Here is a 57,671-nt window from a genome sequence, read left to right as displayed (position 1 = left end):
ATGAAAGAAGAACCCGGATCACCACGAAGATGATCGCTGACATAGCTCACTTCCTTATTGGTCATATCCTCATCATCAATACTCAAAATGATATCGCCCTTCTTCAGTCCCACTTCTGCAGCAGGCATATTCTCGTAAGGCTCACTGATGCAGACGCGCTGCAACTGGAAGTTGTAGCGTACCACCGCACCTACACCCGCATACTTGCCGGTGAGCAGATTCTTGAGTTCCTTCATTTTCTGCTCAGGATAATAGGTAGTATAAGGGTCGAGGCTACGTAACATGGCATTGATACCATTTCCGACCACAACTTCAGCATCGAGCGTATCTACATACATCAAATCAAGATTCTTGTAGATGGCATTGAATATTTCCATATTCTTTGCGGCTTTGAAGTCATGGTCTTTGTCAACCTGGGCAAAAGTTGGAGCTGCAAGGAGCGCCATAAGCAAGGAGAACAGTATTCTTTTCATTGTTACCTTATTTAATTGTATATGATTCAACTTATAGATTATTTTCTTCCCCCTCTTTACGGCATTCGTCCTCGGGAGAAGATTTCGACCGCAAAAGTACTCATTTCTTTGCGAAAAACACCATAAAAGAGGCAAAAAGTGGCACAAAGATAAGAAAAAATACACTTTTTTAGAGAAAAAGCGAAAAAAGTCAGCGAAAAATTTGGCAGAATGAAGAAAAGTTAGTACTTTTGCACACGCAAATAAGGAACGTCACGTTCTATGCTGAAAAAACGCTTCAATAGCTCAGTTGGTTAGAGCACCTGACTGTTAATCAGGGGGTCGTTGGTTCAAGCCCATCTTGAAGCGCAAGAGAGTTTCAGGTTAGCCTCGTAACTCATCTTCTTTCATAGCAAATTGCTTCAATAGCTCAGTTGGTTAGAGCACCTGACTGTTAATCAGGGGGTCGTTGGTTCAAGCCCATCTTGAAGCGCAGAAAAGAGTCACAAGTTTTACTTGTGACTCTTTTTGTTTATCCCCATATGATCCACACTTTACATTCTCCATTCCCATATACAAATACAATATCCGGCAATAATTAGAGAAAGTACTATTAAAAAAAGGCACATTCCTATGCGGAATGTGCCTTTATATATAATAATGTGTCTAATACTCAGATTATTCTACATCATTGTTGTGATCCAAAGAGTCATTGAACTCCTTAGGAGCCTGCTCATCATTACGATGCTCGTAACGACGTGGCTGACGAGCTGGACGCTCACCACGACCCTCATGACGGTCATCACGACGACCGCGACGCTCACCACGCTCTGGACGTGGACGACGCTCACGCTCTACATAACCCTCTGGCTTCTCCATCAACACACGATGAGAGAGCTTGTACTTGCCAGTCTTAGGATCAATCTCCATCAACTTCACCTTGATCTTGTCGCCTTCCTTGATGCCAGCCTCTTCAACTGTCTCAAGACGCTTCCAATCAATCTCAGAGATGTGGAGCAAACCATCCTTACCTGGGAGAATCTCTACGAAGCAACCGTAAGGCATGATAGAACGAACAGTACCCTCGTAAACCTCACCAACCTCAGGAACAGCTACGATAGCCTTGATCTTAGCCAAAGCTGCATCGATAGAATCCTTGTTAGGAGCAGATACCTGTACGTGACCCTTACCATCAGTCTCCTCGATAGTGATAGTAGCACCAGTTTCCTCCTGCATCTGCTGGATAATCTTACCACCAGGACCGATAACAGCACCGATGAACTCCTTAGGAATATCGAATGCTACGATACGTGGAACCTGTGGCTTCATCTCTGCACGTGGCTCAGAGATAGTCTCCATCATGCAGTTGAGGATGTGCTCACGACCAGCCTTAGCCTGCATCAAAGCCTCCTCAAGAATCTCGAAGCTCAAACCATCACACTTGATATCCATCTGTGTAGCGGTCAAACCATCGCGGGTACCAGTAGTCTTGAAGTCCATATCACCCAAGTGGTCCTCATCACCGAGGATATCACTAAGGATAGCGTACTTGTCCTCACCTGGGTTCTTGATAAGACCCATAGCGATACCAGAAACTGGCTTCTTCATAGGAACACCTGCATCCATCAGGGCGAGAGTACCGGCACAAACAGTAGCCATAGAAGAAGAACCGTTAGACTCCAAGATCTGGCTTACCAAACGAACTGTGTAAGGGAAGTCTGCAGGAATCTGACCCTTCAAACCACGCCATGCCAAGTGACCGTGACCAATTTCACGACGGCCTACACCGCGCTGAGCCTTAGCCTCACCTGTTGAGAATGGAGGGAAGTTATAGTGAAGGAGGAAGCGCTGGTAGCTTTTCTCGAGCACACCGTCGATAAGCTTCTCATCCATCTTTGTACCAAGAGTACATGTAGAGAGAGACATAGTCTCACCACGCTGGAAGATAGCGCTTCCGTGAGGCATTGGGAGTGGAGATACCTCGCACCAGATAGGACGGATTTCTGTAGTAGCACGACCATCAAGACGCAAGCCCTCATCGAGGATGCAACGGCGCATAGCATCGCGCATTACGTCATCATAGTAACGGGTAGCCTCAGCGTGCTTCTCCTCCAAGTCTTCCTCAGAAAGATCAGTATGAGCAGCGTCATACTTCTCAAGGAAATCAGCCAAAACCTTGTCGAAAGCATCCTGACGTGCATGCTTCTCCAAAGCCTGGTGGTTGATATCATAAGCTGGCTTGTAAAGCTCAGTCTTAATCTGCTCACGGAGTTCCTCATCATTGATCTCGTGGTCATACTCACGCTTCACGTCAGTACCCTTCTCCTTAGCCAACTCATACTGGAGCTCGCACATAGGCTTGATAGCCTCGGCAGCCACCTTGAGGGCACCAATGAGATCCTGCTCAGAAACTTCCTTCATTTCACCTTCTACCATCATGATATTGTCCTTGGTAGCACCAACCATGATATCCATGTCTGCCTCTTCCATCTGCTGGAATGTAGGGTTTACAACATACTCACCATTGATACGAGCTACACGAACCTCAGAGATATAGTACTCGAAAGGAATATCTGAACAAGCCATGGCAGCTGAAGCAGCGAAACCTGCGAGGGCATCTGGCTGGTCAACACCATCGGCTGAGAGCAACATTACCTGTACGTAAACTTCTGCATGGTAGTTAGAAGGGAAAAGTGGACGCAAAGCACGGTCCACAAGACGAGAGGTAAGGATTTCCTCATCGCTGGCTTTGCCTTCGCGCTTGGTGAAACCACCAGGGAAACGACCTGCAGCACTGTACTGCTCACGATAATCTACTTGCAAAGGCATAAAATCTGTACCCGGAACTGCATCCTTTGCTGCACAAACAGTTGCGAGAAGCACTGTGTTACCCATGCGGAGAACCGCAGCACCATCAGCCTGTTTTGCAACTTTTCCGGTCTCAATTGTGATGGTTCTTCCATCAGGCAACTGAACACTTTTTGTAATTACGTTCATCTAAATTAAAAAACTTATTGTTTTGTCTAACATCTAAAATATCTAAAACGCTGCAAAGATACCTCTTTAATAATTAATAAACGAATAAATCAACAATTATTTTCCACTTTTTTAAATAATTTATCTATAGAAGGTGCATTATTCGCAATTTTATTACTATCTTTGCACTCGATAATTTTGCAAAATAATAAAATTCATGAAGATAACTAGACTCTTTTCAGTGGCAGCGATTATGGTAGCTGCACTGGCTTTGACTTCTTGTAACAACAAGAAATTCCACATCACCGGCAATATCACAGAGGCTCAGGACTCTATGCTCTATCTGGAGAACATCAGCCTGAACGGTCCTGTGAAAATCGACTCTGTGAAACTGGGCGAGGATGGTGCCTTTGCCTTCGACGAGGCTGCCATGGACTCTGTTACCCCAGAGTTCTACCGCTTACGCATTGCCAACCAAACCATCAATCTTTCCATCGATTCAACAGAAACCATCAAGGTAAAGGCGGCTTATCCGCAGATGAGCTTCAAATACGAAGTGGAAGGTTCAGAAAACTGCAACAAGATCAAGGAGTTGTCTCTTAAGCAGATGACTCTCCAGAGCAATATCAACGGGCTCGTGAAAGATCCTAACATCGGCAACGATTCTATCGAATCCATCGTAGGCCGCATGCTCCAGGCTTACAAACAGGACATCAAGACCAACTACATATTCAAGGAGCCAATGAAGGCATACGCTTACTATGCGCTCTTCCAAACGGTACAGTTGGGCAATGTGAATACACTTATCTTCAACCCTCGCAACAACAAAGACGACGTGAAGGTATTTGCTGCCGTAGCAACCAGTTGGGATACCTACTATCCTGGCGCTGAGCGTGGCAAGAACCTCCACAATATCGCCATCGAGGGAATGAAGGACATCCGCATCATCGAGAACCAGATGGCACAGCAGCAGATTGAGGCCAGCAAGGTGAGCGTAAACGGATGCATCGAACTTGCACTTCAGGACAACAAGGGACAGATACGCCGTCTCTCCGACCTCAAGGGCAAGGTGGTATTACTCGACTTCCATCTCTTCGCCAGCAAAGAGAGCACCAAGCGCATCATGATGTTGCGCGAACTCTACAACAAGTATCATGCTGCCGGACTGGAGATTTACCAGGTATCAGTAGACCCTGACGAGCACTTCTGGAAGACCTCTACCGCTGCCATCCCTTGGATTTGCGTACGTGATGAAGATGGCATTCAGGGTAAGAGTCTGACTCTCTACAATGTCCAGAGCATTCCTACCTTCTTCCTGATTGACCGCACCAACACCCTGCAGGCACGTGATGCACAGATCAAGGACATAGAGGCAGCCATCAAGAACCTTCTTTAAGATAACCAGGAGTTAGAAGTTTGGAGAGAACAGTTTCGGCTTTTCATCTTCCTGCTTCTAACTCTTATTTTTTAACGTCAGTTCTGTATCTGCTTTTATGACAACATAGATGGCAATATCGGAAATACGAACCATACAAGGAACTTAAGAACAAATAAACGATAAACTTTTAAACCCTAAAAAATGAACAAGAAATTTTTAGCAATGGCAGCCTTGGCGCTTATCACAACAGGAACGCAGGCTAAAGTAAAGTTGCCACACATCTTGGGTGACAACATGATTTTACAGCAAAACACAGAGGCTAACCTCTGGGGATGGGACAAGCCAGGAACTACCATAGAGGTAACCACCTCATGGTCTGGACAGAAATATTCGGCAAAGACCGGAAAAGATGGCAAATGGGCAGTCAAAGTACAGACTCCAAAGGCGAGCTACGCCCCTCTCTCCATCACTTTCGATGATGGCGAAAAGACCACTCTCAACAATGTGTTGGCAGGAGAAGTATGGGTTTGTGCAGGTCAGAGCAACATGGAGATGCCCGTAAAGGGATTCGGCAACTGCCCTGTTGAAGGATACAACAAGGCGGTGCTTGAAGCTAATCAGTACAAGGGAGTTCACTACGTAAAGATTCCTAGTGTGATGAGCAGCAAACCTCTTGATGACGCCAACTGCGAATGGAAGACCATCAATCCTGAGACGGTAGGCGATGCTTCTGCCACTGGCTATTTCTTTGCCCAGGTAGTAAACAAGGCACTCGATGTACCTGTAGGTCTAGTCATGGCAAACAAGGGTGGAAGCCGTGTAGAAAGCTGGCTCGACCGCGACTACCTGAAGAAGAACACCAAGGAAGATCTCGACTCTGTAAAGATGACCAAGAACCCTAAGTTTAAGTGGGATTTCCTCTACCCTCTTCTCTGGGGTAACGGAACCTTCCACCCTATCCTCAACTATAGCGTAAAGGGTATTCTCTTCTATCAGGGATGTTCTAACGTGGGCGACCCGAACGGCCAGTATACCAAACGTCTTGCCGACCTCGTTGCCCAGTGGCGCAGAGACTTCAAGCAGGGCGAACTGCCATTCTATTTCGTACAGATTGCACCTTATCATAATGGTGACGTAAATGGCGATTGGGGGCCTAAGCTCCGTGAACAGCAGTTCAATGCAGCCAAGGTGATTCCAAACAGCGGCATCGTCTGTACCGAAGACCTGGTTTACCCATACGAGGTTGAGCAGATTCATCCATGTCAGAAACAGCCTGTAGGCGAACGCCTTGCACTCCAGGCACTCAGCAAGACCTATGGCATAAAGGGACTCTTCAGCGAGAGCATGACCTTCAAGGAGATGAAGATTGTAGGTGATACTGTAAAGGTGCATTTCGACAACACCTACGGAGCCTACAACCGCTTTGAAGGTATCGAAGGTTTCGAAGTTGCAGGCGAAGATAAGGTATTCCATAAGGCTACAGCCAAGCACTTCTGGCAGGAAGGCAACGATCCTTGGAATGAGTGCATCATCGTAACCAGTCCTGAGGTAAAGAAACCAGTAGCCCTTCGCTACTGTTTCCGCAACTTCCAGCTCGGCAATATGGCAAATGCAGGCAATCTGCCTCTCTTCCCATTCCGTACAGATAATTGGTAAATATCAGATAACCAGCGGCCGATCTTTGTTCAGCAGTCAAAGACCGGCCGCTTTTCGATTATAACATGATGATAAATCCTTTTCCATTATACATTAATCATTATACATTAATCATTATACATTAATCATAATATGAGTCACGTATTAGATAAGTTTCAGTTTTGCCCGGTTTGCGGCTCTAATCATTTCGAAATCAACAACATCAAGAGCAAAAAGTGTAAGGATTGCGGATTCTCTTATTACCTCAATCCAAGCAGTGCTACGGTAGCTCTCATACTCAACAGCAAGGAAGAACTCCTGGTAGTAAGGAGAAAGAAAGACCCTGCCAAAGGAGCACTCGATTTGCCAGGCGGTTTCGTAGACATGGATGAAACTGGCGAAGAAGGTATGGCAAGAGAGGTAAAAGAGGAAACTGGACTTGATGCAACCGAGGTTAAGTATCAGTTCAGCTATCCAAATCTCTACCTTTACTCAGGTTTTATGGTTCATACCCTCGATATGTTCTATGAAGTGAAGGTGAAAGACGACACGCATATAGAAGCAATGGACGATGCAGAAGAATCATTTTGGATACCATTGAGCAGGCTCAATCCTGATGAGTTTGCATTCGATTCCATACGCAAGGGGCTCCATCGTTATTTGGAAACAAAATTGGGATAAAAAGGGTTCAACACAGCCAAATAAGGCTCCCAAACATTAAAAAAACCAAAAAAAACACCATATAATAAGGTATAAGCAAAAAGTTTACTTACTTTTGCCAACCGAAAAAAATTGTGTATAAGCTTATGCAAGAGAATTTAGTAATCGTCGAGAGCCCTGCGAAGGCTAAAAAGATCGAAGAATTTTTAGGTAAGGACTATAAGGTTATGTCTTCTTACGGCCATATCCGTGACCTGAAGAAGAAGGAACTTAGTATAAACGAGAAAACCATGGAACCTGATTATGAGATTCCAGAGGAAAAGAAAAAACTCGTTACAGAATTGAAAACGAATGCGAAGAAAGCCAAGAAAATCTGGTTAGCATCCGATGAGGACCGCGAGGGAGAAGCTATCAGCTGGCACCTTTGCGAAGTACTGGGATTGGATGAGGAGAAGACAAACCGTATTGTCTTCCATGAGATTACCAAACAGGCTATTCTTGACGCAATCAAGAACCCACGCCATCTGGACATGAACCTGGTGAATGCCCAGCAGGCTCGTCGTGTACTCGACCGACTGGTAGGTTTCAAGCTTTCTCCTATCTTGTGGAGAAAGGTTAAGCCGGCCCTTTCTGCAGGTCGTGTACAGAGTGTTGCTGTCCGTCTGATAGTAGAACGTGAGCGTGAAATCCAGAAGTTCCAGAGTGTTCCATACTATCGCGTTACCGCTATTTTCGCCCTGATCAGCGACAGCGGCAATGCAACAGAGGTAAAGGCAGAACTGGACCAGCGCTTCAATACCCACGAAGAGGTTGAAGCTTTCCTTGAGAAGTGCAAAGACGCTAAGTTTATGGTTGAATCTGTAACCAAGAAACCTTTAAAGCGTTCTCCTGCACCACCTTTCACTACTTCTACTTTGCAACAGGAAGCTGCACGCAAGCTTGGCTTTACCGTTGTACAGACCATGATGATAGCCCAGAAACTTTACGAAAGCGGACGCATCACTTACATGCGAACCGATAGCGTAAACCTCTCTACGCTCTGTACCAACGCCAGCAAAGATGAGATTATCAGAGAATATGGCAAGGAATACAGCCAGACTCGTGCCTACCACACCAGTTCAAAGGGTGCACAGGAAGCGCACGAGGCTATCCGTCCTACATACATGAATGAACCAACCATCGAAGGAACCGCTCAGGAGAAGCGACTTTACGAACTCATCTGGAAGCGTACCATCGCATCACAGATGGCTGATGCACAGCTCGAAAAGACAACCATCAGCATCAATATCGGCAACACAAGCGAAAAGTTTGTTGCTACCGGCGAGGTTGTTTCATTCGATGGTTTCCTCAAGGTTTATCTCGAGTCAACCGACGATGAAGAGCATGCTGAGGATTCTTCCCACATTCTTCCAGCCCTGAAAGAAGGCGATGAATTGCAGCGCAGAGGAATCCTTGCTACAGAGAAGTATTCTCTGGCTCCTGCAAGATACACCGAGGCCAGTCTGGTGAAGAAACTGGAAGATCTCGGCATCGGCCGTCCATCTACCTATGCTCCAACCATCAGTACCATCCAGCAGCGTCAATACGTAGTAAAGGGTGACAAGACGGGCGAAGAGCGCACATTCACCATAGATTCCCTGAAGGGCATCAAGATAACCCAGAAGTTGAAGAAAGAGATGGCAGGCTCTGAAAAGGGCAAGCTTCTGCCTACTGATATCGGTATCGTAGTAAACGACTTCCTGATGGAGAACTTCCCGAACATCATGAACTACAACTTTACGGCAGACGTAGAAAAGAAGTTTGATGATATTGCAGAAGGAAAGACCGAATGGACCAACTGGATGAAGGATTTCGACAAGGGTTTTGAGCCTGAAGTGAAGGAAGTTCTGGAAGCACGCAACCAGCACAAAGCCGGCGAGCGCAATCTCGGAAATGATCCAAAGACAGGAAAACCAGTATTCGTCAAGATTGGCCGTTTTGGACCTGTGGTACAGATTGGTTCTGCTGAGGATAAGGACAAGCCTCAGTTTGCCCAGCTGCCATCAGACAAGAGCATAGAAACCATCACCCTGGAAGAGGCTTTGGAACTCTTCAAGCTACCAAGAGAACTCGGTGATTATGAAGGCATTACTGTAACAGTTGGCTCTGGTCGCTACGGCCCTTACATCCTCCATAACCGCAAGTATGTTTCTATTCCAAAGGAGGATGATCCGCTGACCATCACCCTGGATAGAGCCATCGAACTGATCAAGGAAAAGCGCGAAGCCGAAGAGAAGCGTCATCTCAAAGTCTTCGATGAGGACGACAAGATGGAAATTCTCAATGGCAAGTATGGTCCATACATTGCTTACGACGGCAAGAATTACCGCATTCCAAAGGCAAAACATGAGAGTGCAGAGGAGCTTACATACGAGGAGTGTATGGAAATTATCAAAGCTGCTCCAGAACCAAAGGCTAGAGGCAGAAAGAAATCATAAACATGCCTCATTGACATAGAAACAGAAGAAAATGAAGTCAATCATCATCATAGGATACATGGGCGCCGGCAAGACAACAGTCGGCAAAGCCCTCGCCAAAGACCTTGGCGTTATGTTCTACGATCTCGACTGGTATATCGAGAGCCGAATGCGCAAGACCGTAAAACAGATCTTCGACGAAGTTGGAGAAGAGGGATTTCGCAAGATAGAGCACAATATGCTACACGAAGTGGCAGAGTTTGAAAATGTAGTGGTAAGTTGCGGCGGAGGAACACCATGTTTCTTCGACAACATGGACTACATGAACCAACTTGGCGAAACATTTTACCTGAAGGCATCTCCAGAGACCCTTCACGCTCATCTGAAGATGGGCAAAGGCGTACGCCCTCTGCTGCTCAACAAAACACCGGAAGAGGTAGACAAGTTTATCCATGAACAGTTGAAACTTCGCGAGCCTTACTACGAGAAGGCAAAACACATCATCGATATCAACGTGATGGACAATTATGATAAAATCAACGCTATTGTTCGGCAGATCAGAGACCTGCTGAACATATAGCCGTATCTAATAAAGTAATATATAATAAAGGTAACAAACAAAACTGATTTCCAGCAAGCAAGATTAGAAAATGAAGAAATGGAATATTGAAGACTCGAAGGAGCTCTACAACATCTGTGGTTGGGGCACTTCTTACTTTGGCATCAACGACAAGGGTGATGTCTATGTAACTCCATGCAAGGACAACACGCAGATAGACCTGCGCGACATCATGGACGAGTTGGCTTTACGCGACATCAACGCTCCCGTACTGCTCCGTTTCCCAGACATCCTCGACAACCGCATCGAGAAAACAGCCAGCTGTTTTCAAAAGGCAAAAGAAGAGTATGGATACAAGGGAGAAAACTTTGTCATCTATCCTATTAAGGTGAACCAGATGCAGCCGGTCGTTGAGGAGATTATCTCTCACGGCAAGAAGTTCAATCTCGGACTGGAGGCTGGCTCTAAGCCTGAACTCCACGCCGTCATCGCCGTACAGGCACAGAGCGACTCGCTCATCATCTGCAACGGCTACAAAGACGAGAGTTACATCGAACTTGCCTTGCTAGCTCAGAAGATGGGCAAGCGCATCTTTATCGTGGTAGAAAAGCTCAATGAACTGGATATCATCGAAAAGGTAGCCAAAAAGCTCAACGTAAAGCCAAACATCGGTATCCGCATCAAACTGGCTTCTTCAGGCTCAGGCAAATGGGCTGAAAGCGGCGGCGATGCATCTAAGTTCGGTTTGACCAGCGCAGAACTGCTCACAGCCCTCAAGAAGATAGACGAGATGGGTTTCCACGACTGTCTGCGCCTTATCCACTTCCATATCGGAAGTCAGATTACCAAGATTCGCCGCATCCAGACAGCTCTCCGTGAGGCTGCCCAGTTCTACACTAGCCTCCACAAGATGGGTTACAATGTAGATTTCGTAGATTGCGGTGGCGGACTCGGTGTAGATTACGACGGCACCCGCTCTTCAAGCAGCGAGAGTTCCGTAAACTACTCTATCCAGGAGTATGTGAACGACTGTGTCTATACATTCGTAGATGCAGCCAACAAGAACAATATCGAGCACCCTAACCTCATCACCGAGAGCGGCCGCTCGCTCTCTGCCCATCACTCTGTCTTGGTTATCGATGTCTTGGAGACAGCTTCCCTGCCAGAAATGCCAGAGGAGTTTGAGGCGAAGGAGACTGACCACCAACTGGTGAAGGATCTTTATGAGATATGGGACAACCTGAATCCTCGCAACATGCTGGAAGACTGGCATGATGCCGAGCAGATTCGCGAAGAGGCATTGCAGCTCTTCTCTCACGGCATCGTAGATCTGAAGACCCGTGCAGAGATTGAGGCAATGTACTGGAGCGTGTGCCACGAGATCAACAATCTTGCCAAGCACATGAAGCATGTACCAGAAGAGCTTAGAGGTCTGGACAAGATTCTTGCCGACAAGTATTTCTGCAACTTCTCTCTGTTCCAGAGCCTGCCAGACAGTTGGGCCATCGACCAGCTCTTCCCTATCATGCCTATCCAGCGTCTGAACGAGCGTCCTACCCGCAACGCCACCTTGCAGGACATCACCTGCGACAGCGACGGAAAGATTGCCAACTTCGTTACCGACGGACATATCGGCAACGTTCTTCCTCTTCATCCATTGAAGAAGAACGAGCCATATTATCTCGGTGTATTCCTCGTTGGTGCCTACCAGGAGATTCTGGGCGACATGCACAATCTCTTCGGCGACACCAATGCTGCCCACATCTCTGTAAAGGACGGCAAATATTGCATCGACCAGATATTCGATGGCGAAACCGTAGAGGAGGTATTGGATTACGTACAGTACAATCCGAAGAAGCTCGTCCGCCAGTTGGAGCAGTGGGTAACCAAGAGTGTGAAGGAAGGCAAGATTTCGCTCGATGAAGGCAAGGAATTCTTGGGCACCTATCGCAATGGTCTCTTCGGATACACTTATCTTCAATAAGAATTAACAGTTGATAGTTAATAGTTTACAGCAAGATTGCCCTATAAACTATTAACTATAAACTATAAACTAAACTTAAAGATGGAAAAAGTAACAGTAGTAAAGGTAGGCGGTGCCATCGTTGAAGACAGCGAACAGCTGGCACAGCTCTTGAAGGATTTCGCAGCCATCCCTGGCAAGAAAGTATTGGTACATGGCGGTGGCCGCCGTGCCACTAAGGTAGCTGCAGCCCTCGGCATAGAGAGCAAGATGGTAAACGGACGCCGTATCACCGATGCAGACATGCTGGAAGTGGTAACAATGGTTTATGGCGGTCTGGTCAACAAGAACCTGGTTGCCAAGCTCCAGGCTAACGGCGTGAATGCTCTCGGTCTGACCGGTGCTGATATGGACGTAATCCACAGTCACAAGCGTCCGTTGAAGGACGGTATCGACTTCGGATTCGTGGGCGATGTAGAGCGTGCCAACGGCAAGATGCTCCAGACCCTTATAAATGAAGGCATTACTCCAGTGATGGCCCCATTGACCCATGACGGCAAGGGCAATATCCTCAACACCAATGCCGACACCATAGCCAGCGAGACAGCCAAGGCTCTGGCTCCTTACTACGATGTGACATTGATATATAGTTTTGAAAAGAAAGGCGTGCTCAGTAATCCTGAGGATGACGACAGCGTGATTCCAGTAATTACCCATGCCGATTTTGAGAGATATAAAGCAGATGGTACCGTGGCAGGCGGCATGATTCCTAAGTTGGAGAATGCCCTTGCAGCCATTGATGCTGGTGTGAAAGAGGTGATTATCACCCTTGCTACCGCCATCGACGGAAAGCACGGAACGGTGATTAAGTGAAGAACAAAGAGTGAAGAGTGAAGAATTCATCACCTTTTTTCTTAACAAGAGTTAAAAATAGAAATAAATCAAGATTGGTTGTAACTTTCTTATAACATAGTCGTCATTAATTATAGAGGGATGAAAGAAATCAGTTTCCAAAACGATGTTTTGCCGCTGAAGAACAAACTCTTCAGACTGGCCCTTCGCATTACTCTCAACCGGGAGGAAGCGGAAGACGTTGTGCAGGATACGCTGATTAAAGTCTGGAACGCCCGCGACAGATGGCAGGAGCTTGACTCCATCGAGGCATACAGCCTCACCATCGCCCGCAACCTCTCGCTCGACCGCATCAAGAAGATGGAAAATCAGAATGATTCGCTGGAAGAGCAGAATACAGAAAGGTTAGACGAAAACACTTCTACCCCCTCCGAAAGGATGATTCAGAAAGACAAACTGGACATCGTAAGGAATATTATCGACGAGTTGCCTGAAAAGCAGCGCAGCTGTCTGCAGCTTCGAGACATCGAAGGAAAATCCTACAAGGAGATAGCAGACATCCTCAGCATCACGGAAGATCAGGTCAAGGTGAACATCTTCAGGGCTCGTCAAACAGTCAAACAAAGATTTCAACAATTCGACAGATATGGATTATAAGTACATCAACCAACTTTTGGATCGCTACTGGAAGGGCGAGACTTCTCTCGAAGAAGAGGAGATTCTCCGCGCATTCTTCAGCCAGGACGAGTTGCCTGCCGAGCTGAAGCCATACCAAGCGCTCTTCTCTTACGAGATGGGCGAGGCTAAGCAAGAGGCGCTGGGTGATGACTTCGACCAGAAGATGATGGCGTTGATTGAGGATGAATACACCAAGAAGCCTAACAAGGCAAAGGTCGTTTCATTGACAGAGCGCCTGAAGCCTCTCTTCAAGGCTGCTGCCGTGGTAGCTATCATCCTGACATTGGGCAATGCAGCTCAAGTTCCTTTCCAGAGCAATGACATTGATTCTGTTGAAAACGTAGGATACATCAAGAGTGGCAAGGGCGTGTCCGTAGCCATGGGAGATTCTGCCTCAGTAGATTCTATGCAACGCACAGGCATCGATCAGGTAAGCACTCCAACAACGTCTCCAACGTTATTAAAGTAGATTATTTCTATGCTTTCTCTATAAAAAATCATGTTTAGTAAAACAATTCTGAAGCTGTGAAGTTTCAATTCTCTCAAATTTTTCATAACATACTAACGTAATAGGGCTGCCAGGATGTACTGGCAGCCCTTACTTATTTTATATATTTTGCACGCAAGCGTATGATAAAGAATAGACAAGTGACTCAATTTATTGCCACTTCGAGGCTTCATTGAAGCCTCTTTCCGGTCATCATTGATGACTCTTACTTGCCTCTATATAAGACACTTAACATGCTTAAGAAAGACTCTTGAGAGAGTACTTTTTTTCTGATGGGGGTTAACAGGGTTAACAGTTAACAGCCCAAAATGTATACTTTCCCCCACTCGCATATAATAATAAGTATATATATTTATATATAATATAAGGTATGGGAGAGGGGGAGGATGCAAAAAACAGCTGTTAACTGTTAACCTGTTAACCCTTTGCCCCTTTGTTAAAAATACTAGCTCATAGTTTTCTCCCCCGAAACTCACCGTTTCTCGGGTTGGAACTCATCGTTTTCTTCTTGAGAACACATCGCTTGCCGGATGGAAATCCTTGCTTTTCTTTACAAATTCATGCTAAAAAAATAACACGGACAAATTGAATTTGTCCGGACAAATTGTCCGGCGACTTATAAATCTCTGATTATTTGACAGTTACAAGCTGCCAGACAAGCGAGCCGGACAAATTCAATTTGTCCGTGTTTTATTTTTCTGGCGAAAATCGAATATAAGTTCTATCATCAAAGCTCTTATTGCCCTCTACGATGCCCTTGGTGGCGATAAAGGAATGGATGTTCTGAGGGTCGTTGGCAATCTGCTCTGCCAATGCCGCCTCGCTCGCTGCCAAGGTTGGCTTCAGGAACGGATAGCCATCGCTCGCCAATACAATCTCGGAGGAAGAGACAGAAATTGTACCTGATGCAGAAACAGAATCTGATGCTGGAACAGAATCTTGAACAGAACAAGAATCTGAAACAGAGACAACCTTCACTCCCTCCCGATAGATAGGAAATCCATCAATAACCGTATAGGTCTGGTTCTGCCCCGAAAGCATCGCCTTGATAAGCAATGGTTCAATCTGCTTTCTAGCCTCAGCAGGCGAAAGGCCCTGCTCTATCAGTTCTACCCTCTTTCTGGCAATCTCCTGCTCATAAGGCTTGCCGTTCTCATAAAGCTTTCCATTGATGATGGCCTGGCAATCGCCCACCATCCAAACCTCATTCCTTATCCGGCTATAAAGGATAGCCGAGGCGGTAAGCCGCTCTTCCGGATGCTCCTTCAACCGCTCTTCCACCCCTAGCTTTTCATACACCTTATTATATATATAGGCTGTCACGCCCTGACAGAAATCATCTACCGAGGCATCCGCTTTCAACTCCTCACGAATATATTCCGAGATAAGCATCATGGCGTATCTTCCGTTCTTCATATCAGGATTGAGATGCTTCGGCGTCTTGCTCGTACTGCCATCAATCACTGCGATGAAATCATCAGTAACTACCATTCCATCCTCACAAGCCTCAGGGCTCTTCTTTCCTATGATACTGCTTTCTATAATCTTCATAAAATCTACTTATATATCTGAAAAAAGGCTACCCATCCAGGTAACCTTTTTACTCGTTTATTTATCTCTTAAGCCTTCACCTTCTTTAATCTGATAATCATCTGTATGAAACTAGGAATCATGATGCAGAGAGAGAAGCCTACGGCATAATACATGGTCTTCTCATCGCCATGGAAGAGGTCGATGAGTTTGCCATCGCTCTGAGGCATGATATTGGATAGGACATACGCCATCGTATTATTCACCCAGTGGAGCAGGATGCCCGGAACAAGACTCTTGGTGCGATAATACATCCAACCCAGGAGTAAGCCCAGCAGGAGGGCATTGACAAACTGCGCTACGTTGGCGTGAGCCAGACCGAAGATGGCAGCCGAAATCATGATGGCTACCCAATGGTTCTTCTTGCTCATAAGACCCAGTAGGGTGCGGAGAACGGCTCCACGGAACACAACCTCCTCAGCAAAAGGCGCCAGAACGCCGATAGCCACATAGCCCCAAGGCTCCTTCATGAGCGATGCGAATATCTGCTCGGTATTCTCGTCCATCTCGATGCCTATCTGCTCATATATGAGCTCCAGAGGAATGATGGTTCCCAGAGTGAACAATGCCACCCAGAGAAGCGTTGTCCAAGGCTTGGAAAGCAGATAATCGCGGGTCAGCGGTGTCCACTTCGTCTTCAGGAAGATGACGAGGGTGATAACGTTGCTGAACGCTGAGGTAAGCGCCGTCAGGATAGGATTGCTGCCCGAACTGATAGCCAGGAGCGTTGCTTGGTAACCTTCGCCCTTAATGCCCGCCCAGATTCCTACGCCAGCATACATCACGATAATCTGTACTACTATAAATATAATCAGGTAGAGGACGATATCCGTCAAACCTCTCTTTAAATTAATCTTTGCCATTGCTTTTACTGTTTATAATTAATCGTTTATAGTTAATAGCATTCTCGCTATCATTCCGCTTCCTTTTCAAAGAGATCCAGCATGGTCTGCTCATCCTCTTTCAGCTGCGCCGCCAATTCCTCGGGACTGTCAAACTTCTGTTCGCCCCTTATTCGCTTCACGAAGCTTACGAGCAAGAGTTGGTCATAAATATCCCCGTCGAAATTGAAGATGTGCGTCTCTAGCGTCAGTTGTCTGCCATTGAAGGTTGGGCGATTGCCCACATTCATCATTCCCCGCTTCCATTCCACCGTATTCTCCAGTCTTACCCTTACGGCATAGACGCCAGGGGCAGGAATCATCTGTCCGAAGTGCGAGATGTCGAGATTGGCTGTAGGGAAGCCGAGCTTTCTGCCTTCGTGGAATCCATTCACCACCTTTCCGATGAGGGTATAAGGGAAACCGAGGCACCGGGCTGCCATCTCCACTTCTCCCTCTTTCAGGAAAGAGCGGATTACAGAAGAAGAGATGTTGATGCCATCTATCTGGAAGGCTTCGTTCCTGATTACCTCGATGCCCATCTCCTTGCCATAGCGCACGTAATCTTCGAAAGTCTCCTCGCGGTTGTGACCGAAGCGATGGTCGTAGCCGATGAAGAGTTTCCTTACGTTGAGATGGTCGTGGAGCACCTGCTGCATAAACTCTCTTGCCGACATCGCAGCCATCGCCTTGTCGAAATGCAGCACCACGGCATTATCCACTTCCGTCTTCGAAAGCAGCAGCAACTTGGAATCGAGCGTACTCAGCATCTCTGGCTGGTAATCCGCCTGCAATACCTTGCGGGGATGCGCATCAAAAGTGATGACGGTGGATTGCAAGCCATCCTTTCGTGCCGTCTCTACGAGATGATGAATCAGGAACTGATGTCCCCGATGCACCCCATCGAAGAAACCGATGGTTGCCACACAAGGCTGCAACTGCACGGTATCGTTATAATGTATTGTATTCATACTGTCTTTATCATTCATATAAGAAGAATTTCGATGGATTATCTTCTCTTTGCTATCATTCTCTTAAAAGTTCTCCACAGCTCGCCCGCCCAAAGAACAACGGAGGTTGAGCCGATAATGAGCAGCCACTCGTGGAGCGACAATGGTGTGGTGCGGAACATTTCGCCACCGAAGGTTACGATGATCCACTGACCCACCAATACCAGTACAAGCACCAGAATCATTCCCTTATCCTTCAGGAAATGGCGGAAAGCGGTGTGATGACTCATCAGCGCCTTGGCATTGAAGAGGTTCCAGAACTGTATCATCACGAAGGTGGTGAAGAACATGGTCAGCTCATGCACATCTACTCCACCCTTGCCTCTGCGCTCGCAGTAAACCAGCAGGGCAAACATAACGAGGAAGAAGACGATGCCGCAGAACAGGATACCGAAACCGATGCTCTTGTTGATGATGAAATCGGATGCCTTGCGTGGTTTATCCTTCATCACCTCGTGAGATGGAGGCAATGAGGCAAGTGCCAAGGCTGCGAAGGTATCCATGATAAGGTTCACCCAGAGAATCTGGGTTACCGTCAACGGCATTTCAGTTCCGATAACTGAGCCGCCAAGCACCAGCAGGAGGGCTGCCACGTTTACTACCAACTGGAAGAAGAGGAAGCGCTGCAGGTTGCGATAGAGCGAGCGTCCCCACATCACGGCGTTGGCGATAGACTTGAAGGAATCATCGAGCAGGGTCATATCCGAAGCCTCCTTAGCCACGGAAGTTCCCGAACCCAGCGACAAGCCCACATGGGCATAGTGAAGCGCTGGAGCATCGTTGGTACCGTCGCCTGTTACGGCAACCACCTCGCCACGCTTCTGGAGCATGGCCACCAGTCGCTGCTTATCGGTAGGACGGGCACGGCTCATCACACGGATATCCTTCGCCCGTTCGTAAGCCTCTTCGTCAGAAAGAGCCTCCCACTGTTCACCCGTAATCATCTGCTGGTCGAGCGAGGTCAGAGAGCCATCAGCTCCGATATTCTCAGGTTCATCTTCGAAGACACCTATCTGCTTGCCTATCTCCAAGGCGGTGGCAGCCGTATCACCCGTAACCACCTTCACCTCGATACCCGCATGGCGGCACTCCTGCACGGCGGCAGGAACATCCGGACGGATAGGATCGGTAATGGCTGCAATGGCCTGCAGCTGAAGGTCGTTGGCATCGAGAAGTGCTACCACTTCGGCAGTAGAGGTTCTGGAAGTTCTCATAATAGAAGCTTCTATCTTCTTATAGGCGAACGCCAGGGTTCTCATAGCCTTATGCTGCCACTCATCGAGTTCTTCGGCTGACTGTCTCTGCATTCTATCTTCGATGATGCATTTCTTCATCACGATTTCAGGCGCACCCTTCACGAAGAGATAGGTCTCGCCATCAACTTCTGCCAAGGTTGCCATCATCTTTCTCTCGGTAGAGAAAGGCAACTGCTTGAGCACGTTCACCTGCTTGCGGAGTTCTTCATAATCCTTGCCCTGGGCATCGAGCCAGAGCAGGAGAGCCGACTCGGTAGGGTTTCCGATAGGTTTGCCGTCATTCAACTCAGCTGTAGAGTTGAGGGCAATGGCAGTATCGAGCAACGTCTCATCACCCTGCTTGAGTTCCAGGGCACTCACCTGCATCTTGTTCTGGGTAAGCGTACCGGTTTTATCGGTACAGATCACGGTAACGGCACCCATGGTTTCGCAGGCATGAAGCTTGCGCACCAGATTGTTCGACTTCAGCATCCTTCGCATGTTGAGCGCCAGAGAAAGGGTAATCGCCATCGGCAATCCCTCCGGCACCGCCATCACAATCAGGGTAACAGCCATCATGAAGTATTTCAGCACGATTTCTGCCATATAGAAATAATCCTTGCCGCCCCATGCCGGATTGGTGAGGATATCGTGAATCAGGAAGATGAAGAAGGCTGCCACAGATACTACGGAGCCCACCTTGGAAATCATCTTAGCCAACTTGTCGAGCTGCATGTGAAGCGGTGTCTCCACCGAAGTCTGCTCAGTAGATTTCTTCGCCACCTTACCAATCTCGGTAGCATCGCCCACGGCAGTAACCACGAACTCGCCCCTGCCATTCATCACCATGGTAGAACGGAGGATGACGTTGCGAGGATAGGCTCCATCGCCACCGCCTTCCAGAGATTTCTCGGCAACCGGTTCGCCCGTAAGGGCAGATTCATTAATCTGCAGGTCGTTGCAGACGATGAGTTCGCCATCGGCAGGCACCTCGTCACCCACTTCCACGAGCACTACATCTCCCACCACCACATCGTGGCGCGGAATCTCCATCACCTTACCATTGCGGCGCACCTTAACCGGCTGCTCTTCGCTGAGCGCCGTGAGCAGATTAAACTTCTTAGCCGCATCGCGCTCAAAATAGAAACCTACGGTAGTAGCAAGGAAAACAGCCACGAAGATACCGATGGTCTCCATGAAATTCTTTTCGATAAAAGCAAGGATAAGGGATACAAAAGCCGCCACAAGAAGTATCTGGATAATCGGGTCGCGATATTTATCCAAATACAATTTCCATAATGAAGTACGTTGAGGAGGGGTAAGCACGTTCTTGCCATGCTGTTCCCTACTCTGTTTAACTTGTTCATCGGTAAGACCGATTCTTTTATTTTTGTCTATGTCCATTTCTGAATAGAAATTCTTTTTCTTTTTTGTACGATTAATAAGTACATACGCACGTGTGCGCACATAATTTGGTGCAAAGATACGCTATTTTTCTGATTCTAAGAAAATTTTTAAGATTTTATTTGGTTATTTGCCCAAAATCTAGTATCTTTGCACTCGAATTTAATAAAAATTCAATGGACTTGTAGCTCAGTTGGTTAGAGCAACAGACTCATAATCTGGAGGTCCTAGGTTCAAGCCCTAGCTGGTCCACGTTGAAAATCAAGCAGTTAAGCAGAAAGTGCTTAACTGCTTTTTTCGTTGCTGGTTTGCTTGAATTTGGTCTATTTGTTTTTGCGTAAACAAAAAAACATTAAGAGGGCGATTTGGAGCTTTTGCAACCAAGTTGCAGAAACCTTTTCGTAATTTTGCAACCGAAATAGAAAAAGGAACTGAATGTTCCGGGGTATATAGAACTAAAAGTATTGCAAAATTATGGAAGAAATGAAACATTCTCACGAACATCATCATGAATGCCATTGTGAAAATTCTCACGAACATCATCATGATTGCTCATGCGGCACGGAAGAACATGAGCACCAGGGGTGCGGTTGCCACCATCATCATGAAGAAGGCGGTTTGAAATCCAAACTCATTCTTATCGGTGTAACTGTTATTCTCCTGATAACAGCCGTTTTCATCGAAAAGGAATACAGTCTGGCTACCTGGCAGTTGCTCCTCGTCTATCTCATTCCTTATTTATTAATAGGACACGAGACGCTGGGCGAAGCTGCAGAAGGTATTGCCAAGGGCGATATGTTTAACGAAAACTTCCTGATGGCTATTGCAACCATCGGAGCACTTTGCATCGGATTCTTCCCAGGATCAGATACAGAATTCCCGGAGGCAGTCTTTGTGATGCTCTTCTTTCAGGTGGGAGAACTCTTCGAAGGATATGCGGAAGGAAAGAGCCGTGACAGCATTTCACATCTGATGAATATCCGACCAGACGTGGCGAATGTTGAAAGAAACGGAAAAGTAGAGTCGGTTTCGCCGGAAGACGTCAAGATAGGAGAAACTATCGTAATCCGTCCGGGAGAGAAGGTGCCTTTGGATGGTATTGTTGTTGAGGGAAGCTCAGCCTTGAATACCATTGCCCTGACAGGTGAGAGTATGCCACGGGATTTGAATGAAGGCGATACTATCATGTCCGGTTGCATCAACCTTTCAGGAGTAGTTCGTGTACGCGCCACCAAGAGTTTTGGCGAAAGTACCGTATCCAAGATTATTGCGCTGGTAGAGAGTGCAGACAAAAACAAGTCGAAGAGCGAGGCTTTCATCACCCGTTTCGCCCGAGTCTATACTCCTATCGTTGTTTTCGCAGCCATTGCCCTGGCGGTTATTCCTCCATTCCTGGCAGCAACAGGAATCGTAGGTGAAGGAACCTTTGGCGAGAACTTCCCATTATGGCTCAACCGCGCCTTGATATTCCTGGTAGTTTCCTGTCCTTGCGCCCTGGTCATCAGCGTGCCCCTCACCTTCTTTGGCGGCATCGGCGGAGCTTCCCGGAATGGTATTCTCATCAAGGGCAGCAACTATATGGATGCTTTAGCCAAGGTGGGAACCGTTGTGTTCGACAAAACCGGTACTCTGACCCACGGAGAGTTTGCCGTGGCAGCTGTCCATGCTGATGATTCCTGCCCAGACCATTCATCCCACGATGCAGATAATGTACATATTGGCGAATATTCTGACAAGGAGAAAATCCTGCTTCATCTGGCAGCTCATGCCGAGCATTTCACCACTCATCCTATCGGAGCAGCCCTGCGGACTGCCTTCCCGCAAGAAGCAACGGATGGCTGCGAGGTGACCGCTGTAGAGGAGATTGCAGGACAGGGTATCCGTGCCCAAGTGAACGGAAAGTTGGTTTGCGTGGGCAACAAGAAGATGATGGAAAGCATCGGTGCCCAATGGCACGACTGCAACCAGGTGGGAACCATCATCCACGTCGCCATTGATGGCAAGTACGCGGGACATATTGTGATCAACGACACCCTTAAGGAAGGAAGCGCCCATGCCATCAGAGAGCTGAAAGAACTGGGAGTAGAGAAAACGGTAATGCTGACGGGCGACCGCAGAGAAGTAGGAGAAGATGTTGCCCACAAACTGGGACTGGACGAGTGCCGCGCAGAACTGCTGCCAACCGATAAGGTTTCGCATGTAGAACAACTGCTGAAGACAAAACTGGCAGGCAAGACGCTCGCTTATGTAGGCGATGGCATCAACGATGCCCCTGTATTGAAGCGTGCCGATGTGGGCATTGCCATGGGTGGACTGGGTAGCGATGCAGCCATCGAAGCTGCCGATGTAGTACTGATGGATGATGACCCTAGAAAGATTGCCCTTGCCGTAAAGATAGCCAGAAGAACCATTCATATCGCTCACGAGAACGTGGTGTTTGCCATCGGAGTAAAGGTTGCCGTACTGATTCTCGCCACCATCGGTCTCGGCACCATGTGGATGGCTGTCTTTGCCGATGTAGGTGTTACGGTACTGGCTGTATTGAACGCCATGAGAAGTTTGGGTAAAAATCGTCTTTTTTATCGTTAAATACCAAAATAAGTTGTATCTTTGCAACCGAATTGCAATATACAATACTGAATGGTTATGTATAAAAAAGACATTTTGACTATGAATAAGATTATCAAACTCATCTTCGTGCTCTGCTGCTTCTGCGGCATTACACAGGCTCAGCCTCAACGCCCTAAGCTCGTTGTAGGCATCGTTATCGACCAGATGCGATGGGATTATCTCTATCGCTACTACGCCCGCTACGGCGAAGGCGGATTCAAGAGAATGCTCGGAGAAGGATTCAGCGTAGAAAACTGCAAGATTCCTTACATCCCTTCGGTTACAGCCATCGGCCACACTTCTATCTGGACCGGTTCCGTTCCTTCTATCCACGGAATCGCTGGAAATAACTTCGTGAAGGATGGAAAGGTTGTGTACTGTACTGCTGATGATACCGTCAACCCGGTAGGTTCTGACAGCAAGGCTGGCAAGATGTCGCCTCGCAATCTGTGGGTAACCACCATCGGCGATGAACTTCGTCTGGCTACCAACAACCGCTCTAAGGTGATTGGTGTAGCCTTGAAAGACAGAGCATCCATCCTCCCTGCGGGCCATCACGCCAATGGCGCTTTCTGGTTTGATGACAAGTCGGGCAAGTTCATCACCAGTACTTTCTATATGGATAAGTTGCCTGAGTGGGTGAACAAGTTCAACAAGCAGAAACTCCCAAACAAGTATCTTTCCAAGAAATGGGAGACGCTCTACCCTATCGATTCCTACAAGGAGAGCACCAGCGATGACAACAACTACGAGAATGGAATTGTTGAAGGCGAAAAGGCAGTATTGCCACTCGATCTGCCTACCTTATATAAAAAGCATGGTTACAAGATTCTCCGCAATACCCCATTCGGCTGCAACCTGACTTTCGATATTGCCAAGGCAGCCATTGAGGGAGAAAATCTGGGTAGAAACACAGATACTGATTTGCTGACCATCAGCTGTTCCAGCACCGATTACATCGGTCATCAGGTGGGCGTGAACGCCATCGAAACAGAAGATTGCTATCTCAGATTAGATAAGGCATTGGCAGATTTCTTCGCTTATCTCGACCAGACCGTAGGCAAGGGAAATTATCTCACCTTCCTCACCGCCGACCATGGAGGCGTGAACAACGCTACCTTCCTGCAGGATCAGCGAATCCCTGCCGGCATCTGGAACAAGAAGGGACTGGTAGATGAATTGAACAAGAGTCTGAAGACAAAGTTCAACACCGACAAGGACCTAGTAAAGACCATTATGAACTATCAGGTATTCTTCAATACAGACATCATCGAGGAACTCGGTCTGGATTACGCAGCCATCAAGCAGGTGGTAGTAGACAGACTGAAGAAAGACAAGGACGTGCACTATGCCTTCGACATGGAGAAGACCTCTATCGAGAGCATCCCTGAAGAGCTGAAGTTCCGTGCCATCAACGGTTACAACCGCGAGCGCAGCGGAGGTGTTCAGATTGTACTGAAACCAGGTCACTACGATTATTACAGCAGCAAGGGAACTACCCACGGAGCATGGAATCCATACGATATCCATATTCCTTGCCTGTTTATGGGTTGGGGCATCCAGCACGGCGAGAGTGCCCAGCCTCACTATATGACAGATATTGCCGCTACCGTTTGTGCGATGCTGCATATTCAGGCACCTAACGGCTGCATCGGCACACCGATATTCTAATAAAAAGCAAAAAGCCAGATAATAACAAAGGCTAGGTTCACGATTCCGGGAACCTAGCCTTTATTTTTTATTCAAAAGAAGATGTTCTTCTATTCCGAGAAGAACATCTCTTATTCTTCGTTCATAATCTTCATATATTCCTCGTAAGAAATATATCTGCCACCCATCGATTTGAGATGAGGAGTCTCCAACTGACAATCTATCATCTTGCCACCGTGCTCCTGCAAGTATCTGGCAAGGAAGATGAGGGCAATCTTAGAAGCTGACGGAACCCTGGAGAACATGCTTTCTCCGATAAAAACCTTGCCGATGGTGACACCATAAAGTCCACCCACCAGTTCATCGGTTTCATTATCCCATACCTCTACGCTCGCCGCAAAGCCCTGCTTATGGAGGGCAGTAAATGCCTGGATGATGTTCTCGCCCAGCCATGCGCCATCTTCCCAATACCGTCCGTTGGTCTTGCTGCATCCCCGTATCACGCCATCGAAATCTTCGTTGATTCCTACGCTGTATCGGTTCTTCCTCATCAGGGTACGCATGGAATGACTGATGTGGATTTCATCAGGGAAGATGACGAAACGCTTCATCGGACAGAACCAGAGTATTTCAGGCTGGTCACGGAAACTATACCAGGGAAAGATGCCATTGCTATAAGCCAGCAACAGGCGGTCGATACTCAAATCGCCACCAATCGCAAAGCATCCATCCTCATCGCCATAATGCGGATCGGGAAAGTAAATCTCGTCCGCAGTATCATCTATCTGTAATATCATACGCTTATCTTTTATCAAGAATATTCTTGACTAGACTTTCATTCTAATAATTAATCACCAGTTCCTTTCCGTCAAAGTCGACATGCGCCTTGCCACTCTTCTTGAGTTTGCCGAAGAGCAGCGCCTTCATCAGGATCGGTTTCAGGCGGTTACCGATGACACGGTCCATCTCGCGGGCACCATATTCCCTGGTAAAGCCCCATTTCAGCAACTGTTCACGCGCAGCATCGGTTAATGTTACGGTAACTCCCTTTGCTGCCAGTTTCGCATCGAGTTGACGAAGTTTCTTGGCAAGAATCAGCTCTGCCATGTGCTTATCCATATCGCTGAACACCACCATATCGGAAAGTCGGTTGATAAACTCAGGCTTGAAAGTCTTCTTCACCTGTGCCAGCATCGCTTCGCCACGGCTTACGTTTCCATTGAAACCTACGCTAGCCCGTGAAGCATATTGTGCTCCGGCATTTGAGGTCATGATGAGAATCACGTTACGGAAATCAGCCTTCTGACCCTTGTTATCAGTCAGACGGGCATAGTCCATTACCTGGAGCAGGATGTTGTAGATATCGCTATGCGCCTTCTCTATCTCATCGAGCAGAAGTACACAGTTTGGCGTCTTGCGGATGGCATCGGTCAGAAGTCCTCCATCCTCATAACCCACGTATCCGGCTGGCGAACCGATGAGTTTTGCCACGGTATGCTTCTCGGTATATTCACTCATATCGAAGCGTACCAGTTCGATGCCGAGTTCCTTGGCCAACTGTCGTGCCACCTCGGTTTTTCCTACTCCGGTAGGTCCCACGAAGAGGAGCGAAGCCAATGGTTTGTCATCATCTGTCAATCCCGCCTTTGCCATCATCACAGCCTCAACCACCTTGTCTACAGCCTTGTCCTGACCGTAAATCTTGTCGAGTATGCGCTGGCGGAGCGTAGCCAGAGCATCGTTATTCTCATCTTTCATCGCAGCCGCATCAATCTTGCAGACCTTAATCAGAATCTGCTGGATGATAGACTTGGTAACATAAGAGCGCTGGCGAGATTCTACCGGATGCACCTCCAGATAAGCACCCGCCTCATCCATCAGGTCGATGGCCTTGTCTGGCAGACAGCGGTTGCTGATATATTTGGCGCTGGCACGGACGGCATATTCCAGGGCGTCCTTGCGATAGGTTACATTGTGGAACTTGTTGTATTTATACTGCAAGCCCTCCAATATTTTGATAGCCTCCTCCTCGGTAGGTTCCTTGATATCTATCTGCTGGAACCGGCGCACAATGCCCTTGCTCTGAGCCATGTAACGGTTATATTCCTCGTAGGTGGTAGAACCGATGAAACGGATATCACCTGCCTCCAGATATTGCTTCAGCATATTGGATGCATCAGGTCCACCATCTGAGCCGCGACCGGCACCTATCATATTATGAATCTCATCGATGTAGATAATGGTATTGCCTTCCTTCACGGCTCCCTCCATCACCATCTTGATGCGTTTCTCGAAGTCGCCGCGATATTGGGCACCGGCAAGCATCTGTCCCATGTCCATGCCATAGATGCGAGCCCCCTTGAGGCGTTCAGGAACCTGGTTTTCGTTAATGAGTTTGGCGAGACCATAGACCAGAGCTGTCTTGCCGACTCCGGCTTCTCCGATGTGGAGCGGATTGTTCTTCTCGGCACGGCAGAGCACCTGGATGGTTCTGTCCAGTTCCTGTTCTCTTCCGATGAGCGGATTGTGCTCTTCTACCTTGTCAGAAATACAGGTAACCAGCTGATGCCAATCCTGTACAACCTGTCTTCTGCCTTCTTCCTCGTCGTCGTCATACTCGTTGGCATAATCGTCATCATCAAAGTCTGTTCCCATGCCCATGCCAGCCTCTCCAGTATCTTCTCCAATAGGATAATAACTGTCAACGCTCGCCAGGAACTCGCCCTGCCGGTCGCCCACATTCTTGCACAGCAGGAAGGCGGCTTCTGAATTCTGCAAGCCAAACATCGCCTGCACAAAATGGGGTACATTCACCAGCTGTCTGTCGGCAGCAGCAGCCAGGGCGCACGCTGTTCCAAACATGGTTTTGAAGAGCGATGACGGCTCTGGCAGATACTTGATGGTTTCAGGCACACGTTCCTGCTTGGCGAGCCATCCCACCAAGTCTTCGTGCATCTTGAGGCTGTCTACGCCTTCTTCCTGCAGCGCCTGACAGAATGCATACTGCCTGAGCAACGCCAGCAGCATGTGCTCGGGCATCACGAACTCGTGGTCGAAGAACCGGGCTTGCTTCATGGCATCGTCCATCAGAACACTCATGTATCGGGTTAATCCCATATTATCCATTCTATTCTTTCCTTTCTTTTTCTTAGCATATATTGGGGATATTTCCCCGAAATCAACACCTATTCCGGCATATAAGTGAGTTTAAGCGGAAACTTCTGCGTACGGGCTTTCTCCATCGCTTTCTCCACTTTACTCTTGGCGATGTCATAGCTGTAGGTGCCCACCACGGCTTTTTCTTCGTGATGAACCTTGAGCATGATTGCTTCAGCCTCAGCCTGCGACTTGAAGAAGATGGATTCGAGGATTTCTACCACGAAGTCCATCGGTGTGAAGTCGTCGTTGAACATCATTACCACGTAACGCCCCGGCTCCTTGAGCCTGGTTTTCTGGCGTTCACGAATTGCTGTTTGTTCTTGAGCCATATTTTAATTCTTATTTTTTATAAGCATTGGTAATCTCCACAACATAAACATCGTGGAATCCACCCTTGGCACCATACCACTGGAGCAGGTCCTTGTCGAGGAACTTCTCGGCGGTCATACTGTCCTTATAAAGTTTGCGGCATTCCAGGGTGAGTCGTGACTGCTCGAAGGCGATGCTGCCGTTATCAGTTTCTACAGGAATCAGTCCTGTTTCCTTCGCCTTATCCAAATCGCGTCCGCTCTTAGAGCCGCAGAAGCTATAAATCTTCCGAGCCTCCTCGCTGTTGCCGAGGAAAGAGAGAGTCATGAATTCATTCTCTTCGATGATGCCGTGGGTGAAACGCTCCGGACGGATAAAGACCACAGCCACCGGCTTGTTCCAAAGCCATCCCAAACAGCCCCAAGAGGCGGTCATCATATTGAAATGATCCTTGTTGCCGGCACATACCAGCATCCACTCCTTACCAATAGTCTCGAAGACGTTGTCATTCAGTTCTTTTACGTTGATCTTTTCCATCTTATCTGTTCCTTTCTTTTTAATTTCTAATTACCATAAAATTGCGACAGCAGTATTCTGATTGCAGAATGCTGCCCATATCAACTGCAAAGATACAAGAATAATCTGAAAAAGCGAATGTTTCTTTAAGAAAATCGCATCACCCTATTGAGGATTATGCCTAATTAATACTTTTTTATGCCACGAGAAGGCTGAATTGAATACGATTTGTGAGGTAGGAAACCGACCTTGATTTACATTAGCTTTGCATCGGCAGTTGAAAAAATAATTCAAATTTTATTTTGTCAGTTGCCCAAAAGGCAGTACCTTTGCACCCCGAATGCCGAAAGCCGGGAAGGCGGAAGGCTTCGATTTATTATTCATTTATAAACATTTTATTTAATGTACAAAACAATTTTCAACAAGCGCAACAGCCTGAAGTTCAACCGATTCTCTAACAAGAATTACTCACTCTTCGCAGTTTTGGGAAGAGAGGTACTTGTTGGTGCACTCAGCGTTGCTACCCTGAGCCATGCCAAGGCAGCAGGCGTAAGCACAGAGGGAGCCAAGGTTGATTCTACCCTCTACAAGGGCGGAAAGGCTTACGAGCTAGATGCAGTGAGCGTTACCGGATCTCGTGCGCCGATGACTGTAGAGCAGTCACCTAAGATTGTGTCTGTCATTACCCGCGACGATATTCATCGTGCGGCTGCGCAGACTATCAACGATGTATTGAAATTAGCTACCGGCGTGGATGTCCGTCAGCGTGGTGGCTTTGGTGTTCAGACGGATATCTCCATCAATGGTGGAACCTTCGACCAGATTACCATTCTCTTGAATGGCGTCAACATTTCCAATCCTCAGACTGGTCACAATGCTTCTGATTTTCCTGTAGCTCTTGCCGACATCGACCACATCGAAGTGCTCGAGGGGGCAGCATCGCGCTTATTCGGAACTTCAGCCTTCAATGGTGCCATCAACATCGTAACCAAGAAGGCTAAGAGTGAGGGGGTATCTGCAAGTGTAGAAGGCGGAAGCTTTGGAAGCTTCGGAGCACAGGGACGCATTCAAACAGCTTTTGAAACGGGCAAGTGGACCCAGGCTTATTCCGTAAGCGGAGGCTACAAGCGCTCGGATGGCGGCACGGAGAACAGCGACTTCGAGAAGGGACAGGGCTACGGCAATCTCTCTTTCTCTTACGACCAGCGTTTCGACATCATCGCCCAGTTGGGTATTGCTAGCCAGAGCTATGGTGCCAATACTTTCTACAGCGCCAAATATAACAACCAATATGAGAAGACAGACCACGGTCTGGCTTCGCTCAACCTGAGTCTGCACAACCAGGAGAAGACCTGGGAGATTGCACCTCAATTCTATTATAACAAATTCAAGGATCACTATCAGCTGATTCGTGGAAAGGCTGGAGCTGCAGCAGGCGAGAACTATCACGACCTAGATGTTTATGGTGGTGGACTGAATACCAACGTGGCTTGGGCTTTGGGTAAGACCGCAGTGGGTTTCGACATCAGCAAGGAGTGCATCTACTCTACTGCATTGGGCGAGGAACTCGCAGAGAAAGACTATAAAGATATCTCGGGTTCCGACCGTCAATATACCCGAAAGGGCGAGCGCACCAATACCAACATCATGCTGGAGCACAACTTCATCTTCGGCGGCTTCACCTTGTCGGCTGGTGTCTTGGCTAACAAGAATACAGGTCTTGACAACGACTTCCGTTTCTATCCTGGTGTGGATATGAGTTATCGTCCTAACGACAACTGGAAGTTCTACGCTTCCTGGAACAAGGCATTGAGAATGCCTACCTACACCGACTTATATATAAGTAATGTGGTGCAGCAGGGCGACATCACCTTGACCCCGGAGAAGAACTCAACCTTCAAGGTAGGAACCCAGTATCGCCAGACTGGTTTTGCCGCAACCGTAAGCGGATTCTACGCACACGGCACCAACATGATTGACTGGGTTCAGACATCCGTGACCGAGCAGAATGACAGCAAGTATCACGTGATGAACATCGGAAAGCTCAACAACATGGGCTACAACGTAGATGCTACTATCTACATGAGAGAGTTGGTACCAAACAGTTTCATTACTCGCATCAAGTTGGGTTATGCTTACATCTATCAGGATCATAAGACCGAGACAAACATTCTGAAATCACTCTATGCATTGGAGTATCTGAAGCACAAGGCTGTATTCGGGCTGGATCATCAGATCTGGAGCAAGCTTTCAGCTTCGTGGAGCGTAAGATGGCAGCAGAGAATGAATGGCTATCATCCATACACCAAGGTAGATTGCAAACTGATGTGGGACGAGAAGAAATACAATATCTTCGTGAAAGCCGACAACATCACTTGCCACCGCTATTACGACCTCACTGCCGTTAAGCAGCCTGGTTTGTGGATTATGGCAGGAGCCAGCGTAAATCTCGGCCGATAATATAATCAGATAATAATCAACCCAAAAGATGATAAATATCCGAAATACGATTCGGATATCAAATAAAAAAACGAGCCTTGATGGAGGTTTCTTCCTTCCGTCAAGGCTCGTTTCCTTTTATTCCGGCTATTTCCTTTTATTTCAGTTATTCCGGAGCTTGATATTTTCCGTTCACTTTTATCGGTTCGAGATGGATTCCCACATGGGTATCTGCGCCGAAGTGCTGCTTCAGTTTTGTTTCTATATGAGTAGCATGCTCATGCGCCTCATAAAGCGAAAGAGAACCCGGCATGCGGACATGCATTTCTATCGCAATCTTGTTTCCGATGCGACGGGTACGCAGGTTATGAATCTCTCCCACTCCCTCTTCTTCATTTGCAATCTTCAGGATTTCATCTTCCTCCATTTCCGGAAGACTGGCATCCGTCAGTTCTTTCACAGACTGCATCACCAGTCCCCAGGCAGCCTTGATGATGAAGACACTCACGATGATGGCAGCCAGCGGATCGAGCACCGCCCACTTTTCTCCCAGGATGATAGCGCCACCAATACCGAACATCGTTCCGATACTCGATAAAGCATCACTGCGATGATGCCAGGCATTTGCCACTACAGCCTCGGAATGATATTTTTTTCCGGCTTTAACCGTAAACTGATAAGCCCACTCCTTCATCACGATACTTACGATGGCAGCAATCAAGGCTACAATGCCCGGCTGCTGCAATGTCTCGCCGCAGATGGCACGATAGGTCTTGGTAACGCCAGAATAACAGATCATCACACCCACCACGAAGAGCGAAATGCCGATGATGGCTGTGGCAAGCGTCTCGTATTTGCCATGCCCATAATCATGGTCCTTATCCTTCGGCTTATTGCCCAGTTTTACGAATACCAGTACCACCACATCTGTGGCGAAATCGGTAAGCGAGTGGATGGCATCCGCTATCATGGCTGCTGAATGTCCGAGGATACCTGCCGCAAACTTCAATACAAGCAGTACCACATTGATGATGCTTCCCGCTATCGTCACCTTATATACTTCCTTTACTCTATCCGCATCAGCGGAATGATTCTTTTTCGTTTCAGCGGGCATCTCTTGCTCGTTATATATTCTCTCATTCTTGTCCATACTATAAAATATAACAGAAGTCCTTTGCTTCCTTAATAATGTTTTTGTATAACCAAATTCCTGTCTTTCATGAATTGAGCGGCAAAAGTACATCTTTTTTCTGAAATCGGATAAAAAGAGAGATTAAAAAAGTATAACGAATAGGGAATAATGTGATGGCGAAGAGAGAAAAGCATGGAATTTTGTGATAAAACGCCTTAAAACAATAGGAATTTTGTGATTTTCAGTCCGAATTCCTTTGGAATTTTGTGATAAAGTTGTACTTTTGCACCCGATTATCAGGTATTATATTATTCTGTGACAAGAACATTATCACAATAAAAGCGGTTGAAAAAACCGCAAGATGAAACAATTATGGTTTTAAATTACATTTGGATAGCATTTTTCGTGATTGCGTTCATCTCCGCACTCATCGGATTGGCAATGGGAGATACAACTATCTTCCAGAAGATTGTAGATTCCACCTTCGACTCATCCAAGAATGCCTTCGAGATTTCTCTCGGACTGACGGGCGTGCTCGCCCTCTGGCTTGGCATCATGAAGATTGGAGAGAAGGCGGGAGTTGTGAATGTGTTGGCACGAGCACTCAGCCCGGTCTTCACCCGTCTCTTCCCTGATATTCCGAAGAACCATCCGGTGATGGGAAGCATCTTCATGAACATCGCTTCGAATATGCTGGGACTCGATAATGCAGCAACACCTACAGGATTGAAGGCGATGCAGCAGATGCAGGAGCTCAATACGAAGAAGGATACGGCAACGAACCCGATGATTATGTTTCTGGTTCTGAACACCTCAGGACTCACCATCATCCCTACCACCATCCTTGCCTTCCGTGCCTCCTATGGTGCAGCCCAGCCTACGGATGTCTTCATCCCTATCCTGATGGCTACGCTCGTGGCTACGCTTGCCGGCATCATCATCACTTCGCTCTGGCAGCGCATCAACATCCTGCAGCCGGTATTGCTCGCTACTCTATTGGGAATGTGCGCCTTCGTAGGCATCATCATCTGGGGATTCGGACAGATGGACAAGGATACGATGAACACGGTTACCACCTTGGCTTCTAACATGATTCTCCTGGGCATCATCCTCAGCTTCATCCTGGCTGGTTTCTGGAAGAAAGTGAATGTTTATGATGCATTTATCGAGGGAGCGAAGGAAGGTTTTACTACGGCGGTGAAGATTATCCCTTATCTCGTAGCTATCCTTGTGGGCATCGGCGTGTTCCGTGCTTCGGGAGCGATGGATATGGTGATTCAAGGCATTTCGTGGTCGGTAGAACAATGCGGCTTGAACGCCGATTTCGTAGGCGCCCTACCTACCGCCATCATGAAACCACTGTCGGGAAGTGGTGCACGAGGCATGATGCTGGAGGCGATGAAGAACTATGGTCCTGATTCGTTTGTGGGCAGATTGAGCTGCATCTTCCAGGGTTCCACCGATACCACCTTCTATATATTGGCAGTATATTTCGGAAGCGTAAGCATCAGGAATACCCGCCACGCCGTGGCTTGCGGCTTGCTTGCCGATTTGGCAGGAGTCATCGCAGCAATCGCTATAGCATATTTATTCTTCGGATAAGAGTCTCACACAGATTTCACAGATTTACACAGATAATCTTTGAATGACGGCGCAAGCCCAATTTAACATTTAACACTTAACATTCAACATTAAGAAAGATAATGGCAAGTTTAAAATCACTCGCAAAGGATACCGCCATCTATGGTTTGAGCAGTATCATCGGCAGATTCCTCAACTATCTGCTTGTACCACTCTATACGGCAAAGATCAGCGCCGCCAGTGGTGGTTATGGTGTCATCACCAACATGTACGCCTATACGGCGTTACTCCTCGTTATCCTGACCTACGGAATGGAGACCACCTTCTTCCGTTTCGTCAACAAGGAGGGAGAAAACTCAGAAAAGGTTTATCACACGGTATTGAGCATGGTGGGCTTCACTTCCCTACTCTTCATCGCCCTGGTATTCCTCTTCATCACGCCTTTGAGCGATGCGATGGGCTACGCCGACCATCCGGCTTATGTATGGACCATGTTCGTAACCGTGGCTATTGATGCCTTCCAGTGCATCCCGTTCGCTTACCTCAGATACAAGAAGCGCCCATTGAAGTTTGCTGCCTTCAAGTTGCTCTTCATCGGTCTGAACATTGCGCTCAACCTGGTTTACTACGTCATCATGGATGGTCACGATGTGGGTTATGCTTTCTACATCAACCTGGTTTGTACCGCCTCAATCACCTTCTGTTTCTACAAGGAACTGAAGGAAGGATTCATGGGCGAGAAATGCTCCTGGAGCGAATGTAAGGTGCTCGTCAGGAAGATGATGGGCTACAGTTGGCCAATCCTCGTGCTCGGTATTGCCGGTATTCTGAACCAGACAGCCGACAAGATTCTCTTCCCTTACATCTATGAGAAGGGCGATGCTCATGCGCAGCTCGGAATCTACGGAGCAGCCAGCAAGATTGCGATGATCATGGCGATGATTACCCAGGCTTTCCGCTATGCTTACGAACCATTCGTATTCGGCAAGGCGAAGGATAAGGACAACCGACAGACTTACGCTTCTGCGATGAAATATTTCGTCATCTTCACCCTGCTCGCCTTCCTGGTGGTAGTAGGTTATCTGGATGTATTGCGCCACATCATCGGTCGCGACTACTGGGATGGTTTGAAGGTAGTGCCTATCGTAATGGCTGCCGAAATCATGATGGGAGTATATTTCAACCTCAGTTTCTGGTACAAGCTCATCGACAAGACCATCTGGGGTGCTTACTTCTCAGGCATCGGTTGTGCGGTATTGATTGCCATCAACGTTATCTTCGTACCAGTTTATGGTTACATTGCCTGTGCCTGGGCCGGTTTCGCTGGATATGGAACAGCCATGCTTCTCTCCTACTTTGTGGGTCAGAAGAAGTATCCAATCAACTATCCGGTGAAGGAGATTATGATTTATGTGGTTCTCGCCCTCATCCTCTTTGCCGGAATGACCGAGGCTAACAGATACTTCTCCAGTGGAATTGCCTGCCTCATCAACACGGTGCTCATCCTCATCTTCGCCGCTTATCTCGTGAAGAAGGATTTCCCATTGAAGAGTCTGCCGGTAATTGGAAAGTACTTTAGAAAGTAAGAGATTCCAATCATTGAGATTATATTCCAAGAAGTCCGTGGACAATGTGTGAGTCCACGGACTTCTTTTGTTTATATTATACAGAACCTTCGCATGCGGTTCAAGAATAGACAAAAGGACCCAATGTTCCTGGTCCCGAGCAATACTCAGGATATAATAGCAGCCAGCAAGGCACCCTGTAAGAGCTAAAGCAAACGGCTGAGTGAACGAAACGAGACGACTGAGTATTTTGAAGGATATGACTATGCAAGCTGAAGGATACGGCTCCGTTAACCGAAGGATATGACTGCGCAAGTGAAAGAAGACGTCTGATCAGGTTCAAAGAGATAGAATATGGAGTTCAAGGAGACTGCTTCTAGAAAGTTGCCACTAGGCTCAGCAGCTCTGCTGAGCCTAGTCAGCAGGTCTGCTCACTGCAGTCAGCAGGTCTGCCGAGCATACTAAGAAAGCAGCTGGTATGCGCACTTGCATATCAGCTGTTTTTGCACTTTTAAGTTCGACTTGTTGTAAAATATCACACTTTTAAGGACGACCTTTTGTGGTTTTACACATTTTTAAGGACGTTTTTTGTGGTTTTTCAAAAGAAATCAGTATCTTTGCAGCAATATTCCCTCACAAAAGTGTTGGTAATAAGGCATTATTCCCTCACAAAAATGTACAGGCACAAATATCATTCCCTCACAAAAGTGTAGCAAACATGAAAAGATTCATATACAACCATCTGAAAGACTGGAAATTATCCAGTAACAGGAAGCCACTCATCATGTATGGAGCAAGACAAGTTGGCAAGACCTATATCATCAAAGAGTTTGGCGACAACGAATTTGAGAATATGGTTTACATCAACTGTTACAAAAACAAAAGCATTGCTCAACTTTTTCAAGGTGACGCAAATGCAGAAAGACTTTCCATCGGCCTTGCTGCTTATGCACACCAAGACATCACTCCTGGCAAGACCCTTGTATTTCTCGATGAGATACAAGAGATTCCACATGTTTTGTCCTCGCTGAAATATTTCTGTGAAGACAAGCCAGAATTGCATATCATCGTAGCAGGATCATTGCTCGGTGTCATGAACATGAAAGGAGAATCCTTCCCTGTCGGTAAAGTTGACATCATGCACCTCTACCCCATGACTTATGAAGAATTTCTACTTGCCAATGGAGAGAAACAACTTTTGGATTTATTGCAAAGCGGAGATAAGGAACTTATCAACAGCCTCGCCCCAAAATTCATAGAATACCTTCGACGATACTACTTTGTTGGAGGTATGCCCGAAGCAGTATTGGAATTTACACAAAATCACAACCCAATGCAAGTAAGGCAAATTCAACAAAACATCTTGAATGCATACGAGGCAGATATCAGCAAACACACCGAAGAACAGACACAAAGAGTAAGAATGGTATGGCAATCAATCCCAGCCCAACTGGCTCGCGAGAACAAGAAGTTCATCTATGGTGCAATAAGAAAAGGAGCTAGGGCTAAAGATTTCGAGATTGCAATACAATGGCTCATTGACGCAGGACTCGTCCATAAGGTAGAAAGAACAAGAGATGCCAAATCTCCATTAAAATTCTATGCAGACATGGATGCTTTCAAATTATATGTGCTTGATGTAGGTTTGTTGGGAGCACTTACAATGGCACAACCTGACCAGATTCTCATTGGCAACAACGTGTTTAGCGAATACAAGGGGGCGTTTACTGAGAATTTCGTGCTTCAACAGCTGAAATCTCTTCCTTACTTACCCATATATTATTACAGTAAGCCAAGCTCTACCCAAGAAATTGATTTCATAGTACAAGCCGGCAGCGAAATCTTACCAATAGAAGTAAAGGCTGAGGAGAATGTAAAGGCAAAATCACTAGCAGCATTTATCACTCACGATTTTGCCTCCTATCATCTCAAAGGTATCCGTTTCTCCATGCGAGGTTTCCAAGACCAAAAATGGATGGAAAATGTACCACTATTCGCAGCTAGAGAATTTGTTAAACACAAGGTAGAGAAGAGTTTCATCATCAAATAAGCCATAGAAGCATGAGGAAGAAACTGAATAAGAAACTTTGCATGGATGACATCTATGAGATTTGTATTCTTACCCATGGTAATAACCGTAAAAAAGCTCATCTTTATCAACTAACATTTGATGAGGACGAGCGAATATCCACAAATGCCCTGTGGGTATTCACTCATTTCGACATGCAGAACAACGAGTGGCTCTATGCCAAGCACGATGACTTAATAGACCGAGTTCTCGTAGAGAAGAATGAGACCAAGCGCCGCCTGATGCTCCATCTCCTTCTCCGTCAGCCTTTCGAAGAAGAATCACTCCGTTCCGATTTCATCGATTTCTGCATCGCCAAGATTAACGCCTGTTCCCAGCCCTACGCCATCCGCTGCTACTGCATGAAGCTCGCCTACGAGCAGATGAAGTACTATCCCGAACTCCTCGAAGAGTTAAGAATGGCTCTGGATATGCTGGAACAGGAGGTTCTATCACCAGGAATGTTATCGGCAAAAAGGCAAATTATGAAGAAAATCAAGCGAAGCCTTGGAAAATTCGGGAAATAGTCGTAACTTTGCAAACGTAATATTCTAACAATATAATACATAAATGGATGGAGATACAACTGAACGATTATCACAAGAAAGTCAATGCCCAAAAAATGGCTTCCATGGCTTATTGGCGAGAGCATCCGCTTTCGCTGGAGGAGTGCTTAGCTCAATTCAAGCGCTTGCGGGAACAACGGCTTGCAAGGGAGTCCAAATTGCAAGGCTAAAAGACTGGGCTAAGGAGAATGATTGCTGGATTGAAGATCCGGAATCATTAGGTGTGTTCTCTGACCGAGGTTCAGAGAACGAGGTTTATATGGCCTATGATGGAGTACACGTTTATAAACTTAACGACTTCCGTTATTCAGACGACAACCTTACTCCTTTCTTTGAACGCATTCCTGCCCATAACCAATACTTTCCTGATTGCGCCTACGATTTCATCGGTTTCTCACAGAATCGAGATGGAAAAGTTTGTGCTGTCCTTCGCCAACAACTTGTTGTAAATGCGAGGGAAGCTACTCCCGAAGAAATCAAGGCTGAGTTTGAGCGCATCGGTTTCCACGCAGAAGACAATGGAGAATATTTCACCAATGGCATTCACGACATCTTTGATGCCGTGCCTAATAATGTTTTGGTTGGAGATGACGGCAACTACTATTTCATAGACACCATCATCTTCCTGTCAGACAATAACGGCTTGGATACTTACAAAAAGTATTCGCCGAATTACTCAAAAGAAAAAATGTTTCCATAAGTTCTTTATTTAAACTTATGGAAACATTTAACCTAAGCAAGCAAAGAAGCAAAATCTATATTCAATTGCTCTCCTTTAGCCTTTTTTTGGTAAGCTTTAACTATTGATTGCACGCCTACATTATATTTTTCCTCAGAAACAGAATTTGTTGCACATTGCACTTTATATTTCTTCACAGCAAGAACAAATTGATGTTCTAAAACTTCTTTAGGAGAGAGTTCTTCTTCACTTTGTTTTTCCACATCAGCCAGTTCATCCTTTGCATTTTGAATAGAATTATTGCAAGGATTTGAGTCTTTGCCTTTCTTTTGGATTTCAAACAACAAAGTTTCTTTTAATTCTCTTACATCATTTGTCATTCCCCAAACCTTGAAGAACAAAATAAGACTCAATATTCCATAAACAAGACTAATTAAAATAACAATAATACTCATAATGCATATTTTTTTGCCAACTGTTTCCCAGAAGCAAGCAGTTAATAAAAAAGATAGCGTGGGAACTATTGCACTTACCAGAACTGAGGTTGTGGAAAGACCCTATCAAAAGTAATATGCAATAGCCCACGCTATGAGGTATATCATCCCTTCAGAAAAGGGTATAATAATCCCATGCGTGAGCAGCATTGCCATCATCCTTTTGATATTGAAACTTCCACATTTCAGTTCTTGGATAATTACAAAACGCTCTATATTAAATTGAGTCTTCATCACGGCAAGTCTTTTCATGCCGCTCCAACTCGAATGCAAAGGTAGTTATTATTTCTGAAAATCGTATCATTTTAAATAAGTTTTTTCTAAGAAAATTAATGTTTAGGCACACAACTAAGCTATAAATGGACAATTCTTTAATATTTTACCCTAAATCATTGGTAAATTCGGGAAATAGTCGTAACTTTGCAAAGTTAAATATCAAGCATTACATCTATGAATAAAGATTATCAAGACTTCTCTTCCTTTGACGAATATCTCCGACAAGGAGAACCTTCGCAGAAGGAAAGGGCCGAGAACTGGAAGACGGCTATCGGATTGCAGGCTGTAGATGGGCTGCAACCGTCGGCGTATCTCATAGATGTGGCTAAGCGAAATATCGAAGGGGAAATCACTCTGGATGAAACCAGAAAACTGATTGACTCTTACTATCAGAGCAAGACGGTCCGTACACCTAAGGATGAAGACGAGGAAGAGGCAGATAAGGTTTCAGCCAACATCGCGAAGATTCTCGCCAGCAAGACCTTTGCCTTCAATACCAACGGATATGTTTCCCTGCATCGAAGAATTTTCGAGGGGGTATTCAAGCACGCAGGAGAAATCCGCCAATACGATATTTCCAAGAAAGAATGGGTGCTAGAAGGAGATTCCGTAAACTATCTGAATTGGGAAGACTTGCGAAGAGCCTTGGACTGGGATATTGAGCAGGAGAAGAACTTCTCATATAAAGGTCTGACGGATGATGAGAAGATTGAGCATATTGCCAAATTTATTTCAGGCATCTGGCAAATCCACGCTTTCAGAGAAGGAAACACCCGAACCACGGCAATTTTCACCATCCAATATCTCCGTTCGTTAGGATATGAAGTGAACAACGAAATGTTCGCCAAACACTCCTGGTATTTCCGCAATGCCCTAGTTCGTGCCAACTATCGCAATATCAATAAAGATATAGAGTACTCTCCTATCTACCTTGTTCGTTTCTTCAGAAACTTACTCCTAAAAGATAGCTGGGTTCTCAAAAACAGATACTTGCATATTCGGCCGACTGATGATTGGAAAGAGCAGCCAAGAATAGGTACCCCACAAGTACCCCGCAATCTATCCTCAAGTACCCCACAAGTACCCCACAAGTTCAGTCAACATGTGGAGACTCTTATTCTATCCTTTAACGATGAATATATGACATCTGCGGAAATTATGGATGCAATCGGACTAAAGGACAGAAAAAGTTTTAGTGAACTATATTTAAACGCTGCCCTCTCAGAAAAAGCTATTGAAAGGAAATATCCAAACACCCCAAGACATCCACGCCAGCAATATGGAATGACAGAACAGGCAAAGACTTGGAAAGAATGGTATGAGAAAAAGAATAAATAACATCATAATAAAAATAGAAAACAAAAACAAGTAATGAAGAAAAAAGCAACGGTCCTTATCGCCTCTATCATGGCGTTCTGCGGAATCAATACCGCTCACGCTGACGAGGGAATGTGGACGATTTACAACTTGCCTAACGCTGTGTATGAGATGATGCAGCGCGAAGGTTTCAGTATGACTTACGACCAGCTCTACAACGGCGAGAACGCCTTGAAGAATGCTGTGGTCAACTTCTCTGGCTATTGCTCGGGCGTAGTCGTTTCTCCTGATGGTTTGATCTTTACCAACCACCATTGCGGTTTCGAGGCTATCAGAAGCCACTCTACCGTGGAGCACGACTACATGCTCAACGGTTTCTTTGCTAAATCTTACGCAGAGGAATTGCCTAACGAGAATATGTTCGTCAGCTTTATGGTTGAACAGAAGGATGTAACCGATAAGGTGATGAGCCTCGGATACGAGAAACTCGACAACAAGAAGCGCGATGAACTCATCGATTCTCTGGAGAACGAGATGACTAAGGAGGTGAAGAAGAACGATTCTACCCTCCATATCACCGTTCAGCCTTTCTACGAGGGCAACAAATGGTACGCTACTACTTACCGCGACTTCACCGACCTCCGTCTGGTTTTCACCGTGCCAAAGTCTATGGGTAAGTTTGGTGGCGATACAGACAACTGGATGTGGCCTCGCCAGACCTGCGACTTCTCTGTATTCCGCATCTATGCCGACCCTAAGACCAATGGTCCTGCTGCCTACAGCAAGGACAATGTGCCTTATCATCCAAAGCGTTGGGCACAGGTTTCTCTCCAGGGTTATAAGGATGGCGACTATGCGATGACCATGGGTTACCCAGGCAGCACAGAGCGCTATCTCTCAAGCTACGGAATCCAGACCATGCGCGATGCTGAGAATGCACCTCGTGCCCAGGTTCGTGGCGTAAAGCAGGAGGTAATGCAGAAGCACATGCGTGCCGACGAGGCTGTCCGCATCAAGTACGACAGCAAGTACGCCAGCTCTTCCAACTACTGGAAGAATGCCATCGGTATGAACAAGTGTATCGACTCTATCGGCATCGTGAATCTGAAGCGTGAGTACGAAACCCGTCTCCGTGCTTGGCAGGATACAGCCAAGGCAGCCAACGATCTTGCCCACAAGGTAGATTTCGACAAACTCGCCAAGCTCTACAAAGAGAGCGCAGACGTGAAATACGCCTGGACCAACTTCGCTGAATCTTTCACAAGAAGAAGCAACATCGAGTTCTCTACCCGTGCCATCAAGCTCCAGACCAACATGGAGGTGAAGGGTCCTGAGAAGAACAAGAAGAAGCAGTATCATGAGTTTGAAGATAACTCTGCAGAATGGGATATGGCGCTCGATAAAGAGGTACTCGCTACCCTCTTGAAGAACTACAAGGAGCACGTAGATGCAAAATGGTTGCCTAAGTTCTACAAGACCATCGACGCAGAATTTGGCGGCAATTACGCCAAGTATGTGGATTATCTCTGGGAGAAGTCGCTCATCATGAAGAAGGGCGCCAAGCTCTATTTCAACAAGAAGGGATATGAGAAGGATCCAGGCGTAAGCTTCGGTATGGATTTGAACGATGTATATGGCGATTTCGCTGCTCAGATGGGCAGCATCAACGACAGCATCGCCGAGCAGGAGAAGTATCTCTGTGCTGCCAAGCTCCGTATGGAGGAGGACATGCCTCACTACAGCGACGCCAACTTCACCATGCGATTGAGCTATGGTCAGGTAGGCGGTTTCGACCTCGGTGGCAAGCCATCTGGTTATTACACCACAGCCGAGAGCATCGTTGAGAAGATGAAGAAGGGCGATAAGGTTATCGATTACTACGCTGAGCCTATCATGCACGAGCTTCTCTCTGAGAAGGATTTCGGCAAGTACCAGGACAAGACGACGGGCAAGATGCAGCTCTGCTTCCTCACCAATAACGATATTACCGGTGGTAACTCTGGTAGCCCTATGTTCAACGGCAAGGGTGAGTTGATTGGTCTTGCCTTCGATGGCAACTGGGACAGCCTCAGTTCTGACATCAACTTCGACAAGCGCCTGGCTCGCTGCATCGGTGTAGATATTCGCTACGTGCTCTACCTGATGGATAAGTGGGGACACGCAGACCGCCTCTTGAAGGAGATTAATGCAAAGTAAATTCTATCTCTGAATCAACAGAGATGATAGAATGGCTTATCCTGGAATAAAGATTAGTCCCAGGATGATATGAAAAGAGCGGAAAATCAGCTGTTAACTGTTAACCTGTTAACTCCTGGCTTTCCGCTCTTGTTTTTTCTTATAGGTTCGCAACTAATATTGCGAGATATTATTCAGCTCCTTCAATGAAACCTGACGAGGCTTCTCGGCAAGTTTCTTCTTCAATTCCTCCACCGTTATTTCTGCAGATGGATTGAAATCGGCAGAGCGCATGTAATCAATTACACTCTGATAGAAAGCCTTGCCTTCCGGGTATTTGGCAGCCTTCTCCAAATCGCTCATGCAGACGAGAAGCTTTCCGGCTCCCACCTTCCATTCCATCACCAAGCCCAACTTATGATTCCGCTCGATGTTATCTATCACCTGAACTATCGGGCGATAATCCTTGGAGAAGTTGTCAAGCACCAGCGGATGCGATTCCTTGATAACCGGAAACCATTGCCAGTTGGTGTGCATCTCCGTAGGGAATCCCTTGAATATCGGATGTTCCGGATTCGTCAAAATGCCCAGGGTTCCTGGAGAAACTTTCTTCTTGTTGTTCTCGCAGATGGTCTTGAACATGCGATAGTTCCAGTAATCGGTCTGGAAGAGTCCGCCAACAGTATAAGGCGTAGCATTATCTGCCTGCGAAAGTGTATCATCGGCAGCCACGAAATGGCTGGAAGCCGTAGGCATCCAAAGCACCTTTCCGCCCTTTTCCAAGACTTTCACCACTTCATCATTCAAATCCTTGGCTATGATGACGCCCTTCTTTTCCAAAGCCTTCTTCGGATAAACCCAAAGTTCGTAGGAGTTTCTCGCCTCTGTTCCTTCAATGTTTAATGTAAGAAGCAGCTTGGTAGGTTTCTGTACGTGAAAAACACCATTCAGTTCACCCACATCCACCCAACCTTCATCGTATGAAAAGATGTTCAATACTCCCTCATCCTCAGCCATCAAATCGCCCACATTCTTTCTCACTTCACCATCCTTGGTGCTGAAAGTTCCATCATCCATACAGAACAATCCGTTCTCGGCAGCCAGATGCCATTTCAGTTTCTTGCCCTTCAGCGAAGAACCGCCATAATTGGCTACCTTTACCTTAGCCTGAATCTTCTCGCCATCCACGAAGCAGAACTTCTTCATTTCCAGCAGAGGAACCACAGGCGAACACCACTGGCGCCATTCCTCGGGCGTAGTGATTCCCTTGCTCTCCATAAACGCATCCAGAATGCCTACGAAAGCACTTCCCTGACCGGGATAATCCTGAATATCGAGCAGTTGGAAGCCCGCCATATTCCGGGTTCTCAAATCCATCTCTATATCGGCTTTATAGAGTTTCACGCTCCATAAGCCCGAAGCCTTGTGGAAATCATCTGCCTGCGAGAGCATTCCGGCTGCAGCCAGACGACGGCGGAACACTTCAAAGTTATAAGGATGAAGCACTCCGGTGTATTTCTTTATTTCCCGATAGTCAGGATAGGTCTGAAACTGGCCTGTTTCGTGAGAGATGATAGGGATTCCTGCCTTATCGCAAGCCTCATCAAAATTCATCGTAGAATTAGGATGGAAATGATTGATCATTCCTCCATCGTAGGCATCGGCAAACGAGAAAGAACCACGGGTATGAGTATTGTATTTGCCCCATCCCTCGCCTCCGATGCGGCAAGTGGTGAAGTAATCCATTCCTTCTTTTATTCCCTGATAACCGAGATAGTAATTGCTTCCGAAGGTATAGTATTTATCAGGCGCAATCTTGCGGAAATCATCCACAAACTCCTTCATCTTGTCGATGTCGCCCCAGAGTTCATTACCCAGCGCCATCATTCTGAAAGATGGATGATGACCATACTCCCGCAGAATATTCACTCCCTCCTGATGCAGAAAAGTCATGAGTTTCTCATCCTTCTTGTCAAAAGAACCCCAGAAAGGAAGTTCCGGCTGGAGATAGATTCCCAGACTGTCCGCTGCCACGAAAGCCGCCTCCGGTGGGCACCAGGAATGAAAGCGCACATGATTGATTCCATACTCCTTGCAGGTTCCGAGATACTTCATCCAGCCTTCCACACTCATTTCCACATGTCCCGTCAGCGGCCATACAGCCGCATCGTGCTTGCCACGGAGGAATATCCTATGACCATTGGCGTAAAAGTGGGCGCCCTTGATATGGAAATCCTTGGCGAAATCAGGCATCTGAAGGGCGGAAGGAGAAGCTACAGAACGGCTAGGGATTGCTCCTGTTAGAGTTTCTGCCGATTTGCTATCAGCAGAACCGACAAGCAGGAGTTCAATCCTTCCGATAATTCCATTCCAGTTGGTCTGCGTATCTTCCGTATAAGCATGGCTGGAACCGTAAACCTGATCAGGCACACCTTTTCCATTATCCACCACGATTTCCAGGAGATGCTTGCCCGGCTTCACCTTCTTTGGCAGAAGATAGCGCTGGGGAGTAGAGATGAAGTTGCAGGAATCCACCAGCTCTCCATCCACATACACCCATGTCGGTCGGGTACGCTCCAGGAAGAGTTCTACCGGCTTCTTCTTCCAGTCCTTCGGAATATTGATGGTTCTGGAATATCTTGCAGCTCCTTTATAGGCATAGAGTCTCGTAAGATGCGTTGTTTCCATCGTATCTTTCGGAGCGAATCCCAGATGATTCGTATCGATGGTACCGGGAAGAATGGCACGCTTCACCTCACCCTGCGAAGCACGCTTACTCTTGGCGAAAGCGCTACCGCTCTTTCCCAACTCCACATTCCATTCACCAGCGAGCGAAATGCTCTGTGCTTGCAAGCCCAGACTTACCAGTCCCAGACAAGCGATAAGAATAGATTTCTTCATTTACTTATTACAGAATATCTTTTAGGGTTAAAATTGCGTATAAAGATACAATAAATTTGATGTTTACGGCTGCAAATATACAAAAATTGCGGTAAAAACACCGCAATTTACCAAAGAAATTGCTGTATTTTTACCGCAAAATATGGATATTGCATCAAAACATCCCTTTGATGCAGGTTTTCACCTTATTATATATCGTCGTCTAAAATTACTTCTTCTTAGGTCTGCGACGAGCCCAACCTTCTTCCTCGAAGTTTGGCTCCTCACCCTTGAACTTCACGTTGTCGTTGTTCTGGAAGAATTGGCGCCAATCGCCTGTATCCTCCTGAGGACGAGACTTTCTGCCGCCACGAGATTCACCACGGCTTCCACGTCCTCCCTTTCCACGAGCATCACGAGAGTCTCTTGTATCATCAGAAGAACCTCTGCGGCTGCGTCCGCCTCTTTCTGAAGAACGACCGCCTCTGCCCTCAGAACTGCGTCCGCCACGGGCTGCTCTGCCATGACCTTCCTCATCAGCATCGTTACATCTCACGGTTCTGCCCTTATACTCAGTACCGTTCAAAGCCTTCATCACGCGCTTAGCATCCTCCTCAGGCACCTCGATGTAAGCAAACTTACTCAGCAGGTCGATGTGACCAACCTCCTGACGACCCTTCACGTGCTTGTTCAGATACTGCATGATTTCGCCCGGATAGAAACCATCCGCCTTACCCAGGTTGATGAACAGTCTCTTGAAACCAGCCTCAGTCTCATGCTTTCTGCGACCATTGGAAACCTTGCCACGGCCTTCGCCACGGCTTCCACGGCCTTCGCCGCCACGGGAGCCCTTGCCTGTTTCTGGCTTGATAATCTCAGGAGCGTTCTTATAGTAATCGAGGAACTTACCGAAGGTGATGGTCACCATCTTCTTGATGATGTCCTCCTTGTCGATGTACTCAAACTGGCGGTTGATTTCTGCCATATATGGTTCAATCTGATCCTCATCCACATCGGTCTTCATGATGTCGTCCATGGTCTTGAAGAGCTGCTTCTTGCAGATTTCCTCTGGGGTTGGCAATACGCCGTCCACGAAGTCCTTGCCAATCTGCTTCTCAATCTGGCGAACCTTGAACTTCTCTCTGGTATGGATGATAGAGATAGATGTTCCCTTCTTTCCAGCACGACCGGTACGGCCGCTTCGGTGGGTGTAGCTTGCCACATCATCAGGCAAACCGTAGTTGATAACGTGAGTCAGATCCTCTACGTCCAGACCACGGGCAGCCACATCGGTAGCCACCAGGAACTGAACGGTATGGTTGCGGAACTTCTGCATGGTGAGGTCACGCTGCTGCTGACTCAAGTCGCCGTGCAGCGCCTCTGCATTATAACCATCCTTAATCAGCTTATCTGCAATATCCTGAGTCTCCAGTTTGGTGCGGCAGAAGATAATTGCAAAGATGCGTGGATAGAAATCCACCACACGCTTCAGAGCGAGATACTTGTCCTTGGCATTTACCAGATAGTAGATGTGGTTTACATGCTCAGCACCCTCGTTGCGCGAACCCACTACGATTTCCTTGTGGTCGTGCAGGTAGTTGAGGGCAATCTTCTCGATGTCCTTGCTCATGGTAGCCGAGAAGAGCAGAGTGTTTCTATCTTCCGGAACGTTCTCGAAGATGGCATTGATGCTCTCTGAGAAGCCCATGTTCAGCATCTCGTCAGCCTCATCAAGCACCACGTTGTTTACGTTCTCCAACTGAGCCACGCCACGATTAATCAAATCGAGCAGACGGCCAGGGGTAGCCACGATAATCTGCACACCATGCTTCAGGGTGCGAATCTGGCTTCCGATGTCGGTACCGCCATAAACAGCGGCAATATGCAAACCGTCGATGTACTTGGCAAAACTGTTCAAATCGTCTGCTATCTGGAGACAGAGCTCACGTGTAGGACTGAGGATGATAGCCTGTGTCTGCTTGCTGCTGGCATCAGTCTTCTGGATAACCGGAATACCGTAAGATGCAGTCTTACCCGTACCGGTCTGCGCCAACGCAATCACGTCGTTCTTATTACCAAGCAAATATGGGATAACTTCTTCCTGAACTGGCATTGGATTCTCAAATCCAAGCTCTTCGATGGCACGGCGAATCTCCTCGCTCACGCCCAATTCTTCAAATGTCTTCAAATCTTTTTAACCTTAATTCATTATAATCAAAATGGAAGGCCGAATTCACCCTCCCAGCCATGAATTAGGGTGCAAAATCCTTCCGAAACGCTTGCGGCAATCCCACGCATTTATTAAGATTGCCTAAATTCGGGTGCAAAGATACGAAAAAAATGTGAGTTTCTTGCAGATTTCTGCAATATTTTATTACCTTTGCATGAAAGTTACAACAAACAGATAACCAAGAAAACTTGAAATATATGAAAAAAGTTATTTTCACCCAAGAATGGATTGCTTTGCATCCATACGAAAAAGCAGACGAAACAGATCTGTATTATACAGAACTCGCCAACGAAATATACCACGCTCTTGACGAGGCGTGCTACACCCATAACTTCAAGAATATGGATGAAGCCAAGCAGCTGGCACTCAGCATTGCCGGTTATTTCGAAGATGTGATTTCGGGCACAGGCATCTGGAAGACTTTCACGGAAGAATGCAAGCAGCGCTACGGCACCTACATTCCTTTCTATGAGAAAGAAAGCGAATTCATCAAGAGTACGCTCAACGAAGATGACCCGGCTTACGACCCTGAGGAAATCAACATCGCTGATGTCAAGTTCCTGCTCTGGCACCATTACCAGCAGAGCAGTTTCGTACAGGAAGCCGTTCCTTTCCTCTTCGGAACCCTGGAACTGGCTGCCAAACTTGCCTACAACATTCTCGACAGAGAGTATGAAACGGCTCCGGAAAACGAGCGTCTTCTGACTTATCTCAGCGAAATGCCTGAGATAGAGGGCAACGCTGAAACGACCGAAGAGGAAATCGAGAAGAACAAGGAGTTGGATGAGATTCACCGTCGCGACACCCTGGCGTGGTTCCATTATGGTTGCTATTTCAACGTAGGCAACCAGAAGCGCCTGCAGTTTACCCTCCAGCAGATGGCAAACTCGCCTCAGGGTCTCACCGAACCGCTCGCTTATTCTGTGCAGATGGAAATGACCATCGTCGGCAGAAACAATCTTCTGGCGCTCACTTCTTACGAATGGCTCTGCAAGATTTGCAGGAACATGCCTACCCACAAGCTCTGGGAGGATGAGGAGTTCAGAAAGAAGGCTACTGAGCAATATGAAAAGGTGGATCATGAGAAGGCGATTCACGACTACAATCTGCTCAAGGCGAAGGGATACGAAGACAAGTTCATCTTCCTGGAAGATGTGAAGACGCTGAAGGAATTCCTCAAGGAGATAGAATTCGAGTTGCCAAAGGACATCCGATTCCCTCAGAAATACGAGAAGGGCATCATCTTAAGCGGAAGTCCATACACAGGCATCAACATCAGTTTCGGTCTGGCTCATTGCATCGCATCGCCTGAGAACCCATACTATGTACAGGAGCGTGCAGAGACCGACAGCTTTGGCATTATCAGCGGCAATGGTCTCCCATTCCCTTACGAAATTGTCTGCAAACTGATAGAAAACAACCTGATTCCTGACGCAAACATCTTTACAAGCCAGTATGTAAAGGAAGAAGGTTTGAAGATTACGCAGGCAAACCTCCAGTTCCTTGCCGATTACTACTTGATGGGCAGAAAGGATAAAGACCTGTCGCCTAAGGAGTTGTGGTAAAGACGCATTCAGCATACTCAAAAAGTTCACTACGCTAACGCCATTTTTTAAGGGGTTAGCGTAGTAGACTTTTACAGATTTATAGAAGAAAGAGCGGAAAATCAGCTGTTAACTGTTAACTCTGTTAACCCCAGCTGTTCTTCCGCTCTTTATTTATTTCTTATTTCAAATTCTTGTCCAGAAACTCCAGCATTTTCTCCTGTGCCTTCAAACCGCAGGAATGAGGAATATCCCAAAGCTCCGTATCCAGCAGATTATCAGTCCCCTGACTCTTCCAAACCTTGTGCATTTCGGCGAAAGCATCTTTTACGCCAGGCACAGGGAAGAGCTTATCTTTTGTGCCATTGATGAAGAGCATCGGTTTCGGGCAGGCGAGGGAGGCGATGTGAGGATAGTCGAGATACTGGCGAAGACCGGGGATGCAATTCGCAAAACCGCCATTCTCCTTTCTTCCGAATCTCCGGGTAAGCTGCGCATCGGTGGTAATCATCCAGCAGATGGAAGCACCCGCCTTGATTCTATCCGATAATGCAGAGAGCATCCACGAACGATAGGCTCCCATCGAACACCCCACGCACCCGATACGCTTCGCATCCACCATCGGCAGCGAAGCCAGGAACTCGGTGCTGGAAATATCATCGTAAGTCATGAAGGCAGAGAGGTCTCTACCCAACATCATCATGTTGCCGGCTATCAGGTCGTATTTGTTTCTATCCACGCCCTCCTTTCGGCCTCGTTCTCCCCACATCGGAGCATCTGCCGAAAAGACTACGTAGCCATGTTTCGCCAGATAATCGCCCACGTACTGATTATCGTAAAGTTGCCTTGCCCACGCATCTGCATCGTCCAGAATCTCCTGACAGAGCGCCTGCTTCTCTGGAGCATCTTTCTCTTCCGGAGTAAAGAAAGGGCGAATCATCTTCTCCTTTCCGATAAAGAGATGAGCGCCATGATCATGAAGCGCATTGACTGTTGGGAATGGTCCCTTGCCATCCGGAATCAGGAGATAAGCAGTAATACGGGAATAGGCGTTGATATTAAAGGCGATTTTCTGCGCCTTATATCCGTCTCTCTGTTCCTCGCCCAATACTTCCATATTCCAAGCTGCAGCCGCCTTCGGAGGCGTCATCATACATTCAAACACCTTCGCCCTTGCCGCCTTCTTCCACTTCTTGAAGTTTCTGATAGGACTGTTGCCCCAAGCCATCGGATAGGTCAGTTCCTTCTTCAGCGTTTCTACATAGGTAGGAATCTCTCCCTGCCATTCATACTTCTCCCGCTTCTGAAGCTTCGGCTTCGGAGAGGTCTGTGCAAGCGACACAGGGGGTTGTGCAAGCGTCACAGAGGTCTGTGCAAGCGACACAGACGCCTGCAACAATGCGATAATACTATATGCGATAATCCTTTTCATTCTCTTGTCTTGTTTTGTTAGAAATCTTTCTTCCTGTTTATAAGATTAGTTATTGTTTGCAAAATTAAGAAATTATCCGCAAAAAGAGCCCAATAATCTCGATTTTTTTACGTACCTTTGCCTAAAACATTTATAAATAACGGATAAAACATCATCAAATAGAAGATAAAGCAATATGAAAATAGCTGTCTTTTGTTCAGCAAATAAGAATATCGACCCCGACTTCTTCACGATGACTGAAGAGATGGGAAAGTGGATGGCAGAGAACGACCACGACCTGGTTTTCGGCGGCTGCAACTCCGGTCTGATGGATTGCATCGGCAAGGCAGTGAAGGCGAATGGCGGCAGAACCATCGGTGTGGCTCCTACGCTTGTAGAGCGAGGCGGCAGAACCTTCCCTGACCTCGACATCGAGATTCCGTGTGATAATCTCAGCGACCGCAAGGACCTGATGCTTGCCCAGAGCGACATCTTCGTAGCTCTTCCTGGCGGCGTCGGCACCCTGGATGAAATCTTCACCATCGCTGCTGCCCACACCATCGGCTACCATCACAAGATGGTGATTCTCTACAACATGAAAGGCTTCTGGAACTCCACCATCGCCCTTTTGGACGATATGGCAGAGAAAAGCATGATTCGTGGCAATTGGCGGGATGTGATAGAAGTAGCGGATAACCTGGAAGAGCTGGCAAAAATGTGTATTTAAGGAGAAAGATGCTCATATTTTCTCATTTCCTATATTAATTTACGCTTATAACTTACTGAATATCAATAGCAAAAACAAGGTTTGCAAATTAAGCATGTTTCAACATGCTTAATTTGCACAAATATTGAACTAAAGAGAAAGAGCGGAAAAACAACTATTAACTCTGTTAACCCCCAGTTGTTCTTCCGCTCTTGACATTTTCTTCAAGACAATCTAGCTCTTCCCCAAGAGAAAATCGGAGAGGCTCATCATCAGAATGCCTTCTTCATTATAACCCGAACGGTACCTATCCCCTACGATTATCAGTTTGCGAAAGCCATCATTTACATTCAAAAGAGAAGCCTGCTCTTGATCTTCCTTCTCCTTATCAGGCAAGGCATAAGCTGACTGGATATAGAGGCGTTCATCATGACGGTTCACCACGAAATCAATCTCAAGATTCCTACGCTGCAGCTTGCCATTCTCATCCCGCCTGAAGCTCTCCACTACACCGACATCCACACCATAGCCTTGTTTGCGAAGCTCGTTATAAACCACGTTCTCCATAATATGAGTGTATTCTATCTGTCGGAAATCAAGCACGGCATTTCGAATACCTAAGTCCTCGAAGTAATACTTGGTACCAGCACCTATGTACTTGCGACCTTTCACATCATAGCGCAAAGCCTCGCTGATGATGAAGGAATCCTGCAGGTTCTCCAGATACCTGCCAATAGTTTTAGTACCGATTTCCACTCCTCCAACAGATTTGAACGTATTAGAAATTCTCTGCACATTCGTACAGGAACCAATCGTAGAAGCCAGAAGGCGCACCAACTCGCGCATTCCATCAGAATTCTTCAGCCGATTACGCTCCAAAACATCCTTCAGATAAACCGTCTCGTAAATCTCTCGAAGATAATTCTGTTTCGCTTCAGGAGTTTCTATCTGCGCCACGGCAGGCAATCCACCATAAAGATAATAGGTTTCCAGGGCTTGACGCTCCTCTCCTCCTACCACTTCATAATATTCAGAAAAACTCAACGGATGGATTCGGATTTCCCAACCTCTACCACGAAACTCAGTTATCACATCCTTCGATAAGAATCGGGCATTGGAACCAGTAACATACACTTCGGCATTCTCTACATGGAGATAAGAGTTGAGCACATCCTCAAACTCCTTCACCATCTGAACCTCATCCAAGAGAATATAATACCTATCCTTATCTTTCATCAAAGCATCGATATGCTCCAGCAAAGCATCAGGGTCACGGAGTTTCTTGTTTCTACGGTCTTCAAGATTTACCTGTATGATATGATCTTCCGCAACACCTCTTTCAAGCAAATGCTTGCGGAAGATGTTGAAGAGAAGGAAGGATTTACCACAACGGCGAATGCCAGTGATAATCTTTATCATCCCATTGCCTTCTGCCGAGATGAGTTCTTTCAAGTATGCTTTACGTTCAAAATACATAATTCCATGACGTTTTTTTGTGTCAAGACACGGTTTTCTGTCGCAAATATACGCTTTTTACTCGACTTCACCAAGTTTTATCGTAATTTACACGGAATATTTAAGGTATTTAAACAAAGAAAGAGCGGAAAAACAACTGTTAACTGTTAACTCTGTTAACCCCAGTTGTTCTTCCGCCCTTAAACTTTATTCTGCCAACAGCTTCTCAGCCATTGCCTTACCCAGAGCCTCACACTGCGCCTTTACCTCTGGAGTAATCGCCTGCTTCATATCTACAGGTTCGCCCACTGGCTCATAGTGGAGCTTGGTGTCGTTCCACTCCTTAATCTTTGCTACTGCCTTGCTTGCCCAACAATGAGAACCATACCAGCCAAGGAGGTGGTTCTTGACGTCCTTATTGGCAAGCTCGGAGAGGAGAACCTCCATCTCGTGATAAAGACCGGCATTGTAGGTTGGAGCACCCACAATGAGACCCTTGTAGCGGAAGATGTCGCGCAGGATGTAGCTGTGGTGAGTCTTCGAGATGTTGTACATCACGATGTTCTTCACGCCAGCCTTACTTGCCGCGCGGGCGATGATTTCAGCCATACGCTCGGTATTGCCGTACATGGTGCCGTAGCAGATAACGAGGCCTGGCTCCGTCTCGTACTTCGACATCTTATCATACATGCCGATAACCTTCTCAATATGCTCGTGCCAAACCGGACCATGGGTTGAGCAGATGTAATCCAACTCCACGCCAGCCAACTTCTTCAAGGCATTCTGAACAGGGATTCCGTACTTGCCCACAATGTTTGAGTAGTAGCGAACCATCTCCAGCCAGAAAGTCTCGCAGTTGATTTCCGTATCGATGATTCCGCCGTTCAGCGCACCGAAGCAACCGAACGCATCACCAGAGAAGAGCACCTTGTTCTTAGCATCCAGGGTAACCATGGTCTCTGGCCAGTGAACCATAGGGATGAGAACAAAGCTCAGCTCGTGGTTGCCCAATGAAAGGGTTTCGCCATTCTTCACCTCTACCACGTCATCTGTTACGCCGTAGAAGCCTTCGAGCATTCCCAGGGTCTTCTTGTTGCCCACGATCTTGATGTTAGGGTAATATTTCTTGATGAGGGCGATGGAGCCGCTGTGGTCAGGTTCCATGTGGTTGATGATGAGGTAATCGATTTCGCGGTCGCCAATCACCTCGTGAATGTTCTCGAGGAACTGGGTGAAGAAATCTACCTCTACAGTATCTACCAGCGCTACCTTCTCATCGTCAATGATATAAGAGTTGTAACTCACTCCGTTAGGCAAAGGCCAAAGGCCCTCGAAACGATGCTTGTTGCGGTCGTTTACGCCTACGTAATAAATCTTGTTTGTAATTTCTGTCATATCTTTTCTTTATTTTACAATGTTCTATAATAATATTTAAAGCTTTTGCCCTTACAGGGCGACAGGGTGAAATGTTGTTTATACCCAGGGTGTTGCCCTGGGCTAGGAGCTTCTGCCCTTTCAGGGCGTATTGCCGGAATTATAGTTCCTTCTTCTTTGCTTCTCCGAATTCCCTGGAAACATAATTGTAGATGTCCTTGCAGCATTCGGTAGAGAATTCCTGGGCGCTCTTCAGGAGACTGTCCCATTGCGCCTCAGACAATCCACGGTCGATGTCCTCGCGGGTGATTCCATCCTTGATTAATCCGAACACGAAGCCTGCGTTGAAATTATCGCCGGCTCCGATGGTGCTCACCGGCTTCATCTTCTCCGAAGGATAACTCTTGGCAAAGCCGTTCTCGGCACGAACCTCTACAGGCTCAGCTCCCTGGGTGCAGATAAACTTCTTGCAGTAGAAACTGATTTCGGCATTATAAACCTTATCCGCCTCCGGTTTCTTGTAGAGGATTCCGAAGTCCTCGTGGCTTCCGCGTACGAAATCAGCCATCTCCAGGTTCTCTATCAGATTAGGCGTAATCTTCATGATTTCGTTCTGATGAGAAGCACGGAAGTTGATGTCGTAATAAAGAATGGCGCCGTGCTCCTTCGCATACTCCAGGAAGCCGGCAACCTGAGGACGGACCACAGGATTCAGAGCGAAGAACGAACCGAAGAGCACGATGTCGCCAGGATTGATTTCCGGTGTGGCAAACTCCAGCTGGTCGTGAGGATGGTCCTTGTAGAAGATGTAGTCGGCATTGTTGTTCTCGTCGAGGAAAGCCAGCGAGAGCGGCGACTTCGATTCCGGGAAGATGCTCACATTGTCAGCATTCACCCCATTATCTCTCAAAAACTGAATCACATACTCTCCTATGCGGTCGTTGCCCGCCTCGCTGATAAACGAAGCATTTACGCCCGCACGGCCCAACGAGATGACTGCATTGAATGATGAGCCACCCGGTACTGCCTCTATCGGCTTGCCGCCCTTGAAGATGATGTCAAGCACGGTTTCTCCTATTCCTATTACTTTGCGCATTGTTTTTGTTGTCTATATTTTATTTTTGGTGGCAAAGATAAGTCTTTTTGGCGATAATGCAAAATAAATGACTATTTTTTTGGATAAATTACATTTTCAGTGTAACTTTGCACCTTGAAATGAAATACAATACTTATACACTCGATAATGGACTCCGCATCATCCACCTGCCTTCAGACAGCAAGGTGGTGTATTGCGGTTACCAGATTAACGCCGGCACCCGAAACGAGGAGCCGGGCGAAGAAGGACTTGCCCACTTCTGCGAGCACGTTACTTTCAAGGGCACAGAGCGCCGCAAGGCGTGGCACATTCTCAACTGTCTGGAGAGCGTGGGAGGCGACCTGAACGCCTACACCAACAAGGAAGGCACAGTTTATTACTCAGCCATCCTCAAGGAGCACATCGCAAGAGCCGTAGATCTGCTCACCGACATCGTTTTCCATTCGGTTTATCCGCAAGCGGAAATCGACAAGGAGGTTGAGGTAATCTGCGATGAAATAGAGAGTTACAACGATTCTCCTGCCGAACTGATTTATGATGAATTCGAAAATATCATCTTCAAGGGTTCGCCGCTGGGCCACAATATTTTGGGCACAGCCGAGCAGGTTCGCTCGTTCAAGACAGAAGATGCGCTGCGCTTTACAAGAAAGCTTTACCGGCCGGATAATGCGATATTCTTCGCTTACGGAGACATTGACTTCAAGAAGCTGGTAAGACTCTTGAAGAAGAGCTTTTTAAGTGAAGAACGAAGAGTGAAGAGTGAAAAATTCAATAGTCCAGAGGCGCAAACCCAATTCAACACTCAACACTCCTTCGAGGGGCAGACAATCGTGATGCAGAAGAATACGCATCAGGCTCATGTGATGATTGGAACCCGCGCCTACGATGTGAACGACAGCCGCAGAATGCCGCTCTATCTGCTCAACAACATGCTGGGCGGACCGGGAATGAACGCCAAGCTGAACCTCGCCCTGCGCGAGCACAACGGACTGGTTTACACCGTAGAGAGCACGATGGTGGCGTATGGCGATACGGGCGTATGGAGCATTTATTTCGGCTGCGATGAGCACGACGTGAAGCGTTGCCTCCGCCTGGTTCGCAAGGAGCTGGATAAATTCATGCAGAAACCGCTGAGCGAGGCGCAGCTAAAGGCCGCCAAGAAGCAGATTAAGGGACAGATAGGCGTGGCTTGTGACAACCGCGAGAACTTCGCCCTCGACTTCGGCAAGAGCTTCCTTCACTATGGCTGGGAGAAGAACGTAGACCGACTCTACGAGCAGGTAGATGAGATTACTGCCGAACAGATACAGGCCGTGGCTCAGGAGTTGTTTGATAAAGACAGGCTCACCACGCTGATTTTCAAATAAATAAGAAACAAAGAAGGCAACAACTTGGGTCGTCATGCGACTTCCCTCGTTGTTGCCTTCGTAATTTAATGAATTAAAAACTGCTTTTTTCTTAAAACAACTAACAATTAACCTAAAAACTTAAACCTAAAAACCTAAAATGAAAATCTATAAAACCTAAAACGAATTTTTAACAATCTATATATGAAATCCCCAATCAGAATTTATCACGAAAACTCTCAGGGGACAGTATGAATTTCAAATGAAAAGGAGTTTTTACTCTCCTCTCTGATTTCGGAAGCCCCTTTGGCTCCCTACTGTTACTCAGCTGTGCATTGCTGCCAGCCATTTTTTAATCTCGGCTCTTTTGGAGCCCTTCGCATGGCTAATCTCCGATTAAGCCAACTTGTTGCTAATAGCACCAACTTCAGCTACACATGCAACAACTACTGCGATAATCATTCCTAATACTAACATAATCTTTTCCTTTCTTAAATTTGTTATCTTAAATATACAATCTTGTAGTTTTACCTAACAAAATCTTAACTCTCTTTATTTCTTACCTCCCGAAGGAGGATTTCCATGCTTTCTTAGCTTCGTAGCTTATTTGCCGCAGTTCATTCCGAGGTTCATACCTGCGCAAGCAACTACTGCGAATGCTACTACTGCTACTGTCATTATCCCGAACATTACCATAATCTTTTTTCCTTTCTTTTAACCTCTTAATCAGTCTCTTCGAGATTTTCCAGAAGTCCTCGTCCGAATCTCAGAACCAGGTTCCGAACCGGCCTCAAACTTGTCTCGAATCGATTTCATAAGTTATCCTTACTGAATCAATCTTTTATCCTTTTTTCTT

The 57,671-nt window shown here is 46.8% G+C and carries 40 protein-coding genes and 3 tRNA genes (1 of these 43 running past the window's edge); 25 read left to right on the top strand and 18 right to left on the bottom strand.

Going from position 1 to position 57,671, the window contains the following annotated elements; translation table 11 throughout:
* Positions 1-473, bottom strand: partial view of a S41 family peptidase gene (locus tag KSW37_RS00215; RefSeq protein ID WP_217312963.1) — the 5' portion only. 1,192 nt of this gene lie to the left of the window's left edge; 473 of the gene's 1,665 nt are visible here — the first part of the coding sequence; its start codon is at positions 471-473; the stop codon falls past the left edge of the window.
* A gap of 274 nt (positions 474-747) precedes the next feature.
* Here KSW37_RS00215 and KSW37_RS00210 point away from each other — a divergent pair.
* Both KSW37_RS00210 and KSW37_RS00205 read left to right on the top strand, forming a co-directional pair.
* A tRNA-Asn gene (locus KSW37_RS00210) sits at positions 748-821 on the top strand.
* A 50-nt stretch (positions 822-871) separates the two neighbouring features.
* A tRNA-Asn gene (locus KSW37_RS00205) sits at positions 872-945 on the top strand.
* A 185-nt stretch (positions 946-1,130) separates the two neighbouring features.
* Here KSW37_RS00205 and pnp read toward each other — a convergent pair.
* Positions 1,131-3,449, bottom strand: a complete 2,319-nt coding sequence (gene pnp, locus KSW37_RS00200; protein ID WP_217312962.1) for a polyribonucleotide nucleotidyltransferase — start codon at positions 3,447-3,449, stop codon at positions 1,131-1,133.
* Positions 3,450-3,645: 196 nt separating this feature from the next.
* Here pnp and KSW37_RS00195 point away from each other — a divergent pair, with 196 nt between their 5' ends.
* The 9 genes from KSW37_RS00195 to KSW37_RS00155 all read left to right on the top strand — a co-directional run bounded on the left by KSW37_RS00195 (position 3,646) and on the right by KSW37_RS00155 (position 14,078).
* On the top strand, positions 3,646-4,824 hold the full coding sequence (locus tag KSW37_RS00195) for a TlpA disulfide reductase family protein (RefSeq protein ID WP_217312961.1): 1,179 nt from the start codon (positions 3,646-3,648) through the stop codon (positions 4,822-4,824).
* Positions 4,825-5,007: 183 nt separating this feature from the next.
* Complete coding sequence (locus tag KSW37_RS00190) at positions 5,008-6,462, top strand: sialate O-acetylesterase (RefSeq protein WP_217312960.1); 1,455 nt, start codon at positions 5,008-5,010, stop codon at positions 6,460-6,462.
* 132 nt (positions 6,463-6,594) lie between these two features.
* Positions 6,595-7,122, top strand: coding sequence for an NUDIX hydrolase (locus tag KSW37_RS00185; protein ID WP_118200846.1), 528 nt, complete (start codon positions 6,595-6,597; stop codon positions 7,120-7,122).
* Positions 7,123-7,247: 125 nt separating this feature from the next.
* Positions 7,248-9,578 carry a type I DNA topoisomerase gene (gene topA, locus KSW37_RS00180; protein ID WP_217312959.1) on the top strand — a complete coding sequence of 777 codons (2,331 nt, stop codon included), beginning with the start codon at positions 7,248-7,250 and terminating at the stop codon, positions 9,576-9,578.
* A 31-nt stretch (positions 9,579-9,609) separates the two neighbouring features.
* The gene (locus KSW37_RS00175) at positions 9,610-10,137 is read left to right on the top strand and encodes a shikimate kinase (RefSeq protein WP_203055346.1); all 528 of its coding nucleotides are present in this window, start codon (positions 9,610-9,612) and stop codon (positions 10,135-10,137) included.
* Positions 10,138-10,207: 70 nt separating this feature from the next.
* Positions 10,208-12,100 carry a biosynthetic arginine decarboxylase gene (gene speA / locus KSW37_RS00170; RefSeq protein ID WP_217312958.1) on the top strand — a complete coding sequence of 631 codons (1,893 nt, stop codon included), beginning with the start codon at positions 10,208-10,210 and terminating at the stop codon, positions 12,098-12,100.
* An 81-nt stretch (positions 12,101-12,181) separates the two neighbouring features.
* Positions 12,182-12,952: an acetylglutamate kinase gene (gene argB / locus KSW37_RS00165; protein ID WP_006849201.1), complete on the top strand. Its 771-nt coding sequence runs from the start codon at positions 12,182-12,184 to the stop codon at positions 12,950-12,952.
* 120 nt (positions 12,953-13,072) lie between these two features.
* Complete coding sequence (locus tag KSW37_RS00160; protein ID WP_117695300.1) at positions 13,073-13,588, top strand: RNA polymerase sigma factor; 516 nt, start codon at positions 13,073-13,075, stop codon at positions 13,586-13,588.
* On the top strand, positions 13,578-14,078 hold the full coding sequence (locus KSW37_RS00155; RefSeq protein WP_217312957.1) for a pyruvate ferredoxin oxidoreductase: 501 nt from the start codon (positions 13,578-13,580) through the stop codon (positions 14,076-14,078). The genes KSW37_RS00160 and KSW37_RS00155 overlap by 11 nt, the downstream gene beginning before the upstream one ends.
* Before the next feature lie 729 nt (positions 14,079-14,807).
* On the opposite strand, the gene KSW37_RS00150 is transcribed toward KSW37_RS00155, so the two are convergent.
* From KSW37_RS00150 to KSW37_RS00135, 4 genes are all read right to left on the bottom strand, one after another.
* Positions 14,808-15,668 (bottom strand): hypothetical protein, encoded by an 861-nt coding sequence (locus KSW37_RS00150; protein ID WP_217312956.1) that lies wholly within the window; start codon positions 15,666-15,668, stop codon positions 14,808-14,810.
* A gap of 68 nt (positions 15,669-15,736) precedes the next feature.
* Positions 15,737-16,570: a CPBP family intramembrane glutamic endopeptidase gene (locus KSW37_RS00145; RefSeq protein WP_217312955.1), complete on the bottom strand. Its 834-nt coding sequence runs from the start codon at positions 16,568-16,570 to the stop codon at positions 15,737-15,739.
* Positions 16,571-16,620: 50 nt separating this feature from the next.
* Complete coding sequence (locus tag KSW37_RS00140) at positions 16,621-17,559, bottom strand: bifunctional riboflavin kinase/FAD synthetase (RefSeq protein ID WP_217312954.1); 939 nt, start codon at positions 17,557-17,559, stop codon at positions 16,621-16,623.
* Positions 17,560-17,597: 38 nt separating this feature from the next.
* Complete coding sequence (locus tag KSW37_RS00135; protein ID WP_217312953.1) at positions 17,598-20,237, bottom strand: calcium-translocating P-type ATPase, PMCA-type; 2,640 nt, start codon at positions 20,235-20,237, stop codon at positions 17,598-17,600.
* A gap of 178 nt (positions 20,238-20,415) precedes the next feature.
* Here KSW37_RS00135 and KSW37_RS00130 point away from each other — a divergent pair.
* From KSW37_RS00130 to pafA, 3 genes are all read left to right on the top strand, one after another.
* Positions 20,416-20,489: transfer RNA gene (locus KSW37_RS00130), tRNA-Ile, on the top strand.
* Positions 20,490-20,855: 366 nt separating this feature from the next.
* Positions 20,856-22,826: a heavy metal translocating P-type ATPase gene (locus tag KSW37_RS00125; protein WP_217313023.1), complete on the top strand. Its 1,971-nt coding sequence runs from the start codon at positions 20,856-20,858 to the stop codon at positions 22,824-22,826.
* Positions 22,827-22,907: 81 nt separating this feature from the next.
* Positions 22,908-24,518 carry an alkaline phosphatase PafA gene (gene pafA, locus KSW37_RS00120; protein ID WP_217312952.1) on the top strand — a complete coding sequence of 537 codons (1,611 nt, stop codon included), beginning with the start codon at positions 22,908-22,910 and terminating at the stop codon, positions 24,516-24,518.
* 110 nt (positions 24,519-24,628) lie between these two features.
* Here the strand turns inward: pafA and aat are convergent, their stop codons facing one another.
* The 4 genes from aat to KSW37_RS00100 form a co-directional block, all read right to left on the bottom strand.
* On the bottom strand, positions 24,629-25,294 hold the full coding sequence (gene aat, locus KSW37_RS00115) for a leucyl/phenylalanyl-tRNA--protein transferase (protein ID WP_117694924.1): 666 nt from the start codon (positions 25,292-25,294) through the stop codon (positions 24,629-24,631).
* A 43-nt stretch (positions 25,295-25,337) separates the two neighbouring features.
* The gene (locus KSW37_RS00110) at positions 25,338-27,572 is read right to left on the bottom strand and encodes an AAA family ATPase (RefSeq protein WP_437183102.1); all 2,235 of its coding nucleotides are present in this window, start codon (positions 27,570-27,572) and stop codon (positions 25,338-25,340) included.
* Between the two features lie 110 nt (positions 27,573-27,682).
* Positions 27,683-27,985 (bottom strand): ATP-dependent Clp protease adaptor ClpS, encoded by a 303-nt coding sequence (locus tag KSW37_RS00105; RefSeq protein WP_006849241.1) that lies wholly within the window; start codon positions 27,983-27,985, stop codon positions 27,683-27,685.
* Between the two features lie 10 nt (positions 27,986-27,995).
* On the bottom strand, positions 27,996-28,502 hold the full coding sequence (locus KSW37_RS00100) for a flavin reductase (protein ID WP_217312950.1): 507 nt from the start codon (positions 28,500-28,502) through the stop codon (positions 27,996-27,998).
* Positions 28,503-28,883: 381 nt separating this feature from the next.
* Between KSW37_RS00100 and KSW37_RS00095 the strand changes: the two genes are divergently transcribed.
* Positions 28,884-30,941 carry a TonB-dependent receptor plug domain-containing protein gene (locus KSW37_RS00095; protein WP_217312949.1) on the top strand — a complete coding sequence of 686 codons (2,058 nt, stop codon included), beginning with the start codon at positions 28,884-28,886 and terminating at the stop codon, positions 30,939-30,941.
* A gap of 145 nt (positions 30,942-31,086) precedes the next feature.
* Here KSW37_RS00095 and KSW37_RS00090 read toward each other — a convergent pair whose 3' ends face one another.
* Entirely contained in the window at positions 31,087-32,070 is a 984-nt protein-coding gene (locus tag KSW37_RS00090; RefSeq protein ID WP_437183099.1) for a cation diffusion facilitator family transporter, read from the bottom strand.
* A 354-nt stretch (positions 32,071-32,424) separates the two neighbouring features.
* Here KSW37_RS00090 and KSW37_RS00085 point away from each other — a divergent pair, with 354 nt between their 5' ends.
* From KSW37_RS00085 to KSW37_RS00065, 5 genes are all read left to right on the top strand, one after another.
* A complete protein-coding gene (locus KSW37_RS00085; RefSeq protein WP_217312948.1) occupies positions 32,425-33,654 on the top strand; it encodes a nucleoside recognition domain-containing protein in 1,230 nt (409 codons plus the stop codon).
* A gap of 101 nt (positions 33,655-33,755) precedes the next feature.
* Complete coding sequence (locus KSW37_RS00080) at positions 33,756-35,219, top strand: oligosaccharide flippase family protein (RefSeq protein WP_217312947.1); 1,464 nt, start codon at positions 33,756-33,758, stop codon at positions 35,217-35,219.
* A 697-nt stretch (positions 35,220-35,916) separates the two neighbouring features.
* Entirely contained in the window at positions 35,917-37,248 is a 1,332-nt protein-coding gene (locus tag KSW37_RS00075; protein WP_217312946.1) for an ATP-binding protein, read from the top strand.
* An 11-nt stretch (positions 37,249-37,259) separates the two neighbouring features.
* Entirely contained in the window at positions 37,260-37,793 is a 534-nt protein-coding gene (locus KSW37_RS00070) for a hypothetical protein (RefSeq protein WP_217312945.1), read from the top strand.
* Between the two features lie 142 nt (positions 37,794-37,935).
* Positions 37,936-38,532 carry a hypothetical protein gene (locus tag KSW37_RS00065; RefSeq protein ID WP_367397482.1) on the top strand — a complete coding sequence of 199 codons (597 nt, stop codon included), beginning with the start codon at positions 37,936-37,938 and terminating at the stop codon, positions 38,530-38,532.
* A 32-nt stretch (positions 38,533-38,564) separates the two neighbouring features.
* Here KSW37_RS00065 and KSW37_RS00060 read toward each other — a convergent pair whose 3' ends face one another.
* The gene (locus KSW37_RS00060; RefSeq protein WP_217312943.1) at positions 38,565-38,966 is read right to left on the bottom strand and encodes a hypothetical protein; all 402 of its coding nucleotides are present in this window, start codon (positions 38,964-38,966) and stop codon (positions 38,565-38,567) included.
* A 489-nt stretch (positions 38,967-39,455) separates the two neighbouring features.
* Here KSW37_RS00060 and KSW37_RS00055 point away from each other — a divergent pair, with 489 nt between their 5' ends.
* Positions 39,456-40,619, top strand: a complete 1,164-nt coding sequence (locus KSW37_RS00055) for a Fic family protein (protein WP_217312942.1) — start codon at positions 39,456-39,458, stop codon at positions 40,617-40,619.
* Between the two features lie 33 nt (positions 40,620-40,652).
* Positions 40,653-42,794, top strand: a complete 2,142-nt coding sequence (locus KSW37_RS00050; protein WP_217312941.1) for a S46 family peptidase — start codon at positions 40,653-40,655, stop codon at positions 42,792-42,794.
* 153 nt (positions 42,795-42,947) lie between these two features.
* Here the strand turns inward: KSW37_RS00050 and KSW37_RS00045 are convergent, their stop codons facing one another.
* Positions 42,948-45,674, bottom strand: coding sequence for a beta-glycosidase (locus KSW37_RS00045; protein WP_217312940.1), 2,727 nt, complete (start codon positions 45,672-45,674; stop codon positions 42,948-42,950).
* 208 nt (positions 45,675-45,882) lie between these two features.
* Positions 45,883-47,841 carry a DEAD/DEAH box helicase gene (locus KSW37_RS00040; RefSeq protein ID WP_217312939.1) on the bottom strand — a complete coding sequence of 653 codons (1,959 nt, stop codon included), beginning with the start codon at positions 47,839-47,841 and terminating at the stop codon, positions 45,883-45,885.
* A gap of 239 nt (positions 47,842-48,080) precedes the next feature.
* Between KSW37_RS00040 and KSW37_RS00035 the strand changes: the two genes are divergently transcribed.
* Positions 48,081-49,448 (top strand): DUF3843 family protein, encoded by a 1,368-nt coding sequence (locus KSW37_RS00035; protein WP_217312938.1) that lies wholly within the window; start codon positions 48,081-48,083, stop codon positions 49,446-49,448.
* Positions 49,449-49,608: 160 nt separating this feature from the next.
* Here KSW37_RS00035 and KSW37_RS00030 read toward each other — a convergent pair whose 3' ends face one another.
* Positions 49,609-50,859 (bottom strand): alpha/beta hydrolase family protein, encoded by a 1,251-nt coding sequence (locus KSW37_RS00030; RefSeq protein ID WP_217312937.1) that lies wholly within the window; start codon positions 50,857-50,859, stop codon positions 49,609-49,611.
* Between the two features lie 175 nt (positions 50,860-51,034).
* On the opposite strand from KSW37_RS00030, the gene KSW37_RS00025 reads away from it, so the two are divergent.
* A complete protein-coding gene (locus KSW37_RS00025) occupies positions 51,035-51,565 on the top strand; it encodes a TIGR00730 family Rossman fold protein (protein ID WP_217312936.1) in 531 nt (176 codons plus the stop codon).
* A gap of 213 nt (positions 51,566-51,778) precedes the next feature.
* Here KSW37_RS00025 and KSW37_RS00020 read toward each other — a convergent pair whose 3' ends face one another.
* The 3 genes from KSW37_RS00020 to KSW37_RS00010 all read right to left on the bottom strand — a co-directional run bounded on the left by KSW37_RS00020 (position 51,779) and on the right by KSW37_RS00010 (position 55,469).
* Positions 51,779-53,020 (bottom strand): ATP-binding protein, encoded by a 1,242-nt coding sequence (locus KSW37_RS00020; RefSeq protein WP_217312935.1) that lies wholly within the window; start codon positions 53,018-53,020, stop codon positions 51,779-51,781.
* 186 nt (positions 53,021-53,206) lie between these two features.
* Positions 53,207-54,394, bottom strand: coding sequence for an FprA family A-type flavoprotein (locus KSW37_RS00015; protein ID WP_217312934.1), 1,188 nt, complete (start codon positions 54,392-54,394; stop codon positions 53,207-53,209).
* A 139-nt stretch (positions 54,395-54,533) separates the two neighbouring features.
* Positions 54,534-55,469: a carbohydrate kinase family protein gene (locus KSW37_RS00010; protein ID WP_217312933.1), complete on the bottom strand. Its 936-nt coding sequence runs from the start codon at positions 55,467-55,469 to the stop codon at positions 54,534-54,536.
* 119 nt (positions 55,470-55,588) lie between these two features.
* Between KSW37_RS00010 and KSW37_RS00005 the strand changes: the two genes are divergently transcribed.
* On the top strand, positions 55,589-56,836 hold the full coding sequence (locus KSW37_RS00005) for a M16 family metallopeptidase (RefSeq protein WP_217312932.1): 1,248 nt from the start codon (positions 55,589-55,591) through the stop codon (positions 56,834-56,836).
* Positions 56,837-57,671 lie beyond the last annotated feature (835 nt).

It is taken from the genome of Segatella copri, assembly GCF_019127135.1.
Taxonomy (GTDB): domain Bacteria; phylum Bacteroidota; class Bacteroidia; order Bacteroidales; family Bacteroidaceae; genus Prevotella.
The sequence above is the reverse complement of the archived record's forward strand: the minus strand, read 5'-3'. Positions and strand labels throughout refer to the sequence as shown.

Excerpts from the sequence above, each read along its gene's own strand:
- KSW37_RS00135 (WP_217312953.1), bottom strand. The coding sequence starts at position 20,237 with ATGGACATAGACAAAAATAAAAGAATCGGTCTTACCGATGAACAAGTT.
- KSW37_RS00160 (WP_117695300.1), top strand. The coding sequence starts at position 13,073 with ATGAAAGAAATCAGTTTCCAAAACGATGTTTTGCCGCTGAAGAACAAA.
- KSW37_RS00090 (WP_437183099.1), bottom strand. The coding sequence starts at position 32,070 with ATGGACAAGAATGAGAGAATATATAACGAGCAAGAGATGCCCGCTGAA.
- KSW37_RS00015 (WP_217312934.1), bottom strand. The coding sequence starts at position 54,394 with ATGACAGAAATTACAAACAAGATTTATTACGTAGGCGTAAACGACCGC.
- pafA (WP_217312952.1), top strand. The coding sequence starts at position 22,908 with ATGAATAAGATTATCAAACTCATCTTCGTGCTCTGCTGCTTCTGCGGC.
- KSW37_RS00145 (WP_217312955.1), bottom strand. The coding sequence starts at position 16,570 with ATGGCAAAGATTAATTTAAAGAGAGGTTTGACGGATATCGTCCTCTAC.
- argB (WP_006849201.1), top strand. The coding sequence starts at position 12,182 with ATGGAAAAAGTAACAGTAGTAAAGGTAGGCGGTGCCATCGTTGAAGAC.
- KSW37_RS00195 (WP_217312961.1), top strand. The coding sequence starts at position 3,646 with ATGAAGATAACTAGACTCTTTTCAGTGGCAGCGATTATGGTAGCTGCA.
- KSW37_RS00020 (WP_217312935.1), bottom strand. The coding sequence starts at position 53,020 with ATGTATTTTGAACGTAAAGCATACTTGAAAGAACTCATCTCGGCAGAA.
- KSW37_RS00150 (WP_217312956.1), bottom strand. The coding sequence starts at position 15,668 with ATGAAGATTATAGAAAGCAGTATCATAGGAAAGAAGAGCCCTGAGGCT.
- KSW37_RS00095 (WP_217312949.1), top strand. The coding sequence starts at position 28,884 with ATGTACAAAACAATTTTCAACAAGCGCAACAGCCTGAAGTTCAACCGA.
- KSW37_RS00070 (WP_217312945.1), top strand. The coding sequence starts at position 37,260 with ATGAGGAAGAAACTGAATAAGAAACTTTGCATGGATGACATCTATGAG.
- KSW37_RS00055 (WP_217312942.1), top strand. The coding sequence starts at position 39,456 with ATGAATAAAGATTATCAAGACTTCTCTTCCTTTGACGAATATCTCCGA.
- aat (WP_117694924.1), bottom strand. The coding sequence starts at position 25,294 with ATGATATTACAGATAGATGATACTGCGGACGAGATTTACTTTCCCGAT.
- KSW37_RS00190 (WP_217312960.1), top strand. The coding sequence starts at position 5,008 with ATGAACAAGAAATTTTTAGCAATGGCAGCCTTGGCGCTTATCACAACA.
- KSW37_RS00075 (WP_217312946.1), top strand. The coding sequence starts at position 35,917 with ATGAAAAGATTCATATACAACCATCTGAAAGACTGGAAATTATCCAGT.
- speA (WP_217312958.1), top strand. The coding sequence starts at position 10,208 with ATGAAGAAATGGAATATTGAAGACTCGAAGGAGCTCTACAACATCTGT.
- KSW37_RS00155 (WP_217312957.1), top strand. The coding sequence starts at position 13,578 with ATGGATTATAAGTACATCAACCAACTTTTGGATCGCTACTGGAAGGGC.
- KSW37_RS00140 (WP_217312954.1), bottom strand. The coding sequence starts at position 17,559 with ATGAATACAATACATTATAACGATACCGTGCAGTTGCAGCCTTGTGTG.
- KSW37_RS00010 (WP_217312933.1), bottom strand. The coding sequence starts at position 55,469 with ATGCGCAAAGTAATAGGAATAGGAGAAACCGTGCTTGACATCATCTTC.
- KSW37_RS00005 (WP_217312932.1), top strand. The coding sequence starts at position 55,589 with ATGAAATACAATACTTATACACTCGATAATGGACTCCGCATCATCCAC.
- KSW37_RS00175 (WP_203055346.1), top strand. The coding sequence starts at position 9,610 with ATGAAGTCAATCATCATCATAGGATACATGGGCGCCGGCAAGACAACA.
- KSW37_RS00035 (WP_217312938.1), top strand. The coding sequence starts at position 48,081 with ATGAAAAAAGTTATTTTCACCCAAGAATGGATTGCTTTGCATCCATAC.
- KSW37_RS00100 (WP_217312950.1), bottom strand. The coding sequence starts at position 28,502 with ATGGAAAAGATCAACGTAAAAGAACTGAATGACAACGTCTTCGAGACT.
- KSW37_RS00060 (WP_217312943.1), bottom strand. The coding sequence starts at position 38,966 with ATGAGTATTATTGTTATTTTAATTAGTCTTGTTTATGGAATATTGAGT.
- KSW37_RS00080 (WP_217312947.1), top strand. The coding sequence starts at position 33,756 with ATGGCAAGTTTAAAATCACTCGCAAAGGATACCGCCATCTATGGTTTG.
- KSW37_RS00105 (WP_006849241.1), bottom strand. The coding sequence starts at position 27,985 with ATGGCTCAAGAACAAACAGCAATTCGTGAACGCCAGAAAACCAGGCTC.
- KSW37_RS00185 (WP_118200846.1), top strand. The coding sequence starts at position 6,595 with ATGAGTCACGTATTAGATAAGTTTCAGTTTTGCCCGGTTTGCGGCTCT.
- KSW37_RS00030 (WP_217312937.1), bottom strand. The coding sequence starts at position 50,859 with ATGAAAAGGATTATCGCATATAGTATTATCGCATTGTTGCAGGCGTCT.
- KSW37_RS00085 (WP_217312948.1), top strand. The coding sequence starts at position 32,425 with ATGGTTTTAAATTACATTTGGATAGCATTTTTCGTGATTGCGTTCATC.
- KSW37_RS00025 (WP_217312936.1), top strand. The coding sequence starts at position 51,035 with ATGAAAATAGCTGTCTTTTGTTCAGCAAATAAGAATATCGACCCCGAC.
- pnp (WP_217312962.1), bottom strand. The coding sequence starts at position 3,449 with ATGAACGTAATTACAAAAAGTGTTCAGTTGCCTGATGGAAGAACCATC.
- KSW37_RS00050 (WP_217312941.1), top strand. The coding sequence starts at position 40,653 with ATGAAGAAAAAAGCAACGGTCCTTATCGCCTCTATCATGGCGTTCTGC.
- KSW37_RS00110 (WP_437183102.1), bottom strand. The coding sequence starts at position 27,572 with ATGAAGCAAGCCCGGTTCTTCGACCACGAGTTCGTGATGCCCGAGCAC.
- KSW37_RS00045 (WP_217312940.1), bottom strand. The coding sequence starts at position 45,674 with ATGAAGAAATCTATTCTTATCGCTTGTCTGGGACTGGTAAGTCTGGGC.
- topA (WP_217312959.1), top strand. The coding sequence starts at position 7,248 with ATGCAAGAGAATTTAGTAATCGTCGAGAGCCCTGCGAAGGCTAAAAAG.